The sequence below is a fragment of the Methylobacterium sp. C33D genome (genome assembly GCF_053345825.1).
Genome location: NZ_JBKFAV010000003.1, coordinates 56985 through 113179 on the forward strand (window position 1 = coordinate 56985; position 56195 = coordinate 113179).

The 56195-nt window shown below is 72.5% G+C and carries 50 protein-coding genes, 1 riboswitch and 1 other annotated feature (2 of these 52 cut by a window edge); of the genes, 29 read left to right on the forward strand and 21 right to left on the reverse strand.

Features of this window, described 5'->3' with window-relative positions:
- A protein-coding gene (locus ACLBXO_RS02770; RefSeq protein WP_447684443.1) for a CYTH and CHAD domain-containing protein crosses the window boundary here: on the reverse strand, positions 1 to 1124 show its 5' portion. Its footprint begins 394 nt before the window's first position; the window shows 1124 of its 1518 coding nt (coding positions 1-1124); the start codon lies at positions 1122 to 1124; its stop codon lies beyond the left edge, outside the window.
- Between the two features lie 365 nt (positions 1125 to 1489).
- Here ACLBXO_RS02770 and selB point away from each other — a divergent pair, with 365 nt between their 5' ends.
- Entirely contained in the window at positions 1490 to 3430 is a 1941-nt protein-coding gene (selB, locus tag ACLBXO_RS02775; RefSeq protein ID WP_447684535.1) for a selenocysteine-specific translation elongation factor, read from the forward strand.
- Positions 3431 to 3504: 74 nt separating this feature from the next.
- Here the strand turns inward: selB and ACLBXO_RS02780 are convergent, their stop codons facing one another.
- From ACLBXO_RS02780 to ACLBXO_RS02790, 3 genes are all read right to left on the reverse strand, one after another.
- The gene (locus tag ACLBXO_RS02780) at positions 3505 to 3804 is read right to left on the reverse strand and encodes a hypothetical protein (protein WP_331317621.1); all 300 of its coding nucleotides are present in this window, start codon (positions 3802 to 3804) and stop codon (positions 3505 to 3507) included.
- Positions 3805 to 3905: 101 nt separating this feature from the next.
- Positions 3906 to 4184, reverse strand: a complete 279-nt coding sequence (locus ACLBXO_RS02785; protein ID WP_331317619.1) for an MSMEG_0570 family nitrogen starvation response protein — start codon at positions 4182 to 4184, stop codon at positions 3906 to 3908.
- Positions 4177 to 5403, reverse strand: a complete 1227-nt coding sequence (locus tag ACLBXO_RS02790; RefSeq protein WP_447684444.1) for an MSMEG_0565 family glycosyltransferase — start codon at positions 5401 to 5403, stop codon at positions 4177 to 4179. Before ACLBXO_RS02790 ends, ACLBXO_RS02785 begins: the two co-directional genes overlap by 8 nt.
- A 334-nt stretch (positions 5404 to 5737) precedes the next feature.
- On the opposite strand from ACLBXO_RS02790, the gene ACLBXO_RS02795 reads away from it, so the two are divergent.
- From ACLBXO_RS02795 to ACLBXO_RS02825, 7 genes are all read left to right on the forward strand, one after another.
- Positions 5738 to 6547: an SGNH/GDSL hydrolase family protein gene (locus ACLBXO_RS02795; RefSeq protein ID WP_331317615.1), complete on the forward strand. Its 810-nt coding sequence runs from the start codon at positions 5738 to 5740 to the stop codon at positions 6545 to 6547.
- Positions 6548 to 6671: 124 nt separating this feature from the next.
- On the forward strand, positions 6672 to 7199 hold the full coding sequence (gene hslV, locus ACLBXO_RS02800; RefSeq protein ID WP_447684536.1) for an ATP-dependent protease subunit HslV: 528 nt from the start codon (positions 6672 to 6674) through the stop codon (positions 7197 to 7199).
- Positions 7200 to 7689: 490 nt separating this feature from the next.
- Positions 7690 to 9378, forward strand: a complete 1689-nt coding sequence (locus ACLBXO_RS02805) for a methyl-accepting chemotaxis protein (RefSeq protein WP_447684445.1) — start codon at positions 7690 to 7692, stop codon at positions 9376 to 9378.
- A gap of 149 nt (positions 9379 to 9527) precedes the next feature.
- Complete coding sequence (locus tag ACLBXO_RS02810) at positions 9528 to 11198, forward strand: methyl-accepting chemotaxis protein (RefSeq protein ID WP_331318635.1); 1671 nt, start codon at positions 9528 to 9530, stop codon at positions 11196 to 11198.
- Between the two features lie 136 nt (positions 11199 to 11334).
- Positions 11335 to 11390, forward strand: a sequence feature (sul1 is cis-regulatory element that is thought to sense ions involved in sulfur or methionine metabolism; They are found in Alphaproteobacteria).
- Positions 11391 to 11450: 60 nt separating this feature from the next.
- Positions 11451 to 12947 carry a SulP family inorganic anion transporter gene (locus ACLBXO_RS02815; RefSeq protein WP_447684446.1) on the forward strand — a complete coding sequence of 499 codons (1497 nt, stop codon included), beginning with the start codon at positions 11451 to 11453 and terminating at the stop codon, positions 12945 to 12947.
- A gap of 100 nt (positions 12948 to 13047) precedes the next feature.
- Complete coding sequence (gene hslU, locus ACLBXO_RS02820) at positions 13048 to 14361, forward strand: ATP-dependent protease ATPase subunit HslU (RefSeq protein ID WP_331317612.1); 1314 nt, start codon at positions 13048 to 13050, stop codon at positions 14359 to 14361.
- 154 nt (positions 14362 to 14515) lie between these two features.
- Positions 14516 to 15403 carry an EamA family transporter gene (locus ACLBXO_RS02825; RefSeq protein WP_447684447.1) on the forward strand — a complete coding sequence of 296 codons (888 nt, stop codon included), beginning with the start codon at positions 14516 to 14518 and terminating at the stop codon, positions 15401 to 15403.
- Between the two features lie 10 nt (positions 15404 to 15413).
- Here ACLBXO_RS02825 and ACLBXO_RS02830 read toward each other — a convergent pair whose 3' ends face one another.
- The 4 genes from ACLBXO_RS02830 to ACLBXO_RS02845 form a co-directional block, all read right to left on the reverse strand.
- Entirely contained in the window at positions 15414 to 15815 is a 402-nt protein-coding gene (locus tag ACLBXO_RS02830) for a PTS sugar transporter subunit IIA (protein WP_010682249.1), read from the reverse strand.
- A gap of 174 nt (positions 15816 to 15989) precedes the next feature.
- Complete coding sequence (locus ACLBXO_RS02835) at positions 15990 to 16430, reverse strand: HPr kinase/phosphorylase (protein ID WP_447684448.1); 441 nt, start codon at positions 16428 to 16430, stop codon at positions 15990 to 15992.
- Positions 16430 to 18184, reverse strand: coding sequence for a stimulus-sensing domain-containing protein (locus ACLBXO_RS02840; protein ID WP_447684537.1), 1755 nt, complete (start codon positions 18182 to 18184; stop codon positions 16430 to 16432). The genes ACLBXO_RS02835 and ACLBXO_RS02840 overlap by 1 nt, the downstream gene beginning before the upstream one ends.
- 68 nt (positions 18185 to 18252) lie before the next feature.
- Complete coding sequence (locus ACLBXO_RS02845; RefSeq protein WP_012320037.1) at positions 18253 to 18963, reverse strand: response regulator transcription factor; 711 nt, start codon at positions 18961 to 18963, stop codon at positions 18253 to 18255.
- Positions 18964 to 19289: 326 nt separating this feature from the next.
- On the opposite strand from ACLBXO_RS02845, the gene ACLBXO_RS02850 reads away from it, so the two are divergent.
- The 3 genes from ACLBXO_RS02850 (at position 19290) to lepA (ending at position 22391) form a co-directional block, all read left to right on the forward strand.
- Entirely contained in the window at positions 19290 to 20072 is a 783-nt protein-coding gene (locus ACLBXO_RS02850; RefSeq protein ID WP_331317606.1) for a HugZ family pyridoxamine 5'-phosphate oxidase, read from the forward strand.
- 61 nt (positions 20073 to 20133) lie between these two features.
- The gene (locus ACLBXO_RS02855) at positions 20134 to 20334 is read left to right on the forward strand and encodes a hypothetical protein (protein WP_010682254.1); all 201 of its coding nucleotides are present in this window, start codon (positions 20134 to 20136) and stop codon (positions 20332 to 20334) included.
- Between the two features lie 254 nt (positions 20335 to 20588).
- Entirely contained in the window at positions 20589 to 22391 is a 1803-nt protein-coding gene (lepA, locus tag ACLBXO_RS02860) for a translation elongation factor 4 (protein WP_447684449.1), read from the forward strand.
- 106 nt (positions 22392 to 22497) lie between these two features.
- Here the strand turns inward: lepA and ACLBXO_RS02865 are convergent, their stop codons facing one another.
- The 3 genes from ACLBXO_RS02865 to ACLBXO_RS02875 all read right to left on the reverse strand — a co-directional run bounded on the left by ACLBXO_RS02865 (position 22498) and on the right by ACLBXO_RS02875 (position 26132).
- The gene (locus tag ACLBXO_RS02865; RefSeq protein ID WP_447684450.1) at positions 22498 to 22815 is read right to left on the reverse strand and encodes a c-type cytochrome; all 318 of its coding nucleotides are present in this window, start codon (positions 22813 to 22815) and stop codon (positions 22498 to 22500) included.
- 256 nt (positions 22816 to 23071) lie between these two features.
- Positions 23072 to 24355, reverse strand: coding sequence for a PQQ-dependent sugar dehydrogenase (locus ACLBXO_RS02870; RefSeq protein WP_331317602.1), 1284 nt, complete (start codon positions 24353 to 24355; stop codon positions 23072 to 23074).
- Between the two features lie 274 nt (positions 24356 to 24629).
- The gene (locus ACLBXO_RS02875) at positions 24630 to 26132 is read right to left on the reverse strand and encodes an NAD(P)/FAD-dependent oxidoreductase (protein ID WP_331317600.1); all 1503 of its coding nucleotides are present in this window, start codon (positions 26130 to 26132) and stop codon (positions 24630 to 24632) included.
- 205 nt (positions 26133 to 26337) lie between these two features.
- Between ACLBXO_RS02875 and ACLBXO_RS02880 the strand changes: the two genes are divergently transcribed.
- On the forward strand, positions 26338 to 28122 hold the full coding sequence (locus tag ACLBXO_RS02880; protein ID WP_447684451.1) for a hypothetical protein: 1785 nt from the start codon (positions 26338 to 26340) through the stop codon (positions 28120 to 28122).
- Between the two features lie 3 nt (positions 28123 to 28125).
- On the opposite strand, the gene ACLBXO_RS02885 is transcribed toward ACLBXO_RS02880, so the two are convergent.
- The 7 genes from ACLBXO_RS02885 to ACLBXO_RS02915 form a co-directional block, all read right to left on the reverse strand.
- Complete coding sequence (locus ACLBXO_RS02885; protein WP_447684452.1) at positions 28126 to 29355, reverse strand: molybdopterin molybdotransferase MoeA; 1230 nt, start codon at positions 29353 to 29355, stop codon at positions 28126 to 28128.
- Positions 29352 to 29843 (reverse strand): cyclic pyranopterin monophosphate synthase MoaC, encoded by a 492-nt coding sequence (gene moaC, locus ACLBXO_RS02890; protein WP_447684453.1) that lies wholly within the window; start codon positions 29841 to 29843, stop codon positions 29352 to 29354. Before moaC ends, ACLBXO_RS02885 begins: the two co-directional genes overlap by 4 nt.
- A gap of 3 nt (positions 29844 to 29846) precedes the next feature.
- Positions 29847 to 30734, reverse strand: coding sequence for an indole-3-glycerol phosphate synthase TrpC (trpC, locus tag ACLBXO_RS02895; RefSeq protein ID WP_447684454.1), 888 nt, complete (start codon positions 30732 to 30734; stop codon positions 29847 to 29849).
- A complete protein-coding gene (gene trpD, locus ACLBXO_RS02900) occupies positions 30731 to 31768 on the reverse strand; it encodes an anthranilate phosphoribosyltransferase (protein ID WP_331317589.1) in 1038 nt (345 codons plus the stop codon). The genes trpC and trpD overlap by 4 nt, the downstream gene beginning before the upstream one ends.
- A gap of 34 nt (positions 31769 to 31802) precedes the next feature.
- The gene (locus ACLBXO_RS02905) at positions 31803 to 32417 is read right to left on the reverse strand and encodes an anthranilate synthase component II (protein ID WP_447684538.1); all 615 of its coding nucleotides are present in this window, start codon (positions 32415 to 32417) and stop codon (positions 31803 to 31805) included.
- A gap of 106 nt (positions 32418 to 32523) precedes the next feature.
- Complete coding sequence (gene trpE, locus ACLBXO_RS02910; protein ID WP_331317587.1) at positions 32524 to 34044, reverse strand: anthranilate synthase component I; 1521 nt, start codon at positions 34042 to 34044, stop codon at positions 32524 to 32526.
- A gap of 3 nt (positions 34045 to 34047) precedes the next feature.
- Complete coding sequence (locus ACLBXO_RS02915) at positions 34048 to 35949, reverse strand: peptidyl-prolyl cis-trans isomerase (RefSeq protein ID WP_447684455.1); 1902 nt, start codon at positions 35947 to 35949, stop codon at positions 34048 to 34050.
- Between the two features lie 186 nt (positions 35950 to 36135).
- On the opposite strand from ACLBXO_RS02915, the gene tpiA reads away from it, so the two are divergent.
- Positions 36136 to 36897 (forward strand): triose-phosphate isomerase, encoded by a 762-nt coding sequence (tpiA, locus tag ACLBXO_RS02920; RefSeq protein ID WP_331317583.1) that lies wholly within the window; start codon positions 36136 to 36138, stop codon positions 36895 to 36897.
- Between the two features lie 72 nt (positions 36898 to 36969).
- Here the strand turns inward: tpiA and ACLBXO_RS02925 are convergent, their stop codons facing one another.
- Positions 36970 to 37428 carry a nuclear transport factor 2 family protein gene (locus ACLBXO_RS02925; protein ID WP_447684456.1) on the reverse strand — a complete coding sequence of 153 codons (459 nt, stop codon included), beginning with the start codon at positions 37426 to 37428 and terminating at the stop codon, positions 36970 to 36972.
- A gap of 307 nt (positions 37429 to 37735) precedes the next feature.
- On the opposite strand from ACLBXO_RS02925, the gene secG reads away from it, so the two are divergent.
- From secG to ACLBXO_RS02945, 4 genes are all read left to right on the forward strand, one after another.
- Positions 37736 to 38158 carry a preprotein translocase subunit SecG gene (gene secG / locus ACLBXO_RS02930; RefSeq protein WP_331317580.1) on the forward strand — a complete coding sequence of 141 codons (423 nt, stop codon included), beginning with the start codon at positions 37736 to 37738 and terminating at the stop codon, positions 38156 to 38158.
- Positions 38159 to 38313: 155 nt separating this feature from the next.
- Entirely contained in the window at positions 38314 to 39942 is a 1629-nt protein-coding gene (locus ACLBXO_RS02935) for a CTP synthase (RefSeq protein WP_447684457.1), read from the forward strand.
- Positions 39943 to 39999: 57 nt separating this feature from the next.
- The gene (locus tag ACLBXO_RS02940) at positions 40000 to 40452 is read left to right on the forward strand and encodes a DNA polymerase III subunit chi (protein WP_331318631.1); all 453 of its coding nucleotides are present in this window, start codon (positions 40000 to 40002) and stop codon (positions 40450 to 40452) included.
- Positions 40452 to 42044 (forward strand): S10 family peptidase, encoded by a 1593-nt coding sequence (locus tag ACLBXO_RS02945; protein ID WP_447684458.1) that lies wholly within the window; start codon positions 40452 to 40454, stop codon positions 42042 to 42044. Before ACLBXO_RS02940 ends, ACLBXO_RS02945 begins: the two co-directional genes overlap by 1 nt.
- 22 nt (positions 42045 to 42066) lie before the next feature.
- On the opposite strand, the gene ACLBXO_RS02950 is transcribed toward ACLBXO_RS02945, so the two are convergent.
- Entirely contained in the window at positions 42067 to 43425 is a 1359-nt protein-coding gene (locus tag ACLBXO_RS02950; RefSeq protein WP_331317575.1) for a discoidin domain-containing protein, read from the reverse strand.
- A 150-nt stretch (positions 43426 to 43575) separates the two neighbouring features.
- Positions 43576 to 43770, forward strand: a riboswitch (cobalamin riboswitch).
- A gap of 35 nt (positions 43771 to 43805) precedes the next feature.
- Here ACLBXO_RS02950 and ACLBXO_RS02955 point away from each other — a divergent pair.
- Genes ACLBXO_RS02955 through cobJ form a run of 9 tightly spaced genes read left to right on the forward strand, consistent with a single transcriptional unit; the run spans position 43806 to position 53118 of the window.
- On the forward strand, positions 43806 to 43988 hold the full coding sequence (locus ACLBXO_RS02955; protein ID WP_331317574.1) for a CbtB domain-containing protein: 183 nt from the start codon (positions 43806 to 43808) through the stop codon (positions 43986 to 43988).
- A gap of 16 nt (positions 43989 to 44004) precedes the next feature.
- Positions 44005 to 44757 carry a CbtA family protein gene (locus tag ACLBXO_RS02960; RefSeq protein WP_447684459.1) on the forward strand — a complete coding sequence of 251 codons (753 nt, stop codon included), beginning with the start codon at positions 44005 to 44007 and terminating at the stop codon, positions 44755 to 44757.
- The gene (locus tag ACLBXO_RS02965) at positions 44750 to 45151 is read left to right on the forward strand and encodes a DUF1636 family protein (protein WP_447684460.1); all 402 of its coding nucleotides are present in this window, start codon (positions 44750 to 44752) and stop codon (positions 45149 to 45151) included. The genes ACLBXO_RS02960 and ACLBXO_RS02965 overlap by 8 nt, the downstream gene beginning before the upstream one ends.
- Complete coding sequence (gene cobW / locus ACLBXO_RS02970; RefSeq protein ID WP_012320061.1) at positions 45148 to 46182, forward strand: cobalamin biosynthesis protein CobW; 1035 nt, start codon at positions 45148 to 45150, stop codon at positions 46180 to 46182. Before ACLBXO_RS02965 ends, cobW begins: the two co-directional genes overlap by 4 nt.
- 46 nt (positions 46183 to 46228) lie before the next feature.
- Positions 46229 to 49558 (forward strand): cobaltochelatase subunit CobN, encoded by a 3330-nt coding sequence (gene cobN / locus ACLBXO_RS02975; RefSeq protein ID WP_447684461.1) that lies wholly within the window; start codon positions 46229 to 46231, stop codon positions 49556 to 49558.
- Complete coding sequence (gene cobG, locus ACLBXO_RS02980; protein WP_447684462.1) at positions 49555 to 50892, forward strand: precorrin-3B synthase; 1338 nt, start codon at positions 49555 to 49557, stop codon at positions 50890 to 50892. Before cobN ends, cobG begins: the two co-directional genes overlap by 4 nt.
- Positions 50889 to 51581, forward strand: a complete 693-nt coding sequence (locus ACLBXO_RS02985; RefSeq protein ID WP_280142561.1) for a precorrin-8X methylmutase — start codon at positions 50889 to 50891, stop codon at positions 51579 to 51581. Before cobG ends, ACLBXO_RS02985 begins: the two co-directional genes overlap by 4 nt.
- Positions 51581 to 52360 carry a precorrin-2 C(20)-methyltransferase gene (locus ACLBXO_RS02990; protein WP_447684463.1) on the forward strand — a complete coding sequence of 260 codons (780 nt, stop codon included), beginning with the start codon at positions 51581 to 51583 and terminating at the stop codon, positions 52358 to 52360. The genes ACLBXO_RS02985 and ACLBXO_RS02990 overlap by 1 nt, the downstream gene beginning before the upstream one ends.
- Complete coding sequence (gene cobJ / locus ACLBXO_RS02995) at positions 52357 to 53118, forward strand: precorrin-3B C(17)-methyltransferase (RefSeq protein ID WP_447684464.1); 762 nt, start codon at positions 52357 to 52359, stop codon at positions 53116 to 53118. The genes ACLBXO_RS02990 and cobJ overlap by 4 nt, the downstream gene beginning before the upstream one ends.
- Here the strand turns inward: cobJ and ACLBXO_RS03000 are convergent.
- Entirely contained in the window at positions 53085 to 53897 is an 813-nt protein-coding gene (locus ACLBXO_RS03000) for a cobalt-precorrin-6A reductase (RefSeq protein WP_447684465.1), read from the reverse strand. The two genes, cobJ and ACLBXO_RS03000, sit on opposite strands and share 34 nt — an antisense overlap.
- Here ACLBXO_RS03000 and cbiE point away from each other — a divergent pair.
- The 3 genes in view from cbiE to cobM are tightly spaced (each overlapping or abutting the next) and all read left to right on the forward strand, a layout consistent with a single transcriptional unit that may run on beyond the window.
- Complete coding sequence (gene cbiE / locus ACLBXO_RS03005) at positions 53896 to 55116, forward strand: precorrin-6y C5,15-methyltransferase (decarboxylating) subunit CbiE (protein ID WP_447684466.1); 1221 nt, start codon at positions 53896 to 53898, stop codon at positions 55114 to 55116. The genes ACLBXO_RS03000 and cbiE overlap by 2 nt on opposite strands.
- Positions 55095 to 55517, forward strand: a complete 423-nt coding sequence (locus tag ACLBXO_RS03010) for a cobalamin biosynthesis protein (protein ID WP_447684467.1) — start codon at positions 55095 to 55097, stop codon at positions 55515 to 55517. Before cbiE ends, ACLBXO_RS03010 begins: the two co-directional genes overlap by 22 nt.
- Positions 55514 to 56195 carry the 5' portion of a precorrin-4 C(11)-methyltransferase gene (gene cobM / locus ACLBXO_RS03015; protein ID WP_447684468.1) on the forward strand. It continues 95 nt past the right edge of the window, so the window shows 682 of its 777 coding nt (coding positions 1-682); it begins with the start codon at positions 55514 to 55516; its stop codon lies off the right edge, out of view. Before ACLBXO_RS03010 ends, cobM begins: the two co-directional genes overlap by 4 nt.

Below are 56195 nucleotides of genomic sequence, written 5' to 3' on the forward strand. Positions count from 1 at the left end.
TCGGGCCCGGCGGCCCAGGAGCCCGCCTCGACCCAGCCGGCGAAATCGATGATGAGCGCGCGCCATTGCGGGCTCTCCAGTGTCGCCGACACGGCCTCGTACGCGGCGGCGCGCTCCGCCTCGGCGCGCGCGCGCAGGGCGTCGAGACCGGGCTCGTCGGGGCGCCGCTCGGCGAGGTCCGGCAGCGTGTCGCTGAGAAACACGTCGAGGTTGCGGGCGTGGCCGAACGGCTCGGTGACGTGCTTGATCGCGTCGTTGAAGGCCGCGGCCCGGGGATCGCTCGCCAGCATGGGCCCGAAGAGGGACAGCGCCGAGCGCAGGCGGCGCAGGGCGACGCGGATCTGGTGGAGCGCCTCGGGGGGGCGGCCGCCTTCCAGGAAGGCGGTCTCGTTGAGGCGCATGTGGCGCAGGCAGGCGCGCGCCACCCGGCGGAAGACCTCGCCGGCGCTGGCGCCCTCGGGCAGCTCCAACGGCTCGGCCTTCACGATGCCCGGCCCCTTCCCGTCGAGGAGGCCGTAGCCGACGGCACTCTTGGCCTTCACGCCGAGGCGCAGCGGAACGGTCTCGGCCAGCTCCCGCGCCAGCGCGAACAGGTCGGCCGGATCGCCGGACTGGAGTTCCAGCTCGAGCTCGCAGAGGGGGGCATCGCCGGACGCGGTCTCGACCCGGCCCTCGTCGAGGGTGACGAGCACGCGGGACTCGCCCTGCGTCACCGGTATCTCCCGGCGCATCACCACCGTGGCGAACAGCCGCTCGAGCGGCGCGTCGGCCCCGCCCAGGACCGGCTCGGCGGCCGTGTCGGCCCAGGCCGCGGGCTCTGGCGCCTCGCCGGCGATCTCCGACTCCCACTCGGCCCGGTCGAACAGCCCGACGCCGCCACTCCCGGCCTTCACGGTCTGGATGTGGCGGCCGCCCTTGGCGCGGACACGCAGGGTGAGGCCGGCCTCGCGAAGGGCGCGCTCGGGCGTGTCGTAGTAGCTCGTGACCATGAGTTCGGGCTCGGTCGCCGACGCGTCCTTCAACCGGGGGTGGGACACGAGCGCCGTCAGGTCCGGGCCGGCGCAATCGAGCTTCAGCTCGACCTCGCGGGGTTCCGCCGCGGCGTGGCTATCGGTGTCGCTCATACGCTCCTCTTCGTCACCTGCCTCGGCTAACGAGGCAGGGATGGGCTCCGGTTGCATCGCGTCGCATCGCGCCGCACCGGCATCGGGGCGTGACCGTCGGACGCACCCGGCGCAGCAAAGGCGGCGACGCATCCGTCGTCAAGCAGGGACGCCGCCACTCCCGCGCGACGGAACGATGCTGCGCTGCGTTAAAATCGCGCTTTCCCAAAACGGCACGGCGTGGCAAGACAAATTGTCCACAACTCATCTGCCACGCAGCCCCGGCCCCGACCGCCCGGCGGCTCACGGTGCCACGACGTGCCGGCGCGGCGGATCTTCCCCTGCGAGCGAGCGGTGCGCCCCTTGTGGACGGCGGCACCGTGGAGATGATCCGGTCGGTGGCTGCTTTGAAGACACTCCTCGTCGGCGTGATCGGGCACGTCGATCACGGCAAGACGGCGCTCGTCCGCGCGCTCACCGGCGTCGAGACGGACCGTCTCAAGGAGGAGCGCGCCCGCGGCGTGTCGATCGTGCCGGGCTTCGCGCTGCTGACATCCGCTGAGGGCGAGATCGACCTCGTGGACCTGCCGGGCCACGAGCGGTTCGTTCGCGCCATGATCTCCGGCGCGACCGGCATGCGCGCCGTCCTCCTCGCGGTGGACGCCCACGAGGGAATCAAACCGCAGACGGTGGAGCATCTCGAGATCGCCTCCCTCATCGGCGTGCGCCGCGGCGTGCTCGCCCTGACGAAGGCGGACCTCGCCTCGCCCGAGACCGTGGCGGCCCGCGCCGCCGAGATCGCCGCCGCGGCCGTTCGGGCCGGGATCGAGGCCGGTCCGGTCATCGCCACCTCGACCGTCACGGGCGATGGCCTGCCGGAGCTCGCCGCCGCCCTGTCGGCGCTGCTCGCGGAGACGGAGCCGGGCCGCGATGACGGCTTCCCCTACCTGCCGGTGGACCGGGTCTTCTCGCGGCCGGGCTTCGGCACGGTCGTGACCGGGACGCTGCGGCGCGGGCCGCTCGCAATCGGCGACACCGTCGAGATCGCCCCCGGCGGCCGCACCGCGACGGTGCGCGGCCTGCAGATCCACGGACGCGCGGTGGAGCGCGCCGAGCCGGGGCGCCGCACGGCGGTCGCCCTGCGCGGGATCGACCTCGACGAGATCGCCCGCGGGCAGGCGCTCTCGCTGCCGGGCCTGCTCGCGCCGAGCCCGTGGCTCGACGTGGCGATCACCGCGGCCGCGAACCTGCCGGATTCCCTCGCGGGCGGCACGGCCTGCCGTCTGCTGTTCGGTACCACCGAGGTCGAGGCGCGGCTGCGGCTGCTCGACCGCGACGCCCTGGAGCCGGGCGCAAGCACCCAGGCACAGCTCCACTTGGCCGAGCCGGTAACAGTGCCGGCGCGGGAGCCTTTCGTGCTGCGGCTCGACTCGCCCTCCGTCACGGTGGCGGGCGGCCGGGTCCTCGATCCGGTGAGCCGGCGCCGCCGACGCCGCGATCCCCGGGTCATGGCCGACCTCGCCGCCCTCGCGGCGGGCGGTCCCGCCGAGGCGATCACGGTCCGCCTCGGGCAGCTCGGCGCGGCCGGGGCGCCGCTGATCGACCTCGCTCGGATCGCTGGCGTCGCGCCGGACCGGGCCCGGCAAGTGCTCTCCGAAGCCGGCGCCCGCGCGATCGGCGACCGGTCCGTCGGGGCCGCGGCTTTCGAGGCGCTGCGCACCGGCACGCTGGCGGCCCTGGCCCACCATCACCGCGACTACCCGATGGAGCACGGCATCGCGCTCGAGCGCCTGTCCCGCGCCCTGGCACTGCCCGAGGCGGTGACCGGCGCGGTGCTGCGCGACCTCGCTTCCGCCGGAGCGGTCGCCCAGGCCGGCGCCCTGTGGCGGCGGGCCGAGTTCGACCCTGCCCGCAACGAGAGCGAGGCCGCCCGCCGGCTGGAGCAGGTCTTCCGCCGCGCCGGCCTGAACCCACCCGACGAGGCCGAGGCCATCGGCCGGGACGTGCGCCGCCGCGAGGCGCTGACATACCTGGTGGGGGCCGGCACGGTGATCCGCGCGGTCGACCGGGTGCAGCGCCGCGCCGTGCTGTTCCACCGGGAGGCGGTGGCCAGCGCCAAGACTCGGCTGATCGACGCCTTCCCGACGGCGCGGACGGCCGAGACCGGGTTCCTGGCCCGGGAGGCCGGCGCGACCCTCGGCATCTCGCGCAAGTTCTCGATCCCGCTGCTCGAACACCTCGACGCGACCGGTTTCACCCGCCGGGCCGGAGACCGCCGGGTGATCGTCGCCCTCGAACCCGGGCACGGGGGCCCGGAGGCGGGCTGACGCGGCGACCGCGCCCGACCGACGTCCCGCCCGCGGCCCACGCGCGCGGGTCGCCAGCGCGATCGGGAACGGTGCTAGTCGTCGACGCCGAACCAGTCGCCGCGACCGGGCTCGTAGCACGTGTACCCGATCAGGCAGTTCGGGTTGTCGCGGGTCGGCCTGAAGGCGCGCCGCGCGATCTCGGTGGGCTCGCAGAACGAGCGGTCGCGGACGAACCGATCGTAGGTCATGCCGCCCGTCCCGAGGACGAGAGCACCGCGGGCCTGGATGAGGCGGATCGCCTGCTGGCAGGTCATCGTCGTGCTGGACGGGCGCGTCTGCGCCGCCGCGGGCGACGCGGCCAGCACCAGGGCCGCCGCTATCCGTGTCATCATCGCCTCGCGCCTCCGCCCGCGCCGTCGGTCCTGCGAACAACCCGGCGCGGCGGTCGCCCGCCCTGCGTCGCCTCGCCGCACAGCGATGCGGCGGTCCCGGGCTAGTCCTCGAAGGCCTCGACGTGGACCGTCCCGGGTTCCTGCCGGCGGGCGCCCTCCTCGATCCGGGCGAGTTGCGCCTGCGCGCGGCCGCACGGGAATCCATAGAGGGCGCGGACGCGCTCGCTCGCGATGCCCAGGGCCAGCCGGCTCAGGGCGACGAACTCGTCGAGGGGGTAATCCTGCCCGACCGCGAGGTGGTCCTTGATCACCAGCGACGGCGAGTAGCACGCCTCGCGGGTCCCGTCCGGCCAGCGGATATGGAAGCGCATCTCAGGCATCGCGAGGGACCCGCAGGGTATTCCAGGCCGCTGCACCCGTAGCCGCCGCCATCAACGGCGCGTCACCGGGCGCGAGTTCCGCGTAGGTCGGCAGGTGGCGCGCCGCGCAGGCGTCCCACACGTGAGCGCGGGCGACCTCCCGGCCGGCGTTGCGCAGCCGCGCCCGCCGGCTCGGGTCCAGGCTCGCCTCCATGGCCGCCGCGATGGCGCCGGTGTCCTCCGGGTTCACCGACAGGGCCTCGCCGGGGGCGATGTACTCGGTGAAGGGCGGGCGGCCCGACACGATCACCGGCGTGCCGCAGGCCATCGCTTCCAGCACACAGAGTCCGTAGCCCTCCGCCAGCGAGGGAGAGACCAGGGTCGCGGCGAGCCTGTAGAGTCCCGGCATGTCGGTCTGCGCCACCGCTCCGGTGCGGATCACCGGCCGGCCGGGCCCGACCTCGAGCCCCTCGCGCTCGAGGGCGGCGCAGCACCGGGCCTCGTACCCGGCTTGCTCGAGCGGCGCCGAGCCGCCGGCCACGACCAGCTGCGCCTCGGGGCAGCGCCGGCGCAGGGCCGCGAAGGCCTCGATGATCGCCAGCGTGTTCTTGCGCGCCTCGAACCCGCCGACGCTCAGGAAGACCGGTCCGCCGCCGAGGCCGAGACGGCGCCGGAGCGCGTCGTCCTCCGGCCCGGGATCGGGCGTGAAGACCGCCGCGTCGACGCCGGTTCCGACTACGTCGGCCCGGGCGCCGTACTCGGCGGCCAGCGTCGCCGCCCAGGTCCGGCTGACGCAGAGCAGGCGACCGGCATCGAGGATGGCCCGCTCCTCCCACTGCGCGAGCCGCGGGTCCGTGAACGTGTCGATGCGGTGGACCGTGCGCGCGAAGCCCGGGATGAGGCGGCGGCGGGTCAGGGTCGCGAGCGCGTTGCCGCTGATCCGGCACTGGGCGTGGAAAACGTCGAAGTCGCAGGCGGCCGGGGTCGAGAAATGCGCGAGGTAGTCGGCGATCCGGGTGCCGACCAGCGCGGCGGCCGGACCGACGACCGGCTTTGCCGCGACCGAGATCACCGGGCACTGCGCCGCGCGGAAGAAGCCGCCGCCGGTCGGATCGGGCGCGTGGACGACCGCCTCGTGCCCGAGCCTGCCCAGGGCTTCCCCGAGTTCCAGAGCGTGGACCACGCCGCCGCGCGGGTCGGTCGAGTGCGTGAGGATCGCGATGCGCAAGCGGTCGACCATGGGACGGCTCACGGAGCCCCGCGGCCGGTCGGACGACGCCCCCGCGCGCCCGACCGCGCGCTCCGCCGCCCTCTGGGAGACGCGTCGGGGGAGCGTTCGCATGGTTCATGCCGAACTGAACGGGAAGGGCGCGAAATACGGGCTCCGCGACCGCCGACACCTACCGGCCGCGGCGATGTTGCCGGGAATCCCCACACAAGGGCGCTCGTCCCCACGAACGCCTAATTTTGCGTTACGAATTCAGTTCGTTTTCAAACGCTGCCCGGAACCGCTCTTTCCAGGGCCCTGTGTCAGATTGTATCTACCGCTCACGAGAGCCGGAGCCGTCGGTCCCGTGTCCAAGACGCTGAACACTGTCTTCCCCGCCCGCCGGATGCTGCGCCGCCTGGGCTTACTGGGGGCCCTCTTGGTCCTGCCGACGGCGGTCCTCGCCTACACGGACCTCCTGCCCGAATCGCTGGACATGCTGGGAATCGATCTGGGCGACAGCCCGGACCTGCCGCACGTCGCTCGCCAGATCGCGATCGGCGCGCCGCTCAAGATCGTCGCGTTCGGATCGTCCTCGACGGAGGGTGTGGGCGCGTCGAGCCCGGCCAATGCATACCCGGCCCGCCTGCAGATCGACCTGCGCAAGAAGCTGCACGGGATGGACGTGGCGGTCATCAACCGCGGCATCGGCGGCGAGCATGTCGACGACATGCTGGCGCGGCTCGACCGCGACGTGATCGCGGCCGAGCCCCAGCTCGTCATCTGGCAGACCGGCAGCAATGACCCGCTCCGCGGAGTGCCGCTCGACCATTTCCGCGAGGCCACCGTGTCGGCGATCCGCCGGATCCGGGAGGCCGGCATCGACGTGGTACTGATGGAGCCGCAATGGTGCCCCAAGCTCGAATCCACGCCGGGCGCCTCCCGCTTCCGCGACGCGGTGCGCAGCGTCGGCGAGGAGCTCGACGTGCCGGTGATCCGGCGCGCCGACCTGATGCACGGCTGGGTGCGCGAGGGTAAGCTGACGACCAAGCAGCTCTTCGCCTCCGACGGCCTGCACATGGCCGACCGCGGCTACGCGCTGCTGGCCGAGGCCGCGGCGCAGTCGATCCTCCAGGATGCCGGCCCGGTCCGCAGCCCCGAGGCGGTCGCCGAGTAGGCGACCGGACGCGGCACCGGCTGGACTCGGCCGGCGAAGCTCCCCATCTCGGCGCGATCGAGAGCGGAGCCGAATCTTGAGCCAGGACGCATTCAGGTACGACGACAGGGGCGCCGTCCCCCAGATGCACGCGACCACGATCCTGATGGTCCGCAAAGGCGGCCGCGTCGTGATCGGCGGCGACGGTCAGGTCAGCCTCGGCCAGACCATCGTCAAGGGAAATGCCCGCAAGGTCAGGCGCCTCGCCAAGGGCGCGGTGATCGGCGGCTTCGCCGGCGCCACCGCCGACGCCTTCACGCTGTTCGAGCGCCTCGAAGCCAAGCTGGAGCAGTATCCCGGCCAGCTGACCCGGGCCTGCGTGGAACTGACCAAGGACTGGCGGACGGACCGCTACCTGCGCCGTCTCGAGGCGATGATGCTCGTCGCGGACCGCGAGGTCAGCCTGCTCCTGTCGGGCTCCGGCGACGTGCTGGAGCCCGAGAGCGGCGTCATGGCGATCGGGTCGGGCGGCAACTACGCCCTGTCGGCCGCCCGGGCGCTGGAGGAGAGCGACCTCGACGCTGAGGCGATTGTCCGGCGCGCCATGGCGATCGCCGCGGGGATCTGCGTCTACACCAACGGCAACCTCGTCATCGAGGCGCTGGATACCTGAGATCCGGCGCGGCCGGGCGGGTGCTCGCCGGCCCCGCCGCCGCGTGCGCGATCATCGGCGCACGATCGAGAACGCGGCGGCCGTCGTCGACGTCGCGGCCCCGGCGGTGCCCGTATTCCGCGGCTGCTGCTCACACGTTCGTATCGGACGCGGGGTCAATTCGGCTGACCGCTGAAGCCGACATGTCCGCGCGAATACGGATCGATCCGCGTCTTCGCGTCCTGGAGAGTTGTCGTAAGCCGGCACCGGTGAGCTAAAACCGCCCGATCTACCCGCGCGGCAGTTATTGTCGCCTGCAACAGACCCCGCCAACAGCAGAACGCGGTCGGCTCACGGGAGCTTGATTGCTGATGGTAGATTTTAAACCTTTTTTCAGCCGGTTTCAGCGGGCGGCCGATGCGCCGAGTAAGATAGTCTTCACTCCGTATAATTTATCACAAGCGGCAGGGAACCGATTTCGAATTCCCGAATGGGGCCCTGGGGACTGACAATGCGCTCGATCAATGATGTCCGGATCGTCACGAAGCTGACCGCCGCGTTCGGCAGCTTGGCGGCGGTCACGGTCGGTATCAGCGCCATCGGATACAGTCATCTTTCCTCGATCGAGCGCGTCAATCGCTTGACGGAGCATTCCTACCAAGTGATCTCGGCCCTCGACGGCGTGACCCAGGCGATGGTCAACCAGGAAACCGGGCTGCGCGGCTACCTGATCGCCGGCGATCCGAAATTCCTCGAGCCGCTCCAGAAGGGACAGACGGCCTTCAAGGCATCGTTGGAGAGTGCCCGGTCGCTCACCGCCGACAACGCGGGGCAGCAGGCGCGCCTGGAGGCCGTGCGGAAGTCGGCGGAGACTTGGTCCAACGACATCGCCGCCAGGGAGATCGCCCTCGTCGAGGCGGGAAACCTCGACAAGGCCCGGCAGATCGAGGCGAGCGGCGCCGGAAAGGCGTCCATGGACGCCCTGCGCGCCAAGATCGGCGACGCCGAGAGGGCCGAGCGGGACCTTCTCACGGCGCGGAGCGACGAGCAGGCGCGCTCCTTCGGGTCCGCCTACCTGGCGAGCCTCCTCGGCAGCATCGCCAGCGTCGTGATCGCCGGCCTGCTGGCCGTCCTCGTCTTCGCCATGCTGACCCGACCGCTCGGCCGCCTCGTGGCGGTGCTGCAGCGCATGGCCCGGGGCGAGATCGAGGCCGAGATCGAGGAAGCCGTGCGCGGTGACGAGATCGGCGCGGTCGGGCGCGCCGTGGACGGCATCAAGGCGATGGTCGCCAAGAAGGCGGCCGAGGAGGCTGAGATGAAGCGCGTCGCCGACGCGGCCGCCGCGGCGGAGCGGCGGCGGACCATGATCGAGCTCGCCGACAGCTTCGACCGCGCGGTCGGCGGGATCGTCGGGATGGTGTCGTCCTCCGCCACCGAGTTGCAGGCGACCGCCCGGACCATGTCGGCGACGGCGTCCCAGACCTCGAGCCAGTCGAACACGGTCGCGGCGGCCGCCGAGGAGGCCGCCTCCAACGTCAACACGGTCGCGGCGGCGGCCGAGGAACTCGGCTCGTCGGTTCAGGAGATCGGCCGGCAGGTGGACGGCTCGGCGCATCTGGCGCAGCGGGCCGTCTCCGACGCCGATCAGACCGGCGCCCTCGTCCAGGAGTTGAGCAATTCCGTGTCGCGGATCGGCGACGTGGTCGGGCTGATCTCGAACATCGCCGGCCAGACGAACCTGCTGGCCCTCAACGCCACCATCGAGGCGGCGCGGGCCGGGGCCGCCGGCAAGGGCTTCGCGGTGGTCGCCTCCGAGGTGAAGGCGCTGGCCGAGCAGACCGCCAAGGCGACGCACGAGATCTCCGGCCAGATCGCGCAGATCCAGGCCTCGACCGGGCAGGCGGTCACCTCCATCGCCGGCATCACCGACCGGATCCGCGAGATCAGCGGCGTCGCCACCTCGATCGCGGTGGCCGTCGAGGAGCAGGGCGCGGCCACGCAGGAGATCGTGCGCAACGTCTCGCAGGCCGCTGTCGGCGCCGGCGAGGTGACGAGCAACATCGCCGGCGTCGCCGGCGCCGCCGAGGAGACCGGCGTCGCCGCCGGCCAAGTCCTCGACGCGGCCTCGGAGCTGTCCCGGCAATCGGAGCACCTGACCGCGGAAGTCAGTCGCTTCCTCGATACCGTCCGGGCGGCCTGACCGGGTCCGGCGCGGCACGCGCCGCGCCCCCGCGTCACCCGCTCTCCCGTACGGGGCCACGACAAATAATGCCGGATCGTCTCAGTTTACGACGTCTTGACGAATAACCGGCATTTTGACGCCAACCGAGTCTCGACGGTTGGATGACAATGAATATCGGCGGAAAACTCCTGAGCTTCGTCGGCGCCTGCAGCCTGACGACGCTGGTCGTGGCGGGGGTGAGCGTGGCGACGCTGAAAAGCTTCGAGCGCTCGCTGTCGAGCGTCGAGAGCGCCTCGATCCGGGCGCTCGACGCCGCGAACTTCAACCGCCTCGCCGCCGAAGTCACCATGGATTCGCGCGGCGTCTACGCCTCCGCCGACCGGACGGAGGCCGCCAAGTACACCGCCGGCATCCGCAAGGGCCTCGCCGAGATGGACGCCCTGCGGGCCGACTGGGCGCCGCGGGTGACCGAGGCCGAGCGGCCCCTCTTCGACGCCATGGTGCGCAACGCCGACGCGTTCCGGACCCTCCGCAGCGCCCTCGCGGACGCGGGCGACACGACCGGCCCCAGAGCGGCCGCCGAGCTGGGGTTCAACGACGCCAACCGGGCGAACCGCAAGGTCTTCCAGGCGAGCATCGACGCCCTGGTGAAGCAGGGCCGGGCCGAGATGGCGGCGATCAAGGCCGACACGCAGGCGCTGTTCGAGACGCGAACGCTCGTCCTGCTCGGCCTCGCTCTCATCGGCACGGTGGCCTGCTGCGCCCTCGGCCTGCTCGTCGGCCAGCGGCAGATCGCCCGGCCGCTGCGGGCGGTCTCGGACGCGATCCAGCGCCTGTCGCGCGGCGATCTGACCCTGCCCACCGTCAAGCCGGCACGGGACGAGATCGGCGCGATCTGGACGAGCATGCAGGTCTTCAGCCACACGATGCGGGAGGCGGAGACCCTGCGGCACGAGCACGAGCGGATGCAGGCCGACACCGCGACGCGCAAGCGCACCGAGATGGCCGGGCTCGCCGAGCGCTTCCAGGGCAGCATCGGGGGATTGGTCGAGCACCTCGCCGGGGCCGCGGCCGGGCTGGAACGCGCCGCCGCGACCATGGCCGGCAACGCCGAGCACGCCGGCACGCAGTCGCAGTCGGTGACCCGCGCCGCCGAGACCACGGCGCACAACGTCGAGGCCGTGGCCGCCGCCACCGAGGAACTCGCCGCCACCGCCAGCGAGATCGGCGTCCAGGTGACCCAGACCTCGACGGCGGCCGAGAGCGCCGTCGAGGCGACGCGGCGGACCCGGGCGAGCGTCCAGGCCCTGGCCCGCAGCGCCGACGGGATCGGGCAGGTCGTCTCCCTCATCTCCACCATCGCCGGCCAGACCAACTTGCTGGCGCTGAACGCCACCATCGAGGCGGCGCGGGCGGGCGACGCCGGGCGCGGCTTCGCGGTCGTCGCCACCGAAGTGAAGGATCTGGCGACGCAGACCGCCAAGGCCACCGAGGAGATCGCCGGGCAGATCGCCGCCATGCGGACCGCGACCCACGACGCCGTCGCGGCGATCGAGGAGATCGGCGGCACGATCGAGCAGGTTCACGGCATCGCCCTCGGCGTGGCGGCCGCGGTCGAGGAGCAGCAGCTCGCCACCCAGGAGATCGCCCGCAGCGTTTCCGAGGCCGCCAGCGGCACCCGCGCCGTCACCGACACGATGGCGCTCGTCCTGGGCGCGGCCCGCGAGACCGGCGCCAGCGCCGCGGAAGTCCTCGACGCCGCCGCCGACATCGCCCGCCGCTCGAACGGGCTCGGCGGCGAGGTCGCGGGCTTCGTCGCGCAGGTCCGCGCCGCCTGAGGCGGTCGGGACCGACGATCCTGTCGGTCCGGGGCTGCGGGGGGGCGGCGCCCGGACTGACGGGAACGCGCTGCGGGCCGCATCCCGCGGCGTTGTTGCATTGCAGCGCGCGCGCCCCTAGGGTCGCGTGCATTCGCAAGGACCCGGTGAAAGCCCGGGTGGCTCTTCCGGCCGCCGATCCGCCGGACCACGCATTCGAGACGCGCTCTGACCCGCCAGCGACGCGGGCACGCCGCTCGTGCGGATTCATCGATGTCGACACACGTAACGCGCAACGCCGGATATCTCCGGTCGTGGACCTCCAACCTGCGCGGCGACACCCTGTCGGGGATCGTCGTCGCCCTGGCGCTGATCCCCGAGGCCATCGGCTTCTCGGTCATCGCCGGAGTCGACCCCAAGGTCGGCCTCTACGCCTCGGTCGTCATCGCCTGCACCATCGCCTTCGCGGGCGGTCGGCCGGCCATGATCTCGGCCGCCACCGCCGCGACCGCGGTGGTGATGGTCGACCTCGTGCGCGAGCACGGCGTCCAGTACCTCTTCGCCGCGACGATCCTGATGGGCCTGATCCAGATCCTGGCCGGCTTCCTCCGGCTGGGCCGCCTGATGCGGTTCGTCTCGCAATCGGTGATGACCGGCTTCGTCAACGCGCTGGCGATCCTCATCTTCCTGGCGCAGATGCCCGAGCTCACCGGCGTCACGCCGGCGACCTACGGGCTGATCGCCCTCGGTCTGGCGATCATCTACGGATTCCCGCGGATCACCCGCGCGATCCCGTCGCCGCTCGTGGCCATCGCGGTGTTGACGGCGATCACCGCGATCTTCCACCTCGACGTGCGCACGGTCGCCCATCTCGGCGCCCTGCCCTCCGCGCTGCCGAGCTTCGCCCTGCCGGACGTGCCGCTCACCCTCGAGACCCTGCGGATCCTGCTGCCCTACGCGGCGACGCTGGCGGCCGTCGGCCTGCTGGAGAGCCTGCTCACCGCGCAGATCGTCGACGACATGACCGACACCGGCAGCGACAAGAACCGCGAGTGCGTGGGCCAGGGCGTGGCCAACATGGCGTCAGCGGTGTTCGGCGGCATGGGCGGCTGCGCGATGATCGGGCAGTCGGTGATCAACGTCTCGTCGGGCGCCCGCGGCCGCCTGTCGACGCTGGTGGCGGGGGCGTTCCTGCTCGTGCTCCTCGTGGCGCTGCAGGACCTTCTCGCCGTCGTGCCGGTGGCGGCCCTGACGGCCGTCATGATCATGGTCTCGATCAACACCTTCTCGTGGCGCTCCCTGCTGCGGCTGCGCACGAACCCGCTGCCCTCCACGGCGGTCATGCTGGCGACTGTCCTGGTCGTGGTCGCCACGAAGGACCTCGCCGTCGGGGTGCTGGTCGGCGTGCTGCTGTCCGGCGTGTTCTTCGCCGGCAAGGTCGCCCGGCTCAACCGGGTCACGTCCGCCCTCTCGGCCGACGGCCGCACCCGGACCTACACCATCACCGGGCAGGTTTTCTTCGCCTCGGCGGGGACCTTCTCGGAGGGGATCGACGTGCTGGAACCGGTCGAGCGCCTCGTCATCGACGTCCACGCGGCGCATTTCTGGGACATCTCGGCCATCGCGGCCCTCGACCGCGTGGTCCTCAAGGCCCGCGCCCGGGGGCGCGACGTCGCGGTCGTGGGCCTCAACGAGGCCAGCGCGACCCTGGTCGAGCGGTTCGGCCAGCACGACAAGGGCGACGCCGCGGCGGTCACGGCGACGCACTGAGGCGGCGACCGGCCGACGCGTGGCCCCTTGCGCGGGGCCGCGCGCGACCCCATTCCCGGCGCGGGGCCGATTTCGGGCCGGGAACAGGGATGGCAAAGCGGTGACGACGTTCTCTCCCCGCGAGATCGTGTCCGAACTCGATCGGTTCATCGTCGGGCAACACGACGCCAAGCGCGCCGTGGCGATCGCGCTGCGCAACCGCTGGCGGCGCCAGCAGCTGACAGGTCCGCTCCGCGAGGAGGTCGCGCCCAAGAACATCCTGATGATCGGGCCGACCGGCTGCGGCAAGACCGAGATCGCCCGCCGCCTCGCCCGGCTCGCCAACGCGCCGTTCCTGAAGGTCGAGGCGACCAAGTTCACCGAGGTCGGGTACGTCGGCCGCGACGTCGAGCAGATCGTCCGCGACCTCGTCGAGGTGGCGATCGGCCTGACCCGGCAGGTGAAGCGCGAGGGCGTGAAGGCCAAGGCCGAGGCCGCCGCCGAGAACCGGATCCTCGACGCGCTCGTCGGCCCGACGGCGAGCCCGGCCACCCGCGACAGCTTCCGGCGCAAGCTCCGCAACAGCGAGCTCGACGACAAGGAAGTGGAGCTGGAGCTGACCTCCGGCGCCCCCGCGGGCATGCCGATGTTCGAGATCCCCGGCGTTCCAGGCGCCTCCATGGGCGCGATCAATATCGGCGACATGCTCGGCAAGGCGCTCGGCGGCCAGCGCGGCAAGCCGCGCCGGGTCCTGGTGCGGGACGCCTACGCGCCGCTGATGGCCGAGGAATCCGACAAGCTGGTCGACGACGAGGCGCTGGTCCGCGAGGCGATCCGCGAGGTCGAGAACAACGGCATCGTCTTCCTTGACGAGATCGACAAGATCTGCGCCCGCGAGGGTCGCTCGTCCGGCGACGTGTCGCGCGAGGGCGTGCAGCGCGACCTGCTGCCGCTGATCGAGGGCACGACCGTCGCGACCAAGCACGGGCCGGTGAAGACGGACCACGTGCTGTTCATCGCCTCGGGCGCGTTCCACGTGTCGAAGCCGGCCGACCTCCTCCCCGAGTTGCAGGGCCGCCTGCCGATCCGCGTGGAGCTGCAGCCGCTGACGGTGGACGATTTCAAGCAGATCCTCACCGCCACCGAGGCGAGCCTGATCAAGCAGACGGTCGCGCTGATGGAGACCGAGGGCGTCACGCTCACCTTCACCGACGACGCGGTGGACGCCCTCGCGCGGGTCGCCGTCGAGGTGAACTCCTCCGTGGAGAATATCGGCGCACGCCGGCTCCAGACGGTCCTGGAGCGGGTGATCGACGAGATCTCCTTCACGGCCACCGACCGGTCGGGCGAGACGGTGCCGATCGACGCCGCCTACGTGCGCGACCGGGTGCAGGACCTGGCGTCGAACGCGGATCTCAGCCGCTTCATCCTGTAAGCGCCGAAGGCCACGCCTTCGTGCGTCAGCGGCGGGACGAGCCGGACCCGGCGAGTACCGCGTCGGGGTGGAGCCGTGTGCCGGGGCGCGGGCCGTCGCGGCCGCGGCCTCTGCTATGCCCGCGCCGGGCGTCGGTGGTGAGGGATGTCGTCGCGTGTCACGCTTCAGGTTCGGCCTCGGCGATACGGTGCTCTCCGTGGCCGCTCTGGTGTCGGGCATGGTCTCGCTCCAGTGCGGCGCGACCTTCGCCAAGAGCCTGTTCCCGGCTGTGGGTGCGGCCGGTACCTCGGCCCTGCGGGTCGGCTTCTCGGCCCTGATCCTGATCGCGGTCTGGCGGCCGTGGCGGCGCAGCCTTCCGGCGCGCGAGGCCGGCTGGATCGCCCTCTACGGGACGGCCCTCGGGCTCATGAACCTCCTGTTCTACCTCGCCCTGGCGCGGCTGCCGCTCGGGCCGGCCGTGGCCATCGAGTTCGTCGGGCCGCTGGCGGTCGCGCTGATCGCGTCGCGGCGGCGCGCGGATTTCCTGTGGATCGGCGTGGCGGTCACCGGTCTCGGTCTGCTGCTGCCGATCGCCAGCCAGGACGGTCTGGACCCGATCGGCATCGCGCTCGATCTCGGCGCGGCCCTGTGCTGGGCGCTCTACATCCTGTTCGGGCAGCGCGCCGGGCGCATCGACGGCGGGCAGGCCGTGTCCCTCGGCATGCTCACCGCGGCCCTCGTCGTGGCACCGTTCGGCGTGGCGGAGGCCGGTCCCGCCCTGCTGGCGCCCGGGCTCCTAGCCGCGGGCCTCGCGGTGGCGCTGATGTCGAGCGCCCTGCCCTACTCGCTGGAGATGGTCGCCCTGCGCCGCCTCGATCGGAAGAGCTTCGGCGTGCTGATGAGCCTGGAGCCGGCCGTGGCGGCCTGCGCGGGTCTCGTCCTGCTGGGGGAGCGAATCAGCGCCGTTCAGTGGCTCGCGATCGCGCTGGTGATCGCGGCATCGGTGGGAATCACCGTGAGCGCCCGGCGCTCGGCCCCGCCGGCCGCTGTCCTGGAGGCATGATTGCGGAGAATTACTTACCCGCCAGGACCCGCGAGGCGACGTTGATGTATTTGCGGCCCGCTTCCTGGGCGTGGAGCACGGCGTCGCCGAGCTTCTCCTCGTCGCGGACGCTGGCCAGCTTGATCAGCATCGGCAGGTTGATCCCCGCCACGACCTCCACCGAACCGCCGTTCATGCAGGAGAGCGCGAGGTTCGACGGGGTGCCGCCGAACATGTCGGTCAGCACCACCACCCCGTCCCCGGTATTCACACGACAGACCGCGGACATGATGTCCCGGCGTCGCAGTTCCATGTCGTCCTCCGGCCCGATCGTGATCGTCTCGATCTGATCCTGTGGGCCGACCACGTGCTCCAGCGCGGCCTTGAACTCGGTCGCCAGGAGTCCGTGGGTGACGAGCACCATGCCAATCATCGACACGTGTTCCAACGTCCTGTGTGTGACGCCATGTTGTGCATCGCACAGCCCCCCACAAGGCGATCGCGACTTTTTTGCCCGGACATTCCCGAGATCATGCCACGGTCGCACCGTGTGCGCCATGGGTGATACCAGTCTTGGGTGAATCGAGCCGCCTGTGCGGCTGCGAAGTCACGGCCGCGCCTTTCGCAGCGCCGCACGAACGAGGAGCGGCGCGAGACCGGCCGCACGGACACCGCGATCCAGCACCAGGCGCGGCACGGCGCATCCCAGGATGTCCGCGTCCGCCGGCGGCTCGGGCAGGCGCGGCGCCGTCTCCACCAGGTCGACGGCGAGGTGCAGCACCGCCTCCGGCCACACCGCGAGGCCGAGATCGGTCGCCGCGAGGATCCCCTGGCCGCGAACCTCGACACGTCCGGCCAGAGCGGTATGGGGACCGGCCGTGATTCGCCCGTCGCGGATCGCGCAGACCACCCGGTCGTCGGCCACGAAGGCCCCGTCCGGCGCGGTGGCGAGCAGGAGCGCGAGGCTGGATTTGCCCGCGCCGGAGGCCCCCCGAATCAGGATCCCGGCCCCGCCCAGCGCGATGCAGGCGCCGTGCAGGGTGACCATCAGGCGTGGAGCTGCCGCGGCGCCGCCGGCAGACGCACGACGAAGCGGGCGCCGCGCACCGTCGGCTCGCCGTCCTCGTCGGGGGCGCCGGGGCGGTTCTCCGCGCGGATCGTGCCGCGGTGAGCCTGGACGATCTGGCGCGAGATGGACAGCCCGAGGCCGGAATTCTGACCGAAACCCTGCTCCGGCCGGTCGGTGTAGAAGCGCTCGAAGATCCGCTCCAGGGCGTGCTCCGGGATGCCCGGGCCCTCGTCCTCGCAGATCATCTCGACCTCGCCGCGCACCCGGCGCAGCACGACCCGGACCTTCGCGTCGGTCGGCGAGAACGAGCGGGCATTGTCGAGGAGGTTGTTGACCACCTGACCGAGTCGGCTGTCGTGGCCGATGATCGTGAACGGCGCGTCCTGGTCGGAGCCCGTGGCCTCGACGTCGAGCTGGATCAGGCAGTCCTTGGGACGCCGGCGCTCGTTGGCGACCGACACGACCGTGGTGAGCAGCCGCCGGAGATCGACCCGCCGGGCCTCGGCGCGCGCCAGCTCCGCGTCCAGGCGCGAGGCGTCGGCGATGTCGCTGATCAGGCGATCGAGGCGCTTCACGTCGTGCTGGATGATCGCCATCAGCCGGCCGCGGGACTCGTCGGTCTTGGCGAGCGGGAGCGTCTCCACCGCGCTCCGGAGCGAGGTCAGCGGGTTCTTCAGCTCGTGGCTGACATCCGCCGCGAAGCTCTCGATGGCGTCGATCCGCCGATAGAGGGCCTGGGTCATGTCGCGCAGGGCGCCCGACAGGTGGCCGATCTCGTCGGTTCGCTCGGTGAAGTCCGGGATCTCCTCGCGCGTCTTAATGCCCATGCGGACCTTCTCGGCGGCCTCTGCGAGGCGGCGAACCGGCCCCGCGATCGCGCCCGCCAGCAGGAACGACAGCACCACCATGACCGCCGAGGCGACGAGGAACACCTGCAGCAGGCCGAACCGCTCCGAGGCGATGACCCGGTCGATGGCGTCGCCCTGGGTCGAGATCAGCAGGGCGCCGCGGACCGAGCCGGCCCGGTGGATCGGGACCGCCACCGAGACGGTGGTCTCGCCGAGCTTGTTCCGGCGCACGAGGCTGCCGCGATTTCCGCCGAGCGCCGCCTGGACCTCGCGCAGCGAGTGGCCGTTCACCGGCCCGGTCTCCTCGGCGGTCTCGGTCCGGCTGCGGAACAGGCCGCCGAGCTTGGACTGGACCGCCTCGAACGCGGATTCGAGCATGCCGGGCTTGTGGGGCTTCGGCTCCAGCGGGTCCGGCCGGCTCGCGTCGCCGCGCTTGAACAGGGTGCGGGTGTCGAACAGGAGGCCGCCCTCCTGGTCGTAGACCCGGGCGCGGTTGCCCGTCGGGGTCACGAGGCGGGACAGGAGCGGCGCCACCTTCTCGGGGTTGAGCGAGAAGGCGAGCGGCTGCGATTCCTCCTCCGCCGCCTCGCCGGCCTGCTGCTGGAGCAGCTTGTCGGGGTCGATGCGGATCGTGTCGGTGTCCACCGACGCCGAGGCGGCGATCGCCCCCGCGATGATCTCGCCCTGGATGGCGAGGCTCTGGATCCGGGCCTGGATCAGGCCCTGCCGGAACTGATTGAGGTACAGGAACCCGACGAGCAGCGCGATCAGCCCGACGAGATTGAGGACGACGATGCGGCGCGTCAGGCTCGACGAGGCGCGTTGGCCGATCGCCTCCCACACGGCGCGGGGCCAGCCGAGCGGTCGTGACAGGGTCTGGGCCAGGGAGGCGCGGGGCGGGGCATCCTCGGTCTGGGATTGCGTGCGAGCGGTCACGGAGCGGATCCCGGAGATCACGCCTCCTTAAAGCGGTAGCCGACGCCGTAGAGCGTCTCGATCATGTCGAAGCTCTGGTCGGTGACCTTGAACTTCTTCCGCAGCCGCTTGATGTGGCTGTCGATGGTCCGGTCGTCGACGTAGACCTGATCGTCGTAGGCCGCGTCCATGAGCGCGTTGCGGCTCTTCACGACGCCGGGGCGCTGGGCGAGGGCCTGGAGAATCAGGAACTCCGTGACCGTCAGGGTCACGGGCTCGCCCTTCCACGTGCAGGTGTGCCGCTCGGGATCCATCATCAGCGCGCCGCGCTCGAGCGACCGGGCCGCGACCTCGGCCTCGCCGCGGGGCGTGCCGCCGGGGGCCTCCTTGGCGAAGCGGCGGAGCACCGCCTTCACCCGCTCCACCAGCAGGCGCTGCGAGAACGGCTTATGGATGAAGTCGTCCGCGCCCATCTTGAGGCCGAACAGCTCGTCGATCTCCTCGTCCTTCGACGTCAGGAAGATCACGGGAAGGTCCGATTTCTGCCGCAGGCGTCGGAGAAGCTCCATCCCGTCCATGCGCGGCATCTTGATGTCGAAGATCGCGAGATCGGGCGGGGAGTGGCGCAGACCGTCCAGCGCGGAGGCCCCATCCGTGTAGGTCTGGATGCGGTAGCCTTCGGTCTCAAGCGCGATCGACACAGAGGTGAGGATGTTCCGGTCGTCGTCGACGAGGGCGATGGTCGGCATGCGCGGTCCCTGACTGAACGGGCTCAGGCGCGGTCCCGGCTCTTCGCACAGGCCGCGCCACGTCCCGGCCCCGAGGGGGCAGACAAAAACGCGAACCGGGCGGTTTCGGCGCAGCCCGGCACACGCAAAGGGACAGGTGCTTTAGTACGGCCGATCGGAAAAAGCGAGCGGCGGTCATAGCTTGGCCGTAACGGGCGCGCCCGACGGTCGATCTGCGGTCGAACGGAGGCCCATCTGACGCGGCCGCGGCGCCTCGCGCGGCCCGCGCCGCGCCGCTAACGTGGCGGCGGTACCGGGCGGCCGCTCGGAGAGGGGAGGAATCGCGCATGGGCGAGACGATCGACACGGGTCCGGCGGGCGGGCCGGCCCGTCCGCTGCCGGCCGAGGCGGCGCCGTTCGACGCGATCGGCCTGTCGCGCACGCTCCTGCGCTGCGTCCGGTCCGGGGCGCTCGCGACCCTGGAGCCGGACGGGACGCCGTTCGCCTCGCTCGTCACCATCGCCACCGACGCGGACGGCACGCCGCTGATGCTGCTGTCGCGGCTGTCGGCCCACACGCGCAACCTGCTGGCCGACCCGCGCTGCTCGCTGCTGTTCTCGCAGGGCGGCAAGGGCGATCCCCTCGCCCATCCCCGGTTGACCGTGGTCGGCCGCGCCGTCCAGACCGCCGAGACGCGGGCGCGGGAGCGGTTCCTCGCCCGGCACCCCAAGGCCAAGCTCTACGCCGATTTCCCCGATTTCGGCTTCTTCGCCCTGGCGCCGGAGGCCGGCCACCTCAATGGCGGCTTCGCCAAGGCCGCGACCCTGACCCGCGACCAGCTCCTCCTCGACCTCTCGGACGCGCAGGCGATCGTGGCGGGCGAGCGCGGCGCCGTCGAGCACATGAACGCCGACCACGCGGACGCGCTGGCGCTCTACGCCGCGGGCGCCGGCGGCGCGGCCGACCTGCCCTGGCGGCTCACCGGCCTCGACCCGGAGGGCATGGACATGATGGCGGCCGACCGCACCCTGCGCGTCCCCTATCCGGAACGCGTCACCGACATGGGTGCGCTGCGCAGAAGCCTCGTTGCCATGGCCGCGCGGGCGCGCGCGACCGGTGCGGACGCGTAAACGCGCAAGGACTTGCCGATCAGGCATGGCGAAAGGTCGCTGACCGCCCCATATCGGCACCATGAGCGATACCCAGACAGATACCTACCCCTTCAGCCTCGACGTGGAGCCGGTCGGCGAGAGCGGCTCCCTGTTCCAGTGGAGCATCCGCAAGCACGGCAAGCTGCACCAGCGTTCGGACCGGAAGCATCCGACCGAGGCCAAGGCGCGCTCCCACGGCGAGGCCGAGATCGAGCGACTGATCCGCGACCGCGGTCGCTGAGCCAGATCGCTCCTCGGCGCCAGACACGATCGTGACCCGGGGGCCGGCCCGTTCCGGCCCCCGTTGTTTTGTGCCGTGGCCGACGGCGCCGCACGCGCTCCTGGCCCGGCCGCGCCGCCCCGAATGACCGAGCGAGCGCTTAGGCCGCGCTTGGCGCCTTCCCGCTGCGCTGCTATCTCGCGCGGGAGCCGATCCATCCGAACACGTCCAGACGTCAGACGGTGCGCGCCGGCGCGCGCCCGAACGGAATGCCGATGACAGCCCCGATCGACACCATCCGCAACTTCTCGATCGTCGCGCATATCGACCACGGCAAATCGACCCTGGCCGACCGGCTGATCCAGGCCACCGGCACAGTCGCGCTCCGCGACATGTCGGAGCAGATGCTCGACTCGATGGACATCGAGAAGGAGCGCGGCATCACCATCAAGGCGCAGACCGTGCGCCTGGAGTACAAGGCGCAGGACGGCAAGGACTACGTCCTCAACCTGATGGACACGCCCGGCCACGTGGACTTCGCCTACGAAGTGTCGCGCTCGCTGGCCGCCTGCGAGGGATCGCTGCTGGTCGTTGACGCCTCGCAAGGCGTCGAGGCGCAGACGCTCGCCAACGTCTACCAGGCGCTCGACGCCAACCACGAGATCGTCCCGGTCCTCAACAAGGTCGACTTGCCCGCCGCCGAGCCGGACCGGGTGAAGGAGCAGATCGAGGAGGTGATCGGCCTCGACGCCTCCGACGCCGTGCCGATCTCGGCCAAGACCGGCCTCAACATCGAAGCCGTGCTGGAAGCGATCGTCAATCGCCTGCCGGCACCGAAGGGCAACCGCGACGCGCCCCTGAAGGCGCTGCTCGTGGACAGCTGGTACGACGCCTATCTCGGCGTCGTGGTGCTGGTGCGGATCATCGACGGTACCCTCAAGAAGGGCATGACCATCCGGATGATGGGCGCTGACGCCGTCTACGGCGTCGACCGGATCGGCGTGTTCCGGCCGAAGATGGCCGACATCGACGCGTTGGGCCCGGGCGAGGTCGGCTTCTTCACCGGCTCGATCAAGGAGGTGGCCGACACCCGCGTCGGCGACACCATCACCGAGGACAAGCGCCAGACCACCGAGATGCTGCCGGGCTTCAAGGAAGTTCAGGCCGTGGTGTTCTGCGGCCTGTTCCCGGTCGACGCCGCCGAATTCGAGAATCTCCGCTCGGCCATGGGCAAGCTCCGGCTCAACGACGCTTCGTTCTCCTACGAGATGGAATCTTCGGCCGCCCTCGGCTTCGGCTTCCGCTGCGGCTTCCTCGGGCTCCTGCACCTGGAGATCATCCAGGAGCGGCTGGAGCGCGAGTTCAACCTCGACCTGATCTCCACGGCGCCCTCGGTGGTCTACCGGCTCAAGATGCGCGACGGCGAGATCAAGGAGTTGCACAATCCGGCCGACATGCCGGACGTCATGAAGATCGAGACGGTCGAGGAGCCCTGGATCCGCGCCACGATCCTGACGCCGGACGAGTATCTCGGCGGCGTGCTCAAGCTCTGCCAGGACCGGCGCGGCGTCCAGATCGACCTCAACTACGTCGGCAAGCGCGCCATGGTGGTCTACGACCTGCCGCTGAACGAGGTGGTGTTCGACTTCTACGACCGGCTCAAGTCGATCTCGAAGGGCTACGCCTCCTTCGACTACCACGTGTCGGATTACCGCGAGGGCGACCTCGTGAAGATGTCGATCCTGGTGAACGCCGAGCCGGTGGACGCCCTCTCGATGCTGGTCCACCGCACCCGCGCCGAATCGCGCGGCCGGGCGATGTGCGAGAAGCTGAAGGACCTGATCCCCCGCCACCTGTTCCAGATCCCCGTCCAGGCGGCGATCGGCGGCAAGATCATCGCCCGCGAGACGATCAAGGCCCTGTCGAAGGACGTCACCGCCAAGTGCTACGGCGGCGACATCTCGCGCAAGCGCAAGCTGCTGGACAAGCAGAAGGAAGGCAAGAAGAAGATGCGCCAGTTCGGGCGCGTCGAGATTCCCCAGGAGGCGTTCATCGCCGCCCTGAAGATGGACGATTGATCCGCGGCGTCATCGCCAGCGGCGCGAAGCAAACCAGGGTCGCGCGACATCGGTGAGCGTGGCGCGACTGAATCGCTTCGCTGCCTCGCAATGACGGCGGTGTGGCTTACCCCGGCGGCAGCACGTCGATCTGGATGCTGGAATAGTACGCCGCCAGATTGGCGATGTCGGCGTCCGACAGCTCCTTCGCGACCACGTTCATGATCTCGTTCTGCCGCTTGCCGTCGCGGTATTCGGTGAGCGCCTTCACGAGGTAGGGCTCGACCTGCCCGGCGAGGTTCGGCGCCTCCGGCAGCTTCGAGAGCCCGTCCATGCCGTGGCAGGTCTGGCAGGCGGTCGCGCGCTTCTTGCCCGCGGCGGCATCGCCGGCCTGCGCCGAGAGCGGGACGAGGGTGGCGAGCAGAACGAGAAGCGGACGGATCATCGGGCGAACTCAAAGTGACGCTGGCACAAAGGGTCAGTGTAAAAGGCGCGGGTCCCCTCCCCCGTTCGGGAGAGGGACAGGGTGAGGGATCAGGTCGCTCCGAGTGGAGTGCACCCTATTCGGCGCATCGAACGCGTGCCTGATCCTGAACGTTCTCGTCCCTCACCCCAACCCTCTCCCGCACGGGAGAGGGGGCGCGTCGCGCTCGCCCGCAACGGGGCGCCCCTCTCGAGAAGAGGCGCCCCATCACAAGAAACTACTTCTCGTAGGAGATCCGGTAGATCGCCCCGGCGGAATCGTCCGAGACCAGCAGCGAGCCGTCGAGCATCACCGCCACATCCACCGGACGGCCGAGATACTCGCCGTCGCCGGTGAGCCACCCTTCCGCGAACGGCTTGACCGACTCGACCTTCCCGTCGGCGCCGAGCTTGGCGAACATCACCCGGGCGCCGACCGGCTCGGTCCGGTTCCACGAGCCGTGCTCGGCGATGAAGATCCCGCCCTTGTAGGCGGCCGGGAACTGCTTGCCGTTGTAGAAGGTCATGCCGAGATCGGCCGCGTGCGGCGGCAGCTCGGCCTGCGGGGCGACGGCGTCGGCCGGCGGGGTCTGGTCCTTGTACTCGACCGTCCGGACCGCGCCGCCGCCGAACCACGGGAAGCCGAAATTCTCGCCCGCCTTGGTGGAGCGGTTCAGTTCGCCCGGCGGCTTGTCGTCGCCCATGCCGTCGACCTGATTGTCGGTGAACCACAGCGACTTGTCGGTGTTGAAATCCATCCCGACCGAGTTGCGGATGCCGGTCGCGTAGACCTCGCGGTTCTTGCCGTCGGCGTCGATGCGGATGATGCCGCCGATGCCGGTCTTCTTGTAGAGATCCATCTTCTCGGCGGGCGGCACGTTGTAGGGCTGGCCCAGCGCGATGTAGGTCTTGCCGTCCGGCCCGACCCGGCAGACGCGGGCGGTATGGTTGAAGCTCTCTTCGGAGGCCGGGATCAGAGCGCCCTGCTTGACCAGCACGCCGGCGGCGACGTCCGGGTTCTCGTAGAAGAACTCGGCGGCCGGGAAGGCCAGGACCCGGTTCTGCTCGACCACGGTGAGGACGCCGTCCTTCGAGAAGCAGACGCCGTTCGGGATCTTGAACGCGATGCCCGGCGCGAAGGGCCGGACCTCGTCGGCGACCCGGTCCTTGTCACGGTCGGTGACCGTGTAGATCTTGCTCTTGCGCGTCCCGACGAACAGCACCCCGGCATTGGGGCCGACGGCGATCGCGCGGGCATCCGGCACCACGGCGTACAGGTCGATCTTGAAGCCGTCCGGCAGCTTGATCTTCGACAGGTTCTTGCGGATCGCGTCGGCGCGGCGGCCGGTCTGCGGGATCTCCGCGGCGGCCTGGGTGTCGGTGCTGTGGAAGCCCTCGAGCTTCTCGAGGTCGTCGGTCTTGGCCTTGGTCTCGGCAGGGGCCGCACCCTGCGCCAGGGCGGGCAACACCGCCGCCGGCATGGCCACGCCCGCGATGAGCGCGGCGAGAAGCAGAGATCGCATCGAAAGAATCCTCCCGGCGGCCCTTGAACCAGGGCATTACCGGAAAGGAACGATAGAGGCGCGGAACGGGCCGGCAAGCGGCACCGGTGACGCGGCTCGAGCCGTGTCGCCTACCGCGGGATTTCCGATCGTCACCCCCAGTCGGATCGCACACTCCGTCATCGCGAGCGCAGCGACCCAGGCCAGCGCGACTTCAGGGCGCCCAGCACCGCCCTCGGATGCTTCGCTCCGCGCGCGAGGACGGACAGGCCGACCCGACCGACCGGAACCCGCCTCAGGCAACCTTGCGCGGGACCAGGCGCTCGCTGCCCAGGGCGACGTCGGCCCCCGACACGCCGGACTCGGTGTACTCGGCGTCCTCGTTCACCCGCCAGACATCGTGCCGGCGCCGGCCGCAGAGGATGTTCTCCACGGTCAGCATCGCGGTCATCATCGCGTGGTCCTGGTTGTTGTACTTGTGCATGCCGTTGCGGCCCACGAGGTGCAGGCTCGGGAAATCCCGCTCCAGTTCCCGCCGCACGGTCACGACGTGGCCGGCATACTCCTCGTCGTAGACCGGGTAGGCCTTCGGCTGACGGACCACGCAGGCATCGACGACGTCGGCCGGGTCGATCAGGCCGATCTGCCCGATCTCGCGCTTGGCGAGCTCCACCAGCTCGGAATCCTCTGCGTTCCACAGGCCGTCGCCCTCGAAGCAGAAATACTCCAGGCCCAGGCAGGTATGGTCCGCGTCCGGCACCATCTCGGGCGACCACGAGCGGAAGTTCTGCACCCGGCCGACCTTCACCGCCGGGTCGTGGATGTAGATCCAGTTGTCCGGGAAGTTCTTGTCAGACTTCGCGATGAGCGCCACCGTCAGGAAGTCGCGGTACTTCAGCGCCCGGGCGTTGAAGGTGCTGAGCGGCCGCGGGCGGATCGCGTCGACGAGCTCGCGGACCGGCGCGGACGAGATGACGTTGCGGGCCGTGAAGGTCTCGCGGCTGCCGTCCGAGCGGCGGGCCGCCACCGTCCAGATGCCGGTGCCGGCATCGTAGCTCAGGGAATCGACGCCGCGGTCGAGCTTCAGCTGCCCGCCCTGGGCGCGGATCTTGGCGGCCGCCGCCTCCCACATCATGCCGGGGCCGCGGCGGGGATAGCGGAACGACTCGATCAGCGTCTTGATGACGGGACCGCCGGCCCTGGGCGCCTTGCGCAGGCCCAGCGAGCGCTTGATGCCGTCGCGGATCGCCGCGCCGAGGTCGAGCCCCTTGATGCGCTGCGCCGCCCAGTCGGCCGAGATCGCGTCGCACGACATGCCCCACACTTTCTCGGTGTAGGTCTTGAAGAAGATCGAGAACAGGCGCTCGCCGAACTGGTTACGGACCCAGGCGTGGAAGGTCTTGGGCTCCGCCACCGGCCGCAGGCGCGCGTAGAGGTAGGAGGCGACGCAGGCCGCGCTGGTGACGACGCCGAGATTGCGCAGAGCCTCGAAGGCCTTGAGCGGGTAGGCGTAGTACCGGCCGCGATAGTAGATCCGCGACAGGCGCGGGCGCTCGATGAAGTCGTCGGGGAGGATCTCGTCCCAGAGGTCGACCACGGCCTGGGACTTCGAGAAGAACCGGTGGCCGCCGATGTCGAACAGGTAGCCGTTGTGCGAGACGGTGCGCGAGATCCCGCCGACCTGCGCCGGATCCCGCTCCAGGACGGTGACGGAGCGTCCCTTCTTCGACAGCAGGTAGGCGGCGGTCAGACCCGCGGGTCCCGCGCCGATCACCAGCGTCTCGGTGTGGTGGCTCATCCCATGCTCCGGCGAATGGTGCGGCGCGCGACGCGCAGGACGCCGACCGGTCGCCAGGATGGCGGGTCGTGGTTAAGGAATCGCTGGCACCGGCGGGGCGGACAGGCGACCGGCCGCACGTCCGGTGCCCTTTTGACCGCGCGTTAAGCCGAACCGCGCGAGCATGCCGGCGAGGGCATCGACCGCCCGCCCGGGTGATCCAACCATGCCGGCTCCGGCGCTACCCCTCTCCCGACCGCGCCGGCGGATCGAGGCCCGCACGCTGCTGTGGATCCTTGCCGCACTCTGCATCGCGACGGTGAACGCCCCCCATGCCGTGTGGGAGACGATCCACCACCTCCGCGTCCCTGACACCGACGACGCGATGCGCCTCGTGGAAGTGCGCGACCTGCTGGCCGGCCAGGGCTGGTACGACAACGTCCAGTACCGATTCCTGCCCCCTGGCGGCGTGCCGAGCCACTGGTCGCGCCTCGTCGACGCGCCGATCGCCGGCCTGATCCTGGGGCTCACGCCCCTGACGGGCCACGCGCGCGCCGTGGGTCTGACGGCGGCCCTCTGGCCCATGCTGCTCTTCGGGCTCTACGGCTGGCTCCTGTATCGCGGCGTCCGGCACAGCTTCGGCAGCCGCGCCGCGCTCCTGGCCCTGATCGCGGCCACGCAGACCTTCGGTGTGATGATCCAGTTCCAGGCGGGGCGGGTGGACCACCACAATCTGCAGATCCTCTCGATCCTCGGTCTCGCCTTCTGCATGATCCGCGGGGGCCTGCGACCCGGCCTGATCGGCGGGATCCTGGCAGCCGTGTCGCTGGCGATCGGGCTCGAGGGCCTGCCCTTCGTGGCGCTGGCGGCCGTCTTTCTCACGGCCGACTGGTGCCTGCGCGGACGGCCCGCGCTGGCGTCGCTCGCGGGCTTCGGCCTGGGTCTCGGCCTCGCCGCTCCCGCGCTGTTCGCCGTCCAGACGGCGCCCGCGCTCTGGGGCGTCACCCGCTGCGACGCGCTCTCGCCCCCCTGGCTCTGGCTCACCCTCGGCGGGCTGGGCCTCGCCGCAGGAGCCGCCGCCGCGGGCGAGCGCCTCGCGACGATCCCGGCGCGCCTCGCCCTCGCGGGTGTCGTGGGGAGCGTCCTGCTCGCCGGGTTCGCCGCCGCCTTCCCGGCCTGCCTCGGCGGCCCGTTCCCCGACATGCCGCCGCTGGTGCGGATCCACTGGCTGCTCACGGTCAACGAGATGGCGCCGCTGGCGAAGTTCGTGGCCCGCGGCCAGTGGGAGGCGCTGGTCTTCTACCCGGTCGTGATCCTGGCGAGCCTCGCGGCCACCGGCATGGCGTGGCGCGGGCCCGAACGCCGGGTTTGGTCGGTGGTGGCACTCTTCCTGTGGCCCGGCTTGATCCTCGGCATCGCGCAGTTCCGCGGTCTCTACATCGTCTCCGGATTCGTGCCCCTGGTGGCGGGCGTCGTCCTCGACCGCGCGCTCGCGCGGGCAACGCTGCCGGCCGGGGGGCGGCGCTGGCCCGTCGCGCTCCTCGGCGCCGCGCTGGTCAGCAGCCTCTGGATGATCCCGGCGCTCCTGGCGGAGACCCTGGCGCCCGGCCTGCGCACCGCGCCCGACGCGGCCGAGACCACCGCCTGCCTCGACGATGCCGCAGTCCGCCCCCTGGCGCGCCTGCCCGAAGGCACCGTGCTCGCCCCGATCTTCATGGGGCCGTCGATTCTCCTCCGCACCCCGCACACGATCGTCGCCGCGCCCTATCACCGGGCCATTCCCGGACTCGCGGCGGCGATCGAGGGGCTGGGCGGCACCGAGGCCGACCTCGACCGGGTGCTGACGGCGTTCGGCGTCAGCTACCTCGTCGCCTGCCCGGCCCGGCCGGCCGAGAATCTGCAGGCGGAGACGGCCTTCGCCACGCGGCTCGCCGCGGGCGCGGCCGGGAGCGCCCGCCTCGTGCCGCTGGAGGTGCCCGGCCCGCTCAAGGTCTGGCGCGTCGTGCCCTGACGATCAGAGCAGGCGGCGATCGAGCCGGATGATCCGGCAGGGATCGCCGGCGCGCGCGGCCGGTGCGTTCGGGGCGCGGATCAGCAGGGCCTCGGACCGTCCGAGGACGGCGAGCATCGACGAGTCCTGGCGCTGCTCGGCGGTCGCGACCGGCAGCCGGCCGGGCTCGAGGGCCAGGCTCGCCCGCATGTAGTCGGCCCGCCCGTCATTCTCCGGCATGTCGCGGCCCAGCGTGGCCGGCTCGCTCCGGTCGGCGCCCGCCTGCGGGTCGCCCTGGAGCGCGCGGATCGCCGGCACCACGAACAGCAGCCCGCACACGATGGATGAGACCGGGTTGCCGGGCAGTCCGATCACCAGCATGTCGCCGAGGCGGCCGTGCATCAACGGCTTTCCCGGCCGGAGGGCGACCCGCCAGAAGCCGAGTTCCAGGCCCTCCCTGGCGAGCGCGGCCTGAACCAGATCGTGGTCGCCGACGGACGCGCCGCCGAGGGTGACGAGCACGTCGGCCCGCGCCGCGCGGGCGCGACGGAACGCGTCCGCCAGCGCGTCGTGGTCGTCCGCCGCGATCCCGAGATCGACGATATCGGCGCCGGCCTCCGCGGCGAGGGCGCCGAGCGCGAGGCTGTTCGAGGCGACGATCTGGTCCCAGCCGGGCGTCGCGCCCGGCACCACCAACTCGTCACCGGTGGCGAGGATCGCGACGCGCGGCCGGCGACTGACCGGGAGGCGGGGATGACCGGCCGCGGCGGCGAGCGCGAGGCGGCGCGCGTCGAGGCTGATGCCGGCCGGGATCAGGGTCTCGCCCGCCGTGAAGTCGAGGCCGGCCCGGCGGATGAACCGCGTCGGCTCCACGGGCTCCAGGACGCGCACCGCGCCCGCCTCGGCGGCGGCGTTCTCCTGGATCAAGATCGCGTCCGCGCCCTCCGGCACCGGCGCGCCGGTGAAGATCCGGACCGCCTCACCCGCGCCGATGCGACCCGGGAAACCGTGGCCGGCCGCGCTGGTGCCGATCAACCGCAGGGTCGCCCCGACCGCCGCGGCGTCGGCGCCGCGCACGGCGTAGCCGTCCATCGCCGAGGCCGGGAATGGCGGCTGGGTGCGCGAGGCGACGACGTCGGCGGCGAGCGTCCGGCCGGCGGCCTGCGCCAGCGGGACCGTCTCGGGCTCGACCGGCGCGGCGACGCTCGCGAGCACCCGCGCCAGCGCCTCGGCGACCGGGATCAGGCCGCTCATTCGGTCGGAGCCCGGTAGGCGCCGGAACGGCCACCGTCCTTGGCGATCAGCCGGATCCCCTCGATCCGCATGCCGCGATCGACCGCCTTCACCATGTCGTAGACCGTCAGGCAGGCCACCGAGACGGCGGTGAGCGCCTCCATCTCGACGCCGGTCGGCCCCTGGACCCGGACCTCGGCGGCGACGCGCAGCCCCGGGAGGGCGTCGTCGGCCTCGCACTCGACCCGCACCTTCGACAGCAGGAGCGGGTGACAGAGCGGGATCAACTCGTGGGTGCGCTTGGCCGCCATGATGCCGGCGAGCCGGGCCGTGCCGATCACGTCGCCCTTCTTGGCGTCGCCCTCGCGGATGAGCGCCAGGGTCTCGGGCCTCATCACGATCTGGCCTTCCGCCCGGGCGGTCCGGTCGGCAGCGGGCTTGTCGGTGACGTCGACCATGTTGGCCGCGCCGCTCGTGTCGAGATGGGTCAGCGTCGAGCCCGGCCGCATGCCTTACGCCTTCTTCCGCGGCTTGCCGCCCTTGGCCCCCGCGTCGCCGAACAGCAGGGCGCGGGCCGCCTCCGCGACGTCCGGCTGCCGCATCAGGCTCTCGCCGACCAGGACCACGCCGAGGCCGTTGTCCCGGAGCCGCACCACGTCGGCGTGGTCGCCGATGCCGCTCTCGGCCACGGCGATCCGATCCGCCGGGATTCCCGGCGCGAGCCGGATCGCGGTCTCGAACGAGACCTCGAAAGTCTTGAGGTTCCGGTTGTTGATGCCGATCAGCGCCGTGCCGAGGGGGATCGCCCGGGCGAGTTCGGCCTCGTCGTGCACCTCGACCAAGACGTCCATCCCGAGGAGATGCGCCGCTCCGACCAGGGCCTCCGCCTCGTCGTCGTCGAGGCAGGCCATGATGACGAGGATGCAGTCTGCGCCCCAGGCTCGGGCCTCGTAGACCTGATAGGGCTCGAACAGGAAATCCTTGCGCAGGACCGGCAACTTGCAGGCCGCGCGGGCGGCCGTCAGGTACTCGGGCCGTCCCTGGAACGAGGGCTCGTCGGTCAGCACCGACAGGCAGGTGGCGCCGCCGGCCTCGTAGGCGGCGGCGAGCGTTGCCGGATCGAAGTCGGCGCGGATCAGGCCCTTCGAGGGCGAGGCCTTCTTCACCTCGGCGATGAGCGCCGGGCGGTCCGCGGCGAGATGGGTCCGGATCGCCGCCGCGAAGCCGCGCACCGGCTCCGCCTGCGCGACCTTCCGCTCCAGCTTGGCGAGCGGCACGCGCAGCTTCGCCTCGGCGATCTCGCGGCGCTTGTAGGCCTCGATGCGGGCGAGGACGTTCGGCCGCTCGGTCGGCGTCCCGGCGCCGGTCTCCGGGATCGCCTCGTGCGTCAGCGAGCTCATCGGCCCTCCTGTCCGTTGGAGTGGTCGTTCGAAGCCCGGACGAGGCGGGCGAGCGTCGCCCGGGCGGCCCCGGAATCGACGGCATCCTGCGCCTGCGCGACGCCGTCCGCCAGGGCCCGCGCGGCCCCCGCGACGACGAGCGCCGCCCCCGCGTTGAGGACCGCGATGTCCCGGTAGGCGTTGCGCGCCCCCGCCAGGACGGCCTCGAGGGACCGCGCGTTCTCGGCGGGATCGCCGCCGCGCAGCTCCTCGGGCGCGCGCAGCGCCAGCCCGAACGCGCGCGGGTCGATGGTGAAGTGGGACAGCCGCCCCTCGTCGAGGGCGACCACCTGCGTCGGGCCCGTGACGGTGATCTCGTCGAGCCCGTCGGACCCGTGCACGGTCCAGACCCGGCGGCTGCCGAGTTCGGCCAGGACCCGGGTCAGCGGCTCCGCGAGGGCCGCCTGGGCGACGCCGAACAGCTGGTAGCCGACGCCGGCCGGGTTGCTCAGCGGACCGAGCAGGTTGAAGATCGTGCGCACGGGCAGTTCGGACCGGACCGCCGCGACGTGGCGCATCGCCGGATGGTGGGCCTGCGCGAACAGGAAGCAGAGGCCGGCCTCCTCGAGGCAGCGGGCCTGCGCGGCGGGGTCGAGCCCGAGTCGCACGCCCAGGGCGGCGAGCACGTCGGCCGCGCCGGAGCGCGAGGTCGCCGCGCGGTTCCCGTGCTTGGCCACCGGCACGCCGCAGGCGGCCACGATGATCGCCGCCAGGGTGGAGACGTTGACGCTGCCCGAATGGTCGCCGCCGGTGCCGACGACGTCGACGGCGTTCGCGGGCGCCGCGACGCGCGTCATGCGCGCCCGCATCGCCTCGGCCGCGCCGACGATCTCCTCGACGCTCTCGCCGCGCACCTTGAGCGCGGTCAGGAAGGCGCCCGCCTGGACCGGCGTGACCTCGCCCGACAGCAGGTCGTCGAAGGCGGCGCGGGCCTCGGCGCGGTCGAGGGCGAGGCCCCCGGCGACCTTCGCGAGATGGGGTCTGAAGCTGTCCATGGGTTCTTACGGAGGGCCGCCCCGGCCCCCGGCGTCAATGCACGTCGGCACGCGTCCTGTCACGCGCCGTGTTCCAGGCGGCGGCGAGATCGAGGAAGTTCTTCACGATCTCCGTGCCGTGCTGCGACCGGATGCTCTCGGGGTGGAACTGGACGCCGTGGAGCGGCCGGTCGGCGTGCTCCAGGCCCATGATCAGGCCGTCGGCCTCCGCGGTGACCCGCAGGGCCGTCGGGCAGGTCGCGCGGTCGACCACCAGGGAGTGGTAGCGGGTTGCCTCGAAGCTGTCGTTCAGGCCGCGGAACAGGCCGCGCGCGCCGTGGCGGATGGTCGACACCTTGCCGTGGAGCGGCAGGGGCGCCCGCACGACGTCGCCGCCGAACGCCTGGCCGATCGCCTGGAGGCCGAGGCAGACGCCGAAGATCGGGATCTCCTCGGACAGGTGGCGGACCACGTCGAGGCAGATCCCCGCCTCCGTCGGGGTGCACGGCCCGGGCGACAGCACGATGGCGTCGGGCGCCCTGGCGCGGATGTCGGCGATGGTCAGCGCGTCGTTGCGCGCGACCTCGACCGCGCCGCAGAGCGGCCCGATCAGGTGCACGAGATTCCACGTGAAGGAATCGTAGTTGTCGATGACGAGGACGTTGGGCATCGCGGCGGCACGCTCGGGCATGCAGGCGATGTGACCGCTCGCACCCGCGCGGTCAACCGTCGGCGTGGGACGGCGGCGCAGCCGCACGCCCGCCCTACTGGCCGCCCTACTGCCCGCGCTTGGCCTGCGCGGCGAAGCGCACCGCCTCCTCGGCGGCCCGGAACAGCGCCTTGGCCTTGTTGACGCATTCCTGCTGCTCGGAGGCAGGATCGGAATCGTAGACGATCCCGGCCCCGGCCTGGACGTGCATGGTCCCGTCCTTCACCACCGCGGTGCGCAGGACGATGCAGGTGTCCATCTCGCCCCGCGCGCCGAAATAGCCGATGCAGCCCGCGTACGGCCCGCGCTTCTCGCGCTCCAGCTCGTCGATGATCTCCATGGCCCGCACCTTCGGGGCGCCCGAGACCGTGCCGGCCGGGAATCCCGCGGCCAGGGCGTCCAGGGGATCGTGGCGCGGGTCGAGGTCGCCCTCGACGTTCGACACGATGTGCATGACCTGGCTGTAGCGCTCGATGAAGAACGAGTCGGTCACGCGGACGCTGCCGATCCGCGAGACCCGGCCGGCATCGTTGCGGCCGAGATCGAGCAGCATCAGGTGCTCGGCCCGCTCCTTCGGGTCGGCGAGCAGCTCCTCGGCGAGGGCGGTATCCTCGGCCGGGGTCGCGCCGCGACGGCGCGTGCCGGCGATCGGGCGGACCGTGACCACGCCGTCACGTACCCGCACCAGGATCTCGGGCGAGGAGCAGACGATCTGGAAGCCCTCGAAATCGAGGTAGCACAGGAACGGCGCCGGGTTGGTCCGCCGGAGCGAGCGGTACAGGCTGAAGGCCGGCAGCGTGAACGGCGCCGAGAACCGCTGGGACAGCACCACCTGGAAGACGTCGCCCGCGACGATGTACTCCTTGGCGCGCGCCACCATGGCGAAGAAGTCGTCCGGCGGCGTGTTGGAGACCGGCTCGGGCGGGGCGACTGTCGACAGGTCCACCCGCGCCTCGATCGGCAGCGGCCCCTCGAGGGCGGCGGCGACCCGGTCGACGCGCTGCAGCGCGTCCTCGTAGGCGGCCCGGGCCGCGGTGCCCGGGACGGGCCGGATCGGCGAGACGACGGTGATGACGTCGCGGATCGAGTCGAACACCACCATCACCCGGGGGCGCACCAGGATCGCGTCCGGCACGCCGAGGGGATCCGGGTTCGGCTCCGGCAGCCGCTCCATGGCGCGGACCATGTCGTAGCCGAGATAGCCGAACAGGCCGGCGGCCATCGGCGGCAGGTCCTGGCCGTCCGACTCGCCGATGGCGCTCTCCGCGATGAGCGCCCGCAGGCTCGCCAGCGGCGCCCGATGATCCGGCTCGAACCGCGTGAGATCGGCCCCGCGCGCGATCGCGGGCGCGCCCGCCCGGCAGCGCCAGATCAGGTCCGGATCGAGGCCGATCATCGAGTACCGGCCGCGGACGGCGCCGCCCTCGACGGATTCCAGGAGGAAGGCCGGCCCGGCATGCCCGGCGCGCAGCTTGAGGAACGCCGCCACCGGCGTCTCGAGATCGGCGACGAGGCTCACCGCCACGAGGCTCGGCTGCCCGGCCTCGTAGCGCGCCGCGAAGGCCGCGTAATCGGGCGTCTCGGCCATGCCTCAGTACTCGCCGCCGATGGCCCGCCGCAGGGCCGCCGGATCGACCTTCACGCCGGCGTTCTTCTGGACCTCGCTGATGTACTCGGACAGCACGTCGTCGGCGAGCGCCGCCTGGAAGCTCTGCGTGATCTGCTTGTCGCTCGGGCTGTCGGCTACGAAGGCCGGGACCGTCGCCGCGGTGACCTTGAAGACCGCCCGCGAATCCCCGGCCGCCGCCGTTCCGGCCTTGCCCACCGGGGTCGCGAAGATCAGGTTCACCACGTCCGCCGTGAGCATGTCCTTGGCCTGGTTGCGCGCGAGATCCTGCGCCTCCTGGAGATTCACGCCGATCTCCTGCGCGGCGGCCTCGATCGTCTCGCCCTTGTTGATCTTCTCGACGAGCTCGCGGCCTTTGGCCTGCAGGCGCTTGGCGATCTCGGTCGCCGTCCAGCCGGCCTTCACGCCGTCCTTCACCTGGTCGAGGGGCTTGTCGTGGGCGGCGTCGATCCCCGTGACGTCGTACCAGACATAGCCGCCGGACTTGGTCCGCAGGGGCTCGTTGTCGCCGCCGATCTCGGCGCGGAACAGGGCCGGGAGGGTGGTCTCCGGGTCCGGGATGTCGGTGATCCGCTGCCCGTCCGGTCCCTTGCCGTTCACGTCCACCGCCTTCACGGTGACGACCTTGAGGCCGCGCTCCGCCGCGATGTCGGCCAGCGGCTTGGCGCCGGCGCGCTGATCCTCGATCGCGTCGCGGGTGGTCTCCATCGCGTCGCGGGCGCGGGCCAAGGCGAGGGCCTTGCGGATCTCGCCGTCCACCGCCTCGAACGGCTTCACCGTCCCGGCTTCGATCTTGGTGACCCGCAGCAGCACCGTGCCGAACCGGCCCTGGACCGGCTGGCTCACGCCGCCCTCCGGCAGCGCGAAGGCGGCGTCGGCGACGGCCTTGTCGAACAGCTCGCTCTTGGTCAGCGTGCCGAGGGTCAGGTCCTTCTCGTCGGTGCCGCGCTCGGCCGCCACCGCGTCGAAAGTCTTCGAGCCGTCCGTGATCGCCTTGTGGGCCGCCTCGGCGGCGGCCGCGTCGGGGAACACGATCTGCTGGATCGTTCGCTTCTCGGGCGTGCCGTAGCGGTCCTTGTTGAGCGCGTAGGCGGCGCGGGCGTCGGCCTCGGTGATCGCGTCGGGCTTCGCCATCGCCTCGGGCTCGACCACGAGGAGGTTGGCCGCCCGGAACTCCGGCGCCCGGAAACCGGACTTGTTGGCCTCGTACCAGGTCTTCAGCTCGTCGTCCGTCGGATCGGGGATCTGGCCGGCCACCGAGGGGGTCAGCATCAGGTAGGCGGCCGCGCGGCGCTCCGTGGTGTAGCGGTGGACAGCCTCCCGCATGGCGAGCGGCACGTGCAGGTCCGACGACACCGCCTCGGCCAGCTGGAGGCGGGCGATCACCGAGCGCTGCTCGCGCACGAACAGGCCCTCGTTGAGGCCGGCGCGCTGCAGGGTCTGGTAGAAGAGCTGCGGCTCGAACTGGCCCTGCTGGTTCTGGAAGCTCTTCTCCTCGTGGATCGCCTTGATCACCGAGGAATCCGGCACGGCGAGGCCGAGGTCGTGCGTCTTCTGATCGAGGGCGGCCTCGGTGATCAGCTGGGACATCACCTGCCGGTCCAGACCGAGCATCCGCGCCTGATCGGGCGTCAGCGGACGCTTCAGCTGCGTCTGATAGCGCTGCAGCTGGTTCTGGTAGGCTTGGCGCACCTGCTCGGCCGTGATCGGCGTGCTGCCGACCGTGGCCACCTTGTTGCTCGCGCCGCCGCGGAAGAACTCCTCGACCCCGAAGATGCCGACGCCGGCGATCAGCAGCGTGAAGATGATCGTCAAGACGATCTTGCCGAGCCAGTGCTGGCTGGCGTTGCGGATGCCCTGAAGCATGGTCTGTGATCGAGTACCTTCGGCAGCCGCCCCGTCGCCGGGCCGGCGCTGTCCCTGAGAGCCGACCGCGATAGACCATTCGCGTCCACAGGCAAAGACTCGGGCGCTCCGGGCCGTTTGCACGCTCAAGCTCGCTCTGATAGGCCCCGGCAACTTCGGAAAAGCCGCGGCGGAGCGAGGGCAGGAATGACGCAGTCTGGGCGCAAGCCGCTTGTCGCTGGCAACTGGAAGATGAACGGGACCCGGGCATCCATCCAGGTCGTCGAAGCGATTCGCGACGGGCTGTCGCCGGACCTCGCGCCCCGCATCGACGTGCTGATCTGCCCGCCGGCGACGCTGATCGGATCCTGCGTGGCGGCGGCGGCCGGATCGCCGATCGCGATCGGCGGCCAGAACCTGCACGCCCGCCCGAGCGGCGCCTTCACGGGCTCCATCTCGGCCGAGATGCTCGCCGACCTCGGCGCCAAGTACGTGATCGTCGGCCATTCCGAGCGCCGGGCCTACCACCACGAGACCGACGACGGGGTCCACGCCAAGGCGCTGGGCGCCCGGCGGGCGGGCCTGTGCGGCATCATCTGCGTCGGCGAGACGATCGAGGAGCGCGAGCAGGGCCGCGCCCTCGACATCGTCCGCGCGCAGCTCGCCATCGGCCTGCCCAAGGGCGCGACGGCGGCCGACACGGTGATCGCCTACGAGCCGGTCTGGGCGATCGGCTCCGGGCGGACGCCGACGCCGCGCGACATCGCCGAGGTCCACGCCTCCCTGCGGGAGATGCTCGACAAGCTCGTGGGCGACGAGGCGCAGAAGATCCGCATCCTCTACGGCGGCTCGGTCAAGCCCGGGAACGCCAAGGAACTCCTGTCGGTCGACAACGTCGACGGCGCGCTGGTGGGCGGCGCGAGCCTCGTGGCGGAGGATTTCCTGGGGATCTGCGCCGCCTACGCCTGAGGGCGGGTATGCCGGGCCGCGGCGCCGGCGCGGCGCCGCTCCGCATGACCGGGCTCGACGGCCGCGCAGCCGTCAGATCTTGAACGCCTGCCGGGCCAGCAGCCGCCAGCGGCCGCCGTCGCGGTGCCAGACCTGCATCACGCCGATATGCACCGGCGACGTCTTGCCGCCCGAGACCACCTCGCCGGCGAAGACGTGGCGCGCGATCGCGTCGTCACCCACGACCGAGACGGAGCGGTCCGAGAGGGTGATGCTCGGGAAGCTCGAGCGCTTGCTGGTCAGCGTCTCGATGAAGGCCGTCTTGTCCTGAATCTGCCCGCTGGAATGGCCGTAGCTCAGCCCGTCGAGCACCAGGGCGTCGAGGGCCGGCCCGTCCGCGGCCAGGAGCGCCTTGGTGAGGGCGTCGACCGCCTGTTCGACGGCGGCGCCCTGGGCGCCGGAGTCGGACCCGGCCGCGAAGCCTGTGCGTGATCGGATCAGGACGGGCGCGGCGATGGCGACGGCGAGCGCCGCACGGCGTGACACGGACATGGCTTGCCTCCCGGACCCGGCGGCGCGTTCGGTCGGCCGCCCTTCCCCGGCAGAGAGCACGGAGCGCGGCCGAAGGCGAGAGCCGGAGCGGACAGCCGGCGGCGCGCGTCAGGTTGGCGACGGGCAGCCGGTGGTGTATGCCGTCGCCGAATTCCGGCCGGTCCGCCCGACGCGTCGCCCCCGAAGCTCCCGCCGCACGTCCGCGTGCCCGGGAGACTCGTGAACGATCGCGGGCCCCGGCCCTCGTGCGTACGTCTTCCGGTGCCCGCTGCCGGCGCGCGGCGCTGAAGAAGATCCCGGAACACCGATGCAGACCGTCCTGATCGTCGTCCACCTCATCATCGTGCTCGCGCTGATCGGCGTGGTGCTGCTCCAGCGCTCCGAGGGCGGTCTCGGGCTCGGAGGCGGCGGCGGTGGGGGCGTCGGCGGATTCATGACCGGCCGCGGCCAGGCCAACGCCCTGACGCGGGCCACCGCGATCCTGGCGGCGCTGTTCTTCACGACCAGCATGGTCCTCGCCATCCTGTCGCACCGCTCGGCGGCGCCGAAGTCGATCCTCGATACCGGCGCGCCGCAGACCTCCGGCCAGCCGGCCAAGCAGCCGACTGGTGCCGACAACCTCCTCGACACGCTGCGCCAGCAGCAGGACCGGGCCCCCGCGACCGCCCCCGCCCAGCCGGCACCGGCTCCCGCCCAGCCGGCGGTTCCGGACGCGCCGCAGTCGCGCTGACGGCGCGCGCCGCGGGCGGCGCGGCGTCGCCCCTCGTCCCGACGGACCGGCGCTCGGCCGGTCCACGCCATGCGTCGCGCGATCCCCAGCCCATGCACGGGCCGGGGTCTCCGCCGTTTGGCAAATGCCAGCAGCTTCTTTATGGACCGAGGCCCATGACGCGGTACGTTTTCATCACCGGCGGCGTGGTTTCCTCCCTCGGCAAGGGACTGGCCTCGGCAGCGCTCGCGGCGGTCCTTCAGGCCCGCGGCTACCGGGTCCGGATGCGCAAGCTCGACCCCTACCTGAACGTCGATCCGGGCACGATGAGCCCGACGCAGCACGGTGAGGTGTTCGTCACCGACGACGGCGCCGAGACCGACCTCGACCTCGGACACTACGAGCGCTTCACCGGTGTCCCGGCGAGCCGGGCCGACAACATCACCACGGGCCGGATCTACCAGGACATCATCGCCAAGGAGCGCCGCGGCGACTATCTCGGCGCGACGATCCAGGTGATCCCGCACGTCACCAACGCGATCAAGGACTTCGTCCTCGACGGCAACGACAGCTTCGATTTCGTGCTGGTGGAGATCGGCGGCACGGTCGGCGACATCGAGGGCCTGCCGTTCTTCGAGGCGATCCGGCAGCTCGGCCAGGAGCTGCCGCGGGGCACCTGCTGCTACGTCCACCTCACGCTGCTGCCCTACATCCCGTCCGCGGGCGAGCTGAAGACCAAGCCGACGCAGCACTCGGTGAAGGAGCTGCGCTCGATCGGCATCCAGCCCGACATCCTGCTCTGCCGCTGCGACCGGCCGATCCCGATGGACGAGCGGCGCAAGCTCGCGCTGTTCTGCAACGTCCGCCAGACCGCGGTCATCGAGGCGCTCGACGTGGCCTCGATCTACGAGGTGCCGCTCTCGTACCGGACGGCGGGTCTCGACCGGGAGGTGCTCGGCCATTTCGGCCTGGAGCACGGCGAGGAGCCGGATCTCGGCCGCTGGCAGACGATCGCCGAGCGCGTGCGCAATCCCGAGGGCGAGGTCTCGATCGCCATCGTCGGTAAGTACACGGGGCTGAAAGACGCCTACAAGTCGCTGACCGAGGCGCTGATCCACGGCGGCATCAGCCACCGGGTGAAGGTCAATCTCGAGTGGATCGAGGCCGAGGTGTTCGAGCGCGAGGATCCGGCGCCGTTCCTCGAAGGCCTGAACGGGATCCTCGTGCCGGGCGGCTTCGGCCAGCGCGGGGCCGAGGGCAAGATCCGGGCGGCCCGCTACGCCCGCGAGAAGCGCATCCCCTATCTCGGCATCTGCTTCGGCATGCAGATGGCGGTGATCGAGGCCGCCCGCTCGCTGGCCGGGATGCCGGAGGCCAATTCCACGGAGTTCGGCGACACCGCCGAGCCGGTGGTCGGCCTGCTGACCGAGTGGCTGCGCGGCAACGAGCTGGAGCGGCGCGCGGCGGCCGGCGATCTCGGCGGCACGATGCGGCTCGGCGCCTACGAGGCGAAGCTCGATCCCGAGTCCAAGATCGCCCAGATCTACGGGACCGAGCAGATCTCGGAGCGGCACCGCCACCGCTACGAGGTCAACATGGCCTATCGCGAGCGGCTGGAGGCCAAGGGCCTGCGCTTCTCCGGCGTGTCCCCGGACGGCCTCCTGCCCGAGACGGTGGAGCATGTCGGGCACCCGTGGTTCATCGGCGTGCAGTTCCACCCGGAGCTGAAGTCGCGGCCCTTCGAGCCGCACCCGCTGTTCAAGGGCTTCGTCGGCGCCGCGATCGAGCAGAGCCGCCTGGTCTAGGCCGCGGCGGCGCGCCGCTGCTCGCGCGGCGACTTGCGGCCCTATATCCTCGGTGCCGTGACCGAGATCCTCTTCTACCACATGCAGCGGCAGCCCCTGGAGAAGGTGCTGCCGAACCTCGTCGAGCGCTCGCTGGACCGCGGCTGGCAGGCCGCCATCCAGGCGGCGAGCGAGGAGCGCCTGCAGGCGCTCGACGACCACCTCTGGACCTATTCCGACGAGAGCTTCCTGCCGCACGGCACCGACCGCGAGCCCGACGCCGCGAGCCAGCCGGTGGTGCTCACGCTCCGGGACGTGAATCCCAACGCGGCCTCGATCCGCTTCCTCGTGGAGGGCGCCGACCTGCCGCCCGACGCCGGGCAGTACGAGCGGATCTGCATCCTGTTCGACGGGACCGATCAGGACGCGCTCCTGCGCGCCCGCGAGCAGTGGAAGCAGGCCAAGGACGCCGGTCACGCGGTGGCCTACTGGCAGCAGGACGAGTCCGGACGCTGGAACAAGAAGGCTTGATGGTGCCCCCCCACGCACGTCTCGGGCGCGCCGCGCTCGCCCTCGCCCTGGCGCTCGCCGCGCCCCCGGTCGCCCACGCACAGGACGCGCCGCACGGCCATCCGGCGGAGAGCAAGCCGGCGCAGCGCGGGCCGGAGGGACGGCGCCTGCCACCCGACTCGACGACGAAGCAGAGCGTGACGCTGCCGGACGGCCGGACCCTCGACTTCACCGCCACCGCTGGCAGCCTGCCGCTGGTCGACGAGGCGGGGAAGCTGCAGGCCGAGATCGCCTACGTCGCCTACACGATGGCGCCGCAGGCCGGCCGCGAGCGTCCGGTCACCTTCGCGGTCAACGGCGGCCCGGGCGCCGCGTCGGCCTATCTCAACATCGGGGCGATCGGGCCCTGGCGGCTGCCGGTCGGCGGCGACAGCATCAGCCCGTCGCAGCCGGTGACGCTGACGCCCAACGACGGGACTTGGCTCGGCTTCACCGACTTGGTCTTCATCGACCCCGTGGGGACCGGGTACAGCCGGGCCGCGGACGGGAACGGCAAGGCCTACTGGTCGATCGATTCCGATGCCTCGACCCTGGCGGCGACCATCGCCCGCTACCTGCGCGTCAACGACCGCATGGCGAGCCCGAAGTTCTTCGTCGGCGAGAGCTACGGCGGCTTCCGCGGCCCGCTGGTCGCCGAGAAGCTCCAGGAGGAGATCGGCGTCGGCCTGTCCGGCATGGTGCTGCTCTCGCCGGTGCTCGACTTCGCGTGGCTGGAGACGCCGCGGGCCAACCCGTGGGGCTACGTGCTGAAGCTGCCCTCGCTGGCGGCCGGCGCCCTCGAGCGGGCCGGCACGGTGCCGACGCCAACCCTGCTCGGCGACGCGGAGGCCTACGCCTCGGGCCCGTACCTGAGCGACCTGCTGAAGGGTCCGAGCGACACGGCCGCCGTCGCCCGGATGACCGAGAAGGTCGCGCCCCTCGTCGGCCTCGACCCAGCCCTGGTGCGCGCCCAGGCGGCGCGCCTCTCGACCCGGAGCGTCCAGCGCGAGATCGACCGCGCCGACGGCCGCGTGACCAGCGCCTACGACACCGGCATCACCGGCTGGGACCCGAACCCGGATGCCGCCCAGTCGAGCTTCGAGGATCCGCAGCTCACCGCCCTGCAGGCGCCGCTGACGAGCGCGATGCTCGACCTCTACGCGCGCACGCTGAAATGGCCCGTGACCAACATGCGCTACGAGCTCCTGAACAACGCGGTCAATCGCGGCTGGAGCTGGGGCTCGGGCCGGCAAGCCCCGGAGGTCCTGTCCAACCTGAAGGGCGATCTGGCGCTCGACGGGCACCTGCGCGTCCTCGTGGCGCACGGGTTCACCGACCTGGTGACGCCCTACTTCGCCTCGAAGCTCCTGCTGGCGCAGGTCCCGGCCTACGCCGCCGGCCGCCTGAGTCTCGCGGTCTATCCGGGCGGGCACATGTTCTACACGCGTCCGGATTCGCGCGCCGCCTTCCGGACGGACGTGGAACGGATGTACACGGACGCCCTGAAGGTGCGCGACGCCGGCTCGACCCGTCCGGCCGGAGCGCCCGCCGAGCGTCTCCGGACGGTGCCGTAGCGCTTCCGACCTGCCGCGCCGGTCACGCGTCGTCGAAGGCGAGGGCCTCGGCCGGGTACGCCACCATCGTCCGGCGCTGCGCGTCGGTGTTCTGCCACTCGCCGACCTTCATGTAGCGGCCCTCGAGATCGCGGACCTCGACCACCTTCCCGATGGTCGGGATCGACTGGAAGCCCTGCGGCCAGTTCGACGCGAAGTAGAAGACCTGCTCGACGTGGTCCGAGAGGTGGCAGATTCCCGGCCCGAAGGTCCCCAGCCCGAAGACGAGGTAGCGGCCGTTCACCAGCGCCGCGACGTCGGAGATCAGCGACTCGCTCTGGGTCTCGACCGGCAGACCGCGCCGTTCCGCGTACGCCTCAACCTCGGCGATGACCGGGTTCAGCCTGTTCTCGAAGACGAGCTTGACCGAGCGGATCCGGTCCTCGGCCAGGAGCCGGTCGATGACCATCCGGTAGAACGCGAGGGGCGGCTGCGGGTAGTGCGGATCGACCCAGGTGCTGAAGATGTCGCCCGATCGGATGTGGATCAGGAGCTGGTCGTCGGGCTTCGCCGGGAAGGTCGTCGGCAGGCCGTTGAACAGCGGCCGGATCACGCTCTGCACGATCGCGCGCGAATCCGTCGGCCCCCGCAGCGCGGTCACGCGCTCGAACTGCGTCGGGTCGAAATACAGGCCCGACAGGAAGTAGCCGTCCGCCGGCAGCGGCTCGTCCGGCGGGATGAAGGTGATGCCGTCGCAGGTCAGCCGCTCGGTCAGGAAGATCACCTTGCTGCGGTCGACCTTGGGCACCTTTATGTATTTCAGGTTGAGCGCCTTCGCGATCGACACGGCGATGATGTACTGGACGAGGCAGTTGCCGAAGGCGCCGTTCTCGAACAGCGACAGGCCGACCAGGGCGTGGCTGGCGCGTTCGGGCGCCGACTGGAGCGCGTAGGTGACGTAGACGTTGGCGCCGGGCTTCTCGTTCAGGAGCGTCACGTCGAGGCCGAGCATCGCCCGCAGGGTGATCAGGTCGACCGCGGCCTCTTCGGCCCTTACGCCGATGCCGGCGATCCGGGCCGGCTCGGGCGCGGCGACCCGGACCGCCAGCGCCCAGGCCCGCTCGTCCGGGACGATCGCGGCGACGAGGGCGTCCGGGGTCGCGGTCCAGCCGGCGAGGTCCGGCTCGGTCCACGTCACGCCATCCTGCGAGACCGTGACCGCGACGTCGCCGGGTTCCGGGGGAGCCGCCCCCTCCCCCGGCCGCAGGGCGACGGAGTGGATCGGGAACCGGCCGCCGAGGTCGATCTCGAGCCACCTCGTACCCGCGTCCGATACGATCCGCGGGTCACGGCCGGCCGCGAGATCGACGAGGACCGGTCTCGGATCGTCTGTCGGCGCCATCGGGTCTCCGGGAATTCAGCGCCCGCGCCGGGGCCGGGCGGGTATCGGATGCGGCGGTGCCCGCTCCGGGGCGCGGCCGTCAAGTCCGCCCCGGGCGCGGGAATCGGCCGCGATCCGGCGCCGCTCCGTTGTGTCCCGGCGGCCATGCGTCTACAACGGCCGGGCGACGGTGCCCCGGAGACGGGGTGAAAAGGGAATGCGGTGAGGGGTTTGAGGCCCCGATTCCGCGGCTGCCCCCGCAACTGTGAGCGGCGAGCGCCCGCCATGCGCCACCGGAGCGATCCGGGAAGGCGGTGGGCGCGTCGAGCCGCAAGCCAGGAGACCTGCCGTCGCGACAGGATCCCGCAATGCCGCCGGTGGGGCGGCTGGAGACGCTTCTGATGACGACGCAAACCCTCGCCCCCGTCGCCGCCGACACCCGCGCGTCGGAGCGCCCCATCGCCGTCGCGCTCGCGGCCGTGCTGGGCCTCGGCTTGCTGTTCATGGCGGGTTTCTCGCCGGCGATCGCGCTCCACAACGCGGCGCACGATTTCCGGCATACCCAGAACTTCCCCTGCCACTGACCTCCCCGGACCAGGGATGATCATCCGGCTCCTGTCGGCGGCCCTCGCCGCCGGCTTCTTCGCGGCTGCCGTCGTGACGGGTCTCGAACTGACGCTGACCTCGCCGCTGATCGTCGCGGCCGAGCGCTACGAGCAGCAGGAGGCGCCGAACCGGGCTGCCAATGCGCTCCCGGTCAGGGCACTCCCGATCGTGCTGGCCCATGCCGGGCACGACCACGCCGCGCCCGACGCCGCACCGGAATGGCAGCCCGCGCCCGGCCTGCCGCGGATGGCCTTCACCGGGCTCGCAACCCTCGTGGGCGGCGTCGGTTACGCGCTGCTGCTCGGCGCGGTGATGCTCGCCTGCGGCCGTGAACCCACGCCGCAGGTCGGCCTCGCCTTCGCGGTGGCGGGTTTCGCCAGCGTCGCCCTCGCGCCAGGCCTCGGCCTGCCGCCGGAACTGCCCGGCAGCGCGGCGGCCCCACTCGCGACGCGCCAGGCGTGGTGGGTGATGACCGCCGCGGCGACCGGGATGGGGCTCTACCTGATCACGATCCGCCGCGCGCTGATCACGATCCTCGGCGGGCTCGTCCTGATCATCGCCCCGCACGTCGTGGGTGCCCCGCAGGCACCCGAGGCCGCGTCGGAGCTTCCGGCCGCGCTCGCCGCCCAGTTCGCCGCGCGGTCGCTCGCGATCAGCTTCGTGTTCTGGATCCTGATCGGGCTGGGGCTCGGCTGGGCGTGGCAGGCCTTCGCCCGCGGAGCGGATCGGGGAGCGGCCCGTGCCTGAGACCGTTCTCTACGTCTGCACCACCTGTCGGCGCCCGGACGACGACCCGGACGGCCCCCGTGCCGGGGCCCGCCTGCTGGAGGCGCTCCGGTCGCGGAGCGACGGTACGCCGGACCTGCGGGTCGAGGCGGTGGAGTGCCTGTCGGTCTGCAAGCGGCCCTGCACCGTGGCGGTCGCCGCGGCCGACCGCTGGACCTACGTCTACGGCGACATGGATCCGGCCGCCTCGGCCGAGATCATCCTCGGCGGTCTCGCAGCCTACGCGGCGACCCCGGACGGCATCGTGCCCTGGCGCGAGCGTCCGGAGGCGTTCCGCAAGGGCGTGATCGCCCGCATCCCCCCTTTCCCAGAACTCCGCCCGGTCCCCGCCGGCACCCTGGAGCCCGCGGAATGACCCTCGTGAACAAAATCCCCTGCACCATCGTCACCGGCTTCCTCGGGGCCGGCAAGACCACCCTCGTCCGCCACGTGGTCGAGAACGCCAAGGGGCGCCGCCTCGCCATCCTGGTGAACGAGTTCGGCGACATCGGCTTCGACAAATCCTTCCTGGCCGCCTGCGGCGTCGAGGGCTGCACCGAGGACGCCATCGTCGAGCTGCCGAACGGCTGCATCTGCTGCACGGTCGCGGACGATTTCGTGCCGGCGCTGGAGACCCTGCTCGGCCGCGCCGAGCCGCCGGAGCACATCCTGATCGAGACCTCCGGCCTCGCCCTGCCGAAGCCGCTGGTCCAGGCGTTCCAGTGGCCGGCGATCCGCTCGCGGGTGACCGTCGACGGCGTGGTCGCGGTGGTCGACGGCCCGGCGGTGGCCTCGGGCGCCTTCGCGGAGGATCCGGAGGCCCTGGCGGCCCAGCGGGCCGCCGACCAGTCGGTCGACCACGACAACCCCCTGGAAGAGGTGTTCGAGGACCAGCTCCTCTGCGCCGATCTCGTGGTCGTCAACAAGGCCGACCTGATCGACGCCGCGACCCGGGCGCGGGTCCGCGCCGAGGTGGAGGGGCACCTCCCCCGCGCCGTGAAGGTGGTCGAGACCGAGAACGGCGCCATCGACCCGCGGGTGCTGCTCGGCCTCGGCGCGGCCGCCGAGGACGATCTCGACGCCCGCCCCTCGCATCACGGCGAGGGCGAGGACCACGACCACGACGATTTCGAGACCGTGGCGCTGCCGGTGCGCCCGGCGGTGACCGCGGGAGATCTCGCGGCCCGGGTCGAGGCGGCGGCCGAGGCCGCCGGCGTCCTGCGCATCAAGGGCTTCGCCGAGGTCGAGGGCAAGCCGATGCGCCTCGTGGTACAGGGTGTCGGCCGGCGCGTGACCCATCATTTCGACCGCCCCTGGCGGGCCGGGGAAGCCCGCGACGGGACGCTGGTGGTGATCGGCCTCAAGGGCTTCGACAAGGACGCCGTCGCGGCGGCCCTCGCGGGATGAGGCCGGTCGCGCACGCCCGCCCGGACTCGCTCTAGGGGCCGCCGCGGTGCACCTCGTGCGCATCGATGCCGTCTCCCTCGACGAGGGCGAGGCGGCCGTGGATCTCGGGCAGGAGCCCGGCGACCTCGTGGTGCTGTCGTTCACCGACAGCGACCTCGCGGCGGTGGGGCAGTCCCACGCCGCGGAGCCCGGCCTGCCGAGCCTGCGGCTCGCGAAGCTCGCCAAGCTGCGGCATCCGCTCTCGGTCGACCTCTACGTCGAGCGCGTCGTGGCCCGCGCCAAGGTCGTGGTGATCCGCTGCCTGGGCGGGCTCGATTACTGGCGCTACGGGATCGAGCGCTGCGCCGAGGCCGCGCGGACGCACGGCGTCGTCCTCGCGGTGCTGCCGGGCGACGACCGGCCGGACCCGCGCCTCGCGTCCTTCTCCACCGATCCCGACCTCGCCGGTCAGCTCGACGCCTATTTCCGCGCCGGCGGGCCCGACAACCTGCGGCGGATGCTGCGGAGCCTGGCGATTCGCCTGGGTGCCGACGGCCCGATCGAGCCGCCGCAGCCGCTCCCGCGCGGGTTTCCCTGGTGCCCCGGCTGCGGGGTTCTGCCCCTCGAGACGGCCCTCGCGGCGGCCGGAACCGCGGTCCCGCTCGCCGGTGCGGGCGGGACCGCGGTTCCGGTCGCGCTCCTGCTGATCTACCGCTCCGCCGTGCTCGGCGGCGACACCGCCCCGTTCGTCGCCCTCGCCGCCGCGCTCCGGGCCCGCGGGATCGGCGTGCTGCCGATGGCCGTGTCGAGCCTGAAGGAGCCGCGGGCCGCCGCCGCGGTCGCCGCGGCCGTGCGGGCGCGCAGGCCCGACCTCGTGATCGCCGCCACCGCCTTCTCGGCCCGCGAGGACGACACCGGCTTCGTCCTCGACGGCGCCGATTGCCCGGTGCTCCAGGCCTTCACGGTGGGGTCGCCGCGCGCGGCCTGGGAGGCCTCCGCCCGCGGCCTCGGCGCGGCCGACCTCGCCATGCAGGTCGCGCTGCCGGAATTCGACGGCCGGCTCTCGGGCTTCCCAATCGCGTTCAAGGAGGAGAGCGCCGAGATCGCCGGCTTCGCCGAGCGGCGCGCCGCGCCCTACGAGGCCGGCATCGCCGCGCTGGCCGACCGGGCCGCGGGATGGCTGCGGCTGGCCGCCCTGCCCCGGGCGGCGCGGCGCGTCGCCCTGGTCCTGTCCGACTATCCCGCCCGCGGCGGCCGGGCCGGCTTCGCTGTCGGCCTCGACACGCCCGCGAGCGCCCGCGCGATCGCCGCCGACCTCGCGGCCGCGGGCTACGCGGCGGGCGCGCTTCCGGAGCCCGGGGCGCTGATGGCGGCGCTCACGGAGCGCCCGGCCGCGTTCCGGGTGACGCTCGCGGACTACGCGGCGTGGTGGCGCACGCTCCCCGAGGATGTCCGCGCCGCCGTCACCGCCAGCTGGGGCGAGGCCGCGGCGGACCCGGCCTGCATCGACGGCGCCTTCCGGTTCCGGGTGGTCCGGGACGGCGGCCTCGCGGTCTTCCTCCAGCCCGACCGCGGCCGCGACTCCGATCGCAAGGCCGGCTACCACGACCTCGACCGCGCCCCGACGCACGCCTACCTCGCCTTCCATCTGGGCCTGCGGCAGCATTTCGACGCCCTGGTGCAGCTCGGCACGCACGGCACCGCGGAGTGGCTGCCGGGCAAGGCCGTGGCGCTGTCGCCCGCCTGCTTCCCGGCACTCTGCGTCGGCGGCCTGCCGGTGATCTACCCGTTCATCGTCGACGACCCGGGCGAGGCCGCGCCGCTCAAGCGCCGCCTCGGCGGGGTCGCGCTCGGGCACCTGACGCCCGACACCGCCGTCCACGCGCCGACGCCCGAGGCGGCCCGCCTCCGCGAGCTGGTGGAGGAGTATGCCGCCGCCAGCGTGCTCGACCCCCGCCGCGCCGACCTCATCGCCCGCGCCATCCTGGAGGAGGCCGCGGCGGCCGGACTGCTGGACAGTGCCGGGATCGGCCCGGACACGCCGATGGACGAGGCGCTGACGCGGCTCGACGCGCATCTCTGCGATCTCGGCGAGACCGTCTTCCGGGACGGCCTGCACGTCTTCGCCCGCGCGCCGGACGGGGCCGCGGAGCCCGTCGCGGCGAGCGCCGATTCCGAGCGTGCCGGCCTGCTCGCGGCCCTCGACGGGCGGTTCGTCCGGCCCGGTCCCTCCGGCTCGCCGTCCCGCGGGCGGGCCGACGTGCTCCCGACCGGGCGCAACCTCGCGACCCTCGACCCGCGGGCCATCCCGAGCCGCGCCGCCGCGCTCCTCGGCGAGAGGGCCGCCGCCGCGGTGGTGACCCGCTACCTCCAGGACGAGGGGGCCTATCCGGCCCGGATCGTCATGGATCTCTGGGCTTCGCCGACCCTGCGTACCGGCGGGGAGGACGTGGCCCACGCCCTCGCCCTCATGGGCGTGCGGCCAATCTGGGACCATGCCAGCACCCGCGTCACCGGCTTCGAGATCCTGCCCCTCGCGATGCTGGACCGGCCGCGGATCGACGTCACCGTCCGCGTCTCCGGCGCGTTCCGCGACACTTTTCCCGACACGCTGGCGCTGCTCGACCGCGCCGCCCGCGCCGTGGCCGACCGGGACGAGGCCGACGACGAGAATCCCCTCGCGGCGGCGCGGCGGCGGGGCGACGCGTCGGTGCGCGTCTACGGGGCCGCGCCCGGCCGCTACGGGGCCGGCGCCGCCGCCACGGCCCTCGACGGCGCCTGGGACGGCCGCGACGACCTCGGCCGCGCCTACCTGGCCGCGAGCGGGCACGCCTACGGCGACCGCGAGGGGCCCGACGCCGATTTCGCCGCCCGCGTCGCTGCGGCCGACGCCTATTTCCACGCCTTCGACGTGGCCGAGCGCGACCTGTTCGACGGCGACGCCGCCGTCGACGCGATGGGTGGTTTCGCGGCGGCCGCGGCCCTGGAGGGGGCGAGCCCCGCCCTCTACAGCCTCGACGTGTCGGTTCCGGAACGGCCGAAGGCGCGGACGGCCCGGGAGGATTCCGCGCGCCTGATCCGCGGGCGCCTCGCCGATCCCCGCTGGATCGCGGCACAGCTGCGCCACGGCTACCGGGGCGCGCAGGAACTCGCCCAGGGGCTCGACGCGGTCTTCGTCCTGGCGGCGGCGAGCGACGCGGTGACCGATGCCGGCTTCGAGGCCCTCTACGCGGCCTGGATCGCCGACGCCGAGGTGTTCGAGCGCCTGCGCGCCGCCAATCCCGCCGCGGCCCGGGCGATCCTGGAACGCTTCGACGAGGCGCGGGACCGCGGCCTCTGGCACAGCCGGCGCAACGCCCTCCCGGCCGACGCCCTGCTGCGCGAGGCCGCCGAGTGAGCGCGGCTCGGCAACGGCGCGTCCTGCCGGAGGCGCCGGCCCGCCGGGGCTGGTGCCCGGGTCTGGCGCGGCCCATGCCGACGGGCGACGGGCTGCTCGCGCGCGTCCATCCGCCGCTCGGGATCCTGACCCTCGATCAGGCCCGCGCCGTGGCGGAGGGCGCGCGGCTTTTCGGGAACGGACACCTCGATCTCACCGCCCGGGCCAATCTCCAGATCCGCGGCGTCTCCGAGGCGACGCGCGCGCCGCTGGCCGCTTGGCTCGCCGGCCGGGGCCTCGGCGACGTGCGTGCCGACGGCGGCCCCCAGCGCCTGACGCTCACGAGCCCCCTGGCCGGCCACGACCCGGACGAGACGATCGACGTTCCGGCCCTCGCCGGTGCGATCGAGACCGCGGGGCTCGCGATCCCGGGGCTGCCGGCCAAGACCCTGGTCGTCGTCGAGGGTCGCCCCGGCCGGGCGGTGCCGGAGGCGGATCTCTGCGTCGCCGCCGAGGCGCCGGGCCGCGTCGCGATCGCGGTCGGGCAGGGTGAGACCCCGCGGACGCTCCTGACCTGCGAGGAGGACGCGGCGCCCGGCCTTGTGGCAGCTCTGCTCGGCGCCTTCGCGCGAACCGGCAGACGCCGGATGCGCGACCTCTCGGACGACGAGCTGACCGCGCTCACCGAGGCGCCTCCGTCAGGAAAGTCCCCCGTCGAACCGGTACAGGCGCACCGGGCCGTCGCTCGGGAACGCGGGCCGGCGCGTCCGGCGGGCGCGCGCGACCTTCGGAGCGTCGCCGTCGACGCGCCCTTCGGACGCTGCACCGCCGACGCCCTCGACCGGATCGCTGCCGCGGCGGCGGCCCTCGGCGCGAACGAGATCCGCCTCTCCCCCACGCGCGGCTTCGTGATGCTGGTGCCGACCGCGAACTCGGATCCGGCCGTGACGGCGGCGCTCGCGGCGGAGTTCATCGTCGTCCCCGACGATCCGCGCCGCGCGATCGCAGCCTGCACGGGGGCGCCGGGCTGCGCCTCGGGATCGACCCCGACGCTCGCGGACGCGGCACGCCTCGCGGACGCGTTCGCTGCCCTCGCGGCGTCGGGCCGCGCCGCGCATGTCTCGGGCTGCGCCAAGGGCTGCGCGCGGCCGGGCCCCGCCGACCTGACCCTCGTCGGCCGGAGCGGGCTGTACGGCGTGGTGATCGGGGGCGCGCCCGGCGATGAGCCGGCGATGGATCTCCCTATCGAGGCCGTGCTGGAGCGGCTAGGAAGGGCCGAGATCGACGGGCTCTCCGCCGCCTTCGCGCCGGAGACAGCCTCTTCAGAATGCGGGAGGACCAGGAGACCGGCATGAGCGCGAGCCAGAACGCCCTGCGCCAGACAGGATCGGAGCCGGCCGCGGCCCACGAGTCCCCGTCCCGCTACGACTACATCCGCGACGGCGGCGCGATCTACGCGCGCTCCTTCGCGATGATCCGCGCCGAGTCCGATCTCGGACGCTGGTCGGGCGCCGCCGAGCGCGTCGTCGTGCGCATGATCCATGCCTGCGGCATGACCGACCTGCCGGCCGACGTGGAGATGGCGCCCGGTTTCGCCGAGGCCGGCGTCGCGGCCTTGAAGGCCGGCGCGCCGATCCTGTGCGACGTCCGCATGGTCGCCGACGGCGTCACCCGGGCCCGCCTGCCGGCCGACAACAGGGTGATCTGCACCCTGGGCGACCCGCGCGTGCCGGATCTCGCCAAGAGTCTCGGCACGACCCGGTCCGCGGCCGCCATGGAGCTGTGGCGGGAGCACCTTCCGGGCAGCGTCGTGGCGGTGGGCAACGCCCCGACCGCGCTGTTCCGGCTCCTGGAACTCCTCGATGCCGGCGTGGCGCCGCCCGCCGCGGTGATCGGCATCCCGGTCGGCTTCGTCGGCGCGGCGGAGTCGAAGGAGGCCCTGGCGCGGGACGGCCGCGTGCCGTTCGTGGTCGTGCACGGGCGGCGCGGCGGCAGCGCCATGACGGCCGCGGCGGTCAACGCGCTCGCCAGCGAGGTCGAGTGATGGACGGTTTCGAGCGCCTCGACGGCCCGACCGAGGAAATCCCCGCGGCCGCGGTGACCGGCACGCTCTACGGCGTTGGCATGGGTCCGGGCGATCCGGAGCTGCTGACCGTCAAGGCGCAGCGCATCCTGACGCGCGCGCCCGTGCTCGTGCATTTCTGCAAGCGCGGCCGGCGGGGCAACGCGCGCACCATCGCGGACGCGATCCTGCGCGACCCGTCCCGCGAGATGGCCCTCGCCTATCCGTACACGACCGAGATCCATCCCGAGCACCCCGACTACGTCGCGGCGCTGGCCGGCTTCTACGACGACGCGGCCGGGCAGCTCGCCGATCACCTCGGCGCCGGGCGGGACGTCGCGATCCTGTCGGAGGGCGATCCCTTCTTCTACGGCTCGTTCATGCACCTGTGGCGGCGCCTGAAGGACCGCTTCCCCGTGGAGGTGATACCGGGCGTCACCGGCATGTCGGGCTGCTGGACCCGGGCCGGCACGCCGATCACCTGGGGCGACGACGTCCTCACCGTCCTGCCGGCGACCCTGTCGCTCGGCGCGCTGACCGAGCGCCTGCGCGGCACGGACGCGGCCGTGGTGATGAAACTCGGGCGGCACCTGCCGAAGGTGCGGGCCGCCCTCTCGGCCGCCGGGCTGCTCGCGCGCGCGGTCTACGTGGAGCGCGGCACGATGGCGGGCGAGCGCGTCGTGATGCTGGCCGACAAGGCCGACGACGACGCGCCCTACTTCTCGATGGTGCTTCTGCCCGGAGAGGGCCGCCGGCCGTGAGCGGGAGCCTGACCGTCGTCGGCCTCGGGCCGGGCGACGAGGCCCTGCTGACCGAATCCGCCCGCCGGGCGCTCGACGCGGCGGAGGACGTCGTCGGCTACGTCCCCTACGTGGCCCGCGTGCCCGAGCGTCCCGGCCTTGTCCGGCACGCGAGCGACAACCGGGTGGAGGTCGACCGGGCGCGCCACGCGCTGCAGCTCGCCGCCTCCGGCCGCCGGGTCGCGGTCGTGTCCGGCGGCGATCCCGGCGTCTTCGCCATGGCGGCGGCGGTGTTCGAGGCGGTCGAGTACGGCGAGCCCGGCTGGCGCGACCTCGCCATCTCGGTCGAGCCGGGCATCACCGCGATGCTCGCCGCCGCGGCCCGGATCGGGGCACCGCTCGGCGGCGATTTCTGCGCGCTCTCGCTCTCCGACAACCTGAAGCCCTGGCCGGTCGTGACCGCGCGGCTGGAGGCGGTGCTGCGCGCCGATTTCGTGGTGGCGCTCTACAACCCGATCTCGTCCGCCCGGCCCTGGCAGCTCGGGGCGGCACTGGAGATCGCGGCCGGGATCCGCGCGCCCGAGACGCCCGTGATGTTCGCCCGCGCCGTCAGCCGGCCGGACGAGGCGATCCGCGTCGCGACCCTCGCCGAGGCGCCCGCGGTGCCGGCCGACATGGCCACGATGGTGATCCTGGGCGCCTCGACGACGCGGCTGATCCCGCGCGCGGGCCGGCCGCCCTTCGTCTACACCGCCCGCAAGGTCGAGGGACCGGCGTGATCGCCCGCGTCCAGCCAGCGGCGCGCGCCCGCGGCGTCCGCGACGCTCGGCACGTCGGGCTTGCCCGGCCGCCGCACCATCACGACCGGGATGCCGAGGCCGCGCGCCGCCGCGATCTTGCCGTAGGTCGCCGCGCCGCCGGCGTTCTTGCTGACCACGATCTCGATCCGGTTCGCCCGCATCAGGGCCGTCTCGGACGCGGCGTCGAAAGGCCCGCGGGCCTCCACGGCGGTCAGATTCGGCACCGGCAGGATCCCGCCCAGCGGCTCGACCGTCCGCGCGAGATAGCTGTGCTGCGGCGCCGCCGCGAAGGCCCCGGCCTCCTGCCGGCCGATGGTCAGGAACACGCGCCGGGGCTCCGGGCCGAGGGCTGTGACCGCCTGCTCCATCCGGTCGACCTCGACCCAGGCGTCGCCGGGCTCCCGGCCCCAGGCCGGCCTGCGGATCGCGAGGAGCGGCACGCCCGTCAGGTCCGCCGCGCGCGCGGCGTTGGCCGACATCCGCGCGGCGAACGGGTGGGTCGCGTCGATCAGGCGGGTGATCGCCTCGGCTTCCAGGTAGCGGGCGAGCCCCTCGGCGCCGCCGAACCCGCCGATCCGGGTCGGGACAGGCTCGGGCTTCGGCGCCGCCGTCCGGCCCGCCAGCGAGAGGGTCACGGCGCGATCCGCCTGCCCCGCGAGCGATCGGACCAGGGCGCTCGCCTCGCCGGTCCCGCCGAGGATCAGGATCCGCATCGTGCCGGTGGTCGGGGGCGGCGTGTTCATGGGCGCCTTGTCCATGAGCGCTGACTCGCTGTCGAGCGCCCCGTGGCTGTCGATCGTCGGGATCGGCGAGGATGGCCGGGCCGGGCTGACGCCGTCCGCCGCCGCCGCGCTCGACGCCGCCCGCGTGGTCTACGGCGGCCGGCGCCACCTCGCCCTCGCGGGGCCCCTCGACGGGGAGGCGCGGCCCTGGCCGAGCCCGATCCACGAGGCCTATCCGGAGATCCTCGCGCGGCGCGGCCGGCCGACCTGCATCCTCGCCACGGGCGACCCGTTCCACTACGGCATCGGCGCCGAGATCGCGCGGCTGGTGCCGGCGGACGAGATCCGTGCCTTCCCGCAGCCCTCGGCCTTCAGCCTCGCCTGCGCCCGGCTCGGCTGGCCGCTCGCCGAGTGCGCGCTGGTGACGCTCCACGGTCGCGCGCTGACCCGGATCGTCCCGCATCTCCAGCCGGGGGCGCGGCTGCTCGTCCTGTCGTGGGACGGCACGACGCCCGGCGCTCTCGCCGCCCTGCTGCGCGACCGGTGCTTCGGCGCGTCGACGCTGACCGTGCTCGAGGCGATGGGCGGGCCGCGCGAGCGCGTCCGCACCCTCCGCGCCGACGCGTTCGACGGCGCCGACTTCGATCCGCTGAACACGGTGGCGCTCGCGGTGGCGGGCGCCGGCCGCGCCCTGCCCCTCGCGCCGGGCCTCGACGACGACCTGTTCGAGAATGACGGGCAGCTGACCAAGGCCGAGATCCGGGCCCTGACCTTGTCGGCGCTGCGCCCGCATCCGGGACAGCATCTCTGGGATGTCGGTGCGGGCGCCGGCTCGATCGCGATCGAGTGGATGCTGCGCCACGCGAGCCTGCGCGCCACGGCGATCGAGGGGAGGCCGGACCGCGCCGAGCGGATCCGCCGCAACGCCGTCGCGCTCGGCGCCCCGGACCTCGCCGTCGTCGCCGGCACGGCGCCGGGCGCGCTCGCCGGCCTGCCGGCGCCGGACGCGGTGTTCATCGGCGGCGGCGTCTCGGAGCCGGGGGTCCTGCCGACGGCGCTGTCGGCGCTGCCGAGCGGCGGTCGCTGCGTCGCCAACGCCGTGACCCTGGAGGGCGAGGCCGCGCTGCTCGCGGCCTTCGCGGCGCACGGCGGGAGCCTGCGCCGCTACGGCGTGGAGCGGGCGAGCCCGGTCGGGGGGATGCACGGCTGGCGCCCCGCCATGACGGTGACCCAGTGGGCCTTGACCAAGCCGTGACCGGAGCGCTGGTCGCCGGCATCGGCTTTCGCCGGAGCACCGAGGCGGAGGAGATCGCGGGGCTGATCGAGCGCGCGCTCGCCCTGGTCGGCGCCGCGCGGTCGAGCCTGGTGGCCGTAGCCACGGCGGCAGACCGGGCCGCGGACCCGGCGATCCGCGCGGCGGCGGACCGCTTCGGCCTGGCGCCGCATCCCGTCACCGCCGCCGGGTTGGAGGCGCGCGACGCCGAGATCGTCACACGCTCGGTGCGGATCGAGCGCCTGCGCGGCGTCGGCTCGCTGGCCGAGGCGGCGGCCCTCGCCGGCGCGGGCCCCCGGAGCCGCCTCGCCCTGCCCCGGATCGCGAGCGGCGGGGCCACTTGCGCCCTGGCCGTCCGATACGACACGACACGGGAATCATGACCGTCCACTTCATCGGCGCCGGCCCCGGCGCGGCCGACCTGATCACGGTGCGCGGGCGCGACCGCATCGCGGCCTGCCCCGTCTGCCTCTACGCCGGGTCGCTCGTCGCACCCGAGATCCTGGGCTGGTGCCCGCCCGGCGCCCGGATCATCGACACGGCGCCCCTCGACCTCGACGCCATCCTGGCTGAGATCCGGACGGCGCACGCGGCCGGCCAGGACGTCGCGCGCCTGCATTCCGGCGACCTGTCGATCTGGAGCGCCCTGGCCGAGCAGATGCGCCGGCTCGACGCGCTGGCCATTCCCTACACGGTGACGCCGGGTGTCCCCGCCTTCGCGGCGGCGGCCGCGCTGCTGCGCCGGGAGCTGACGGTGCCGGGCGTGGCGCAGAGCGTGGTCCTCACCCGCACCTCCGGGCGGGCGAGCGCCATGCCCGAACGGGAGACGCTGGCGGCCTACGCGGCCACCGGCGCGACCCTGGCGATCCACCTGTCGATCCACGTGGTCGAGGCCGTCACCGCGGAGCTGATCCCCTTCTACGGCCCGTCCTGCCCGGCGGCGGCGGTGTTCCGCGCCTCCTGGCCGGACGAGCGGGCGCTCGTGGGCGACCTCGCCGCGCTGCCCGGGCTCGTCGCGGAGGCCGGCCTGGAGCGCACCGCCCTGATCCTGGTCGGGCCGG

Bases quoted from the DNA above. Each gene is read 5' to 3' on its own strand.
- ACLBXO_RS02945 (WP_447684458.1), top strand. From the start codon at position 40,452: ATGGTGCCCCCCCACGCACGTCTCGGGCGCGCCGCGCTCGCCCTCGCC.
- ACLBXO_RS02810 (WP_331318635.1), top strand. From the start codon at position 9,528: ATGAATATCGGCGGAAAACTCCTGAGCTTCGTCGGCGCCTGCAGCCTG.
- ACLBXO_RS02905 (WP_447684538.1), bottom strand. From the start codon at position 32,417: ATGCCCAACGTCCTCGTCATCGACAACTACGATTCCTTCACGTGGAAT.
- trpD (WP_331317589.1), bottom strand. From the start codon at position 31,768: ATGGACAGCTTCAGACCCCATCTCGCGAAGGTCGCCGGGGGCCTCGCC.
- ACLBXO_RS02865 (WP_447684450.1), bottom strand. From the start codon at position 22,815: ATGATCCGTCCGCTTCTCGTTCTGCTCGCCACCCTCGTCCCGCTCTCG.
- ACLBXO_RS02815 (WP_447684446.1), top strand. From the start codon at position 11,451: ATGTCGACACACGTAACGCGCAACGCCGGATATCTCCGGTCGTGGACC.
- tpiA (WP_331317583.1), top strand. From the start codon at position 36,136: ATGACGCAGTCTGGGCGCAAGCCGCTTGTCGCTGGCAACTGGAAGATG.
- ACLBXO_RS02950 (WP_331317575.1), bottom strand. From the start codon at position 43,425: ATGGCGCCGACAGACGATCCGAGACCGGTCCTCGTCGATCTCGCGGCC.
- ACLBXO_RS02830 (WP_010682249.1), bottom strand. From the start codon at position 15,815: ATGATTGGCATGGTGCTCGTCACCCACGGACTCCTGGCGACCGAGTTC.
- trpE (WP_331317587.1), bottom strand. From the start codon at position 34,044: ATGGCCGAGACGCCCGATTACGCGGCCTTCGCGGCGCGCTACGAGGCC.
- ACLBXO_RS02915 (WP_447684455.1), bottom strand. From the start codon at position 35,949: ATGCTTCAGGGCATCCGCAACGCCAGCCAGCACTGGCTCGGCAAGATC.
- ACLBXO_RS02925 (WP_447684456.1), bottom strand. From the start codon at position 37,428: ATGTCCGTGTCACGCCGTGCGGCGCTCGCCGTCGCCATCGCCGCGCCC.
- ACLBXO_RS03000 (WP_447684465.1), bottom strand. From the start codon at position 53,897: ATGGACAAGGCGCCCATGAACACGCCGCCCCCGACCACCGGCACGATG.
- lepA (WP_447684449.1), top strand. From the start codon at position 20,589: ATGACAGCCCCGATCGACACCATCCGCAACTTCTCGATCGTCGCGCAT.
- cbiE (WP_447684466.1), top strand. From the start codon at position 53,896: ATGAGCGCTGACTCGCTGTCGAGCGCCCCGTGGCTGTCGATCGTCGGG.
- ACLBXO_RS02850 (WP_331317606.1), top strand. From the start codon at position 19,290: ATGGGCGAGACGATCGACACGGGTCCGGCGGGCGGGCCGGCCCGTCCG.
- trpC (WP_447684454.1), bottom strand. From the start codon at position 30,734: ATGAGCTCGCTGACGCACGAGGCGATCCCGGAGACCGGCGCCGGGACG.
- ACLBXO_RS02785 (WP_331317619.1), bottom strand. From the start codon at position 4,184: ATGCCTGAGATGCGCTTCCATATCCGCTGGCCGGACGGGACCCGCGAG.
- cobW (WP_012320061.1), top strand. From the start codon at position 45,148: ATGACCCTCGTGAACAAAATCCCCTGCACCATCGTCACCGGCTTCCTC.
- ACLBXO_RS02880 (WP_447684451.1), top strand. From the start codon at position 26,338: ATGCCGGCTCCGGCGCTACCCCTCTCCCGACCGCGCCGGCGGATCGAG.
- ACLBXO_RS02790 (WP_447684444.1), bottom strand. From the start codon at position 5,403: ATGGTCGACCGCTTGCGCATCGCGATCCTCACGCACTCGACCGACCCG.
- ACLBXO_RS02885 (WP_447684452.1), bottom strand. From the start codon at position 29,355: ATGAGCGGCCTGATCCCGGTCGCCGAGGCGCTGGCGCGGGTGCTCGCG.
- ACLBXO_RS02955 (WP_331317574.1), top strand. From the start codon at position 43,806: ATGACGACGCAAACCCTCGCCCCCGTCGCCGCCGACACCCGCGCGTCG.
- ACLBXO_RS02855 (WP_010682254.1), top strand. From the start codon at position 20,134: ATGAGCGATACCCAGACAGATACCTACCCCTTCAGCCTCGACGTGGAG.
- ACLBXO_RS02870 (WP_331317602.1), bottom strand. From the start codon at position 24,355: ATGCGATCTCTGCTTCTCGCCGCGCTCATCGCGGGCGTGGCCATGCCG.
- selB (WP_447684535.1), top strand. From the start codon at position 1,490: ATGATCCGGTCGGTGGCTGCTTTGAAGACACTCCTCGTCGGCGTGATC.
- moaC (WP_447684453.1), bottom strand. From the start codon at position 29,843: ATGCGGCCGGGCTCGACGCTGACCCATCTCGACACGAGCGGCGCGGCC.
- ACLBXO_RS02960 (WP_447684459.1), top strand. From the start codon at position 44,005: ATGATCATCCGGCTCCTGTCGGCGGCCCTCGCCGCCGGCTTCTTCGCG.
- ACLBXO_RS02805 (WP_447684445.1), top strand. From the start codon at position 7,690: ATGCGCTCGATCAATGATGTCCGGATCGTCACGAAGCTGACCGCCGCG.
- ACLBXO_RS02935 (WP_447684457.1), top strand. From the start codon at position 38,314: ATGACGCGGTACGTTTTCATCACCGGCGGCGTGGTTTCCTCCCTCGGC.
- ACLBXO_RS02875 (WP_331317600.1), bottom strand. From the start codon at position 26,132: ATGAGCCACCACACCGAGACGCTGGTGATCGGCGCGGGACCCGCGGGT.
- ACLBXO_RS02780 (WP_331317621.1), bottom strand. From the start codon at position 3,804: ATGATGACACGGATAGCGGCGGCCCTGGTGCTGGCCGCGTCGCCCGCG.
- secG (WP_331317580.1), top strand. From the start codon at position 37,736: ATGCAGACCGTCCTGATCGTCGTCCACCTCATCATCGTGCTCGCGCTG.
- ACLBXO_RS02835 (WP_447684448.1), bottom strand. From the start codon at position 16,430: ATGGTCACCCTGCACGGCGCCTGCATCGCGCTGGGCGGGGCCGGGATC.
- ACLBXO_RS02845 (WP_012320037.1), bottom strand. From the start codon at position 18,963: ATGCCGACCATCGCCCTCGTCGACGACGACCGGAACATCCTCACCTCT.
- ACLBXO_RS02990 (WP_447684463.1), top strand. From the start codon at position 51,581: ATGGACGGTTTCGAGCGCCTCGACGGCCCGACCGAGGAAATCCCCGCG.
- ACLBXO_RS02985 (WP_280142561.1), top strand. From the start codon at position 50,889: ATGAGCGCGAGCCAGAACGCCCTGCGCCAGACAGGATCGGAGCCGGCC.
- hslV (WP_447684536.1), top strand. From the start codon at position 6,672: ATGCACGCGACCACGATCCTGATGGTCCGCAAAGGCGGCCGCGTCGTG.